Genomic DNA, 56,641 nt, shown 5'->3' on the forward strand with positions numbered 1-56,641 from the left:
CGGACGTGACCTGACCGGGAAACCCGACCCTTGCGTAAAAGACGAACCCTTCCCCAAAAACGATGAACTACTTACTGCTGCTGATTCCATGGGTGCTGCAACTCCCGATTAGTCGGGGGTGTTGCAACGTTCGCTAGAACTCGCCCAGGACATCGTTCTGCGCATCGATCACCCGCTTCAGTGAACACATTGGATGAGGCATCTGTGGACGGGCACACGGGACAGCAACGGCCCTGCGCAGCTTTGTCGGTACCCCATGGGATGGTTTTGATATGAACGGAATTACAATCTTGCTGGCTTTGTTGATGCTTCTCATCGGTCTCGTGGCCGGGGCGGCCGCCGCGGCGCATTTTTTCCGGCGTCGGGTGTCGGCTGCGGAGGGCGACTTCGACAACGTCAGCTCCCGCTTGGCCGAGGTCTCCGCGCAGCTGGCCGGTGCGGACGCCGAACGCCGGCTGCTGAGCGCGCAGAATCGGCAGCTGGATGAACGGCAGTCCACTGACGCGTCCGTCCTGCAGGCGCTGGGACCGGTTGCTCAGAAGCTCTCCGACGTCCAACGGCAGGTGGCACTGCTGGAGCGGGACCGGGTCGAGCAATACGGGCAGTTGGCTCAGCAGCTCCGCGACGCGAAGGATGCCGATGCCGCGCTGTTGCTGACCACCCGGTCCCTGGACTCTGCCCTGCGGTCCAACAGCGCACGGGGCAAATGGGGCGAGGTTCAATTGCGGCGGGTGGTGGAAGCCGCAGGAATGCTGGCCCACGTGGACTTCAGCGAACAGGTCCACAGCGTGACCGCGGACGGCGCCAATCGTCCGGACATGGTGGTTCGACTTCCCGGAAACAAGGAGCTGGTGCTGGATGCAAAGGTGCCGTTGACGGCGTACCTGCAGGCGCATTCCGCGGCGCCAGGCAATGACGAGGCCGCCGGCACCGCCGCCGGTGCACCGGACAACGGCGAACTGCTGGCCCGGCACGCCAAGGCGCTGAAGTCACATGTGGACGCGCTGGCCGCAAAGAAATACTGGGAATCCGCGGCCAACAGCCCGGAACTGGTAATCTGCTTCGTTCCCGTGGAGTCGATTCTCTCGGCCGCTTTGCAGACGGACCCAGCCCTGCTGGACTACGCCATGGCCCACAATGTGGTGCTGGCGTCGCCCATCAGTCTGCTGGCGATCCTTAAGGCGGTAGCCTTCAGCTGGCGTCAGGACGTCCTGACCGAAAGCGCCAAAGAGCTATTTGAGCTGTCCACCCAGCTGTACGCGCGGCTGGGCACGCTGGGAGACAACGTGGGCAAGCTTGGATCGTCGCTCAAATCATCAGTGGACCGTTACAACGCGCTGGTCGGAACGCTGGAAGCACGGGTCCTGCCCACCGCCCGCAAGCTCAACGGCTTGGATCCGGAAGCCCTCTCCACACCCTCCCAGGTCGATGTGGCTCCCCGGTCCCTGGCCGCTCCAGAGTTAATCTCGGGGCGCCGTGACGGTTCAGGCTTGGAGGCGGTCTGAGCCGATTCGGCGGTCAGGAAGTGGGGCGGCTTCCCCGACCGCCCAGGGAGCGGCTGGAGTCACCAGCTTTCTTGAGCGTTGCCCGCAGTTCCTTGGGCAGCGAAAAGAGCAAATCCTCTTCGGCCGTGACAACCTCCTCGACGTCCGCATAGCCATAATCGGACAGAAGCCGGAGGACATCCTTGACCAGCACCTCCGGCACGGAGGCACCGCTGGTCACGCCGACCGTTGCCGCTCCTTCAAACCAGGCCTCGTCAATCTCGTTGGCGTAGTCAACCCGGTAGGAGGCTTTGGCCCCGTATTCCAGCGCAACCTCCACCAGCCGAACCGAATTTGAGGAATTGGCAGATCCAACTACGATCACCAGGTCCGCGTCGGGCGCTATCTTTTTGATGGCCACCTGCCGATTCGTGGTGGCGTAGCAGATATCATCGCTCGGCGGATCCTGGAGCGTTGGAAATCGCTCTTTGAGCAGCCGGACCGTTTCCATCGTCTCGTCCACGCTTAGTGTGGTCTGCGAAAGCCAGATCAACTTGTCCGGGTCGCGGACCTGCACCTTACCAACCTCATGCGGACCATTGACGATCTGGATGTGCTCCGGAGCCTCCCCCGCCGTTCCTTCAACTTCTTCATGCCCATCGTGTCCGATCAGCAGGATGTCAAAGTCGTCCTTGGCGAAGCGAACGGCCTCCCGGTGCACCTTAGTCACCAGCGGACAGGTGGCGTCGATGGTGCGCAGCCCGCGGTCCACAGCCGACGCGATGACGGCAGGCGAGACGCCATGGGCGGAGAAGACGACCAGCGCCCCTTCCGGAACCTCGTCATTCTCCTCGACAAAGATGGCACCCTTGGCCTCCAGCGAGCTGACCACGTGAACGTTGTGCACAATCTGCTTGCGAACATAAACCGGTGGCCCGTAGTGCTCCAGCGCTTTCTCCACGGCAATGACGGCACGGTCCACTCCCGCACAGTAACCGCGGGGGGCGGCGAGCAGGACCTTCCGGGAACCCGGGACCGGTGCCGCGGCTGCTACCTCCTGGGGCGTCCGGCGTTTGCGCGGGACGGTAGGCATAGGTATGGAAACGGCAGTGCTGGTCATGAGTCCATCCTACGGGCTGGCCTGCTGGGTCGGCCGGGATTGACGGGCTGCAGAGCCATCTTCAGCTGCGGGCGAAGGCCCGGCCCAAGGCACCGACAACAATCAGCAGGCCGGCGGCCAGCAGTGAATATATTATCCAGGCACCGAAGCCATCGGTCAGGATGGCGGCGAATCGTTCCAGGAAAAGCATGGCCAGTGGATTGCCACCCAGCCGGAGCGCAATCGTTGACCCACCCCATCGACCGCCAGTTTCCATAATCCGCAGGTAACAGCCAATCCAAGGCCGAAGAGCAGCACGGTCGTGGAACGCCGCCGTGCAATAACGAGGGCGAACAGCAGTGCAAGTGCCGCCGCAACGGCCAGCCCGTACCCGAGCGGGGCAACCATCGCAAGTCGGGACACTGCTGCCGGCGGCACCGAGCGCCCAAGGCTGATAGGTACCTGTGGCGGCACCAACACCGCGGAGGCCAGTCCGGCCGGTACTTTCGCGGCCAGGAGCTGGAGCATGGGGGCGATGTCCAAAGTCAGACCGGCGGCCCCGCCGGCCGGACCGTCGTCGCCGAAGCTCAAGGCGTGACTGCGGCGCAGCGTCTCGGTCCATGCCTGTGGATAGCCGGGATCTGCTGTGATGGACCCAGCCGCAGATTCGATGGCAGGTTGAATCAAGGTGCGCAATCGGTCATCGATCTTCAGCTGCGAGGTCACCAGCTCGGACACACCGTTGGCGAGCGCGCTCTGGAAGGCACGATCGGAGCCAAGCGGCGACATCGTGGACACAAAGCCCTGCTCGCGGACAATGTGGGTCTCCGCCCAGATGCAGGGAACGGCAACGGCGGTCAGCAGCAGCGACAAAAGCACCAAAGCCGCCGCGAAAAAGCTGCGCACTCATCTCCTTCAGCCAGCCAGCACGATGGCACAACTGTATCTGGGATGGGTGCTGCGTCTGTAATGGCATGCCTGTCCTATCGAAGCTGTGCACAGGACCGGAATCTGTCGGTGACCCGTGGGATCATGTGATTAAGTTGGAATCGTCTGCCGAGCCTTTCGTCGCGGGATTCTTTCGAGTGGCGGGGCCTTTCGTTGAGAGGCTGTGCGTCGGCGAGTTGTTCATTGGCAGCGGATTAAGCGAATTGGATCGGGAGGTCGAAAGTGGAGGTGTCGAAAGTGGATGTACTGACTGCGACCAACGATGGCACCGATTACTCCAGCCGCTCTTTGCTGGCCGAAGCACACGCCCGGCCGACCCTTCCGGCCACAGCAGCCGAGACCAGCGCCGAAAATCCCTGGCCTCTCCATGTGCTCTCGGAGAAACTCAAGGCGCACATTGAACGGGCCCCGGCCGCATGGGTTGAAGGCCAAATCATCGAATTGAACCGACGGGCCAGCGTCTGTTACGTCACCCTGCGGGACGTCGACGCCGAAGTATCGCTCAGTGTCAGCGTCTGGGGGTCAGTGCTCGATGCCATGTCCGTCCCACTTGAGCGCGGAACGCGCGTCGTGGCCCAGTTGCGGCCCGATTTCTGGCTCAAAACCGGTCGGCTTTCGATGCAAAGCCGGGATATCCGCCCGGTGGGGTTGGGCGACCTGCTCGCCCGGATCGAACTGCTCCGACAGTCCTTGGCTGCGGAGGGTCTCTTTGCCGCGGACCGCAAGAAAAGCCTGCCGCTGCTGCCGCATCGCATCGGGCTAATCACGGGGCGCAACTCGGATGCGATGAAAGACGTCATCCGCAACGCCTCACTGCGCTGGCCAGCCGTTCAGTTCGAAGTCCGCGAGGTCGCCGTCCAAGGTGTGAGCGCGGTGGCCCAGCTGACGGCCGCCCTGGCCGACTTGGACGCGGTACCGGAAGTGGACGTCATAGTCATTGCCCGCGGCGGCGGATCCATGGAGGATCTGCTGCCGTTCAGCTCCGAGAAACTGATCCGGGCGGTGTCGGCGGCTAAGACGGCGGTGGTCAGCGCCATCGGTCACGAAGCCGACCGCCCGCTTCTGGATGAGGTGGCGGATCTGCGGGCTTCGACGCCGACGGACGCAGCCAAGCGGATCGTACCCGACGTCGTCGAGGAGTTGGCAAGAGTGCACCACGCCAGGGGCCAGCTCAATAGGCGGGTCGGTTCGCTGGTGGAGCGGGAGGTGGAACGTCTGCAGCAATTGCGGACCCGGCCGGTGCTCGCAAATCCGGAGGGTATGGTGATCGTCCGAAGCGAAGATATCGGCAGACTGCTGCGCCGTGGGCATTCGACCATGGATACGGCCTTGGCCCGACACGCGGACCGGATCTCGCACCTGCGTGCGCAGGTTCGCGCCCTGTCGCCGCAGAAAACCCTGGACCGGGGATACGCGGTGGTGCAGCGGCAGAACGGAGCGGTGGTTCGGGCCCCGGAGGAGGCTCCAGCCGGGACGGCGCTTAGGATCCGTGTTGCTGCTGGAGAGTTCGCGGCCACATCATCTAAAGCTCCACACCCTGAGATCAATTCCGCCGGCGGATAACCGGACACCCCCGAACGGAGAAACATGGACAACGAATCGGCCCAAGCTCAGAACCTGGACACGACGGCGCTGAACTACGAACAGGCCCGCGAGGAGCTTGTTTCTGTGGTCAGCAAGTTGGAGGCCGGAGGTGCATCGCTGGAAGAATCATTGGCCCTCTGGGAACGCGGCGAGGCCTTGGCCAAACGCTGCGAGGAATGGTTGGAAGGCGCCAAGGCACGGCTGGCAAAAGCCCGCGCCGATGTCGATGCATCCGGTGACCCTTCCGGGACATAACGGTCCCGGCGGGCGCGAGCCCGCCTGTCCGGGCCTGACGCCCAGCGGCGCCCGAACCCGGCCCTCCGGGTCCAACGCACAGTAGCAGGGCTGGCTCAGGTAGCGGCCAGCTTGCGGCATTCCTCAGCCGGGTCGAAATCGCCCGCGGGCCAGTGCAGTCCCATTCCTTCAAGGGCCTGGATCAGGATTTCCTGCACGGCCAGCCGGGCGTACCACTTCTTGTCGGCTGGGACCACGTACCACGGAGCGGCCTCCGTGCTGGTGCGTTCCAGGGCAACCTGGTAGGCCTCCATATACTCCGGCCAGCAGGCGCGCTCCACCAGATCGGAGCTGGCATACTTCCAATGCTTTGCCGGATTGTCCAGCCTTGCCAGCAGGCGTTGCTTCTGCGTATCCGGACTGATGTTGAGCATTACCTTAACTACTTTGGTGCCTTGCGCAGCCAGTTCGGCCTCAAAAGCGTTGATTGCATCGTAGCGGCCGTCCAATTCCTCCGTCGGCGCCGTCGCATGGACCCGCTGGATCAAAACATCCTCGTAGTGGGACCTGTCAAAGACGCCAAGCATTCCCGGCCGCGGGGCTTCCCTGCGGACCCGCCAGAGAAAATCATGGCTGCGCTCGGCTTTCGTTGGGGCTTTGAAGGCCTTCAACTGGACACCCTGAGGATCCACTGAGCCGACCACATGGCTGATCACGCCGCCCTTGCCTGCCGTATCCATGGCCTGCAGCACCAGCAGGACGGAGGCGGTGCCACCGAATTTGGCTTGTGCAAAGAGTTTCTCCTGAAGCTCCGCAAGCGTTTGCGCCCGCAGCGCAAGGACCGTGGCAGAATCCCGCTTCCGGCCGTCGAATCCCGGAGCAGCATCGGTATCCTGCGCGCTTAACTGAAAGCCCTCGCCAACCCGGAGCAGCTTTGAGGGGTTCTTTCGAAATCCCGTTTTCCCAGCCATATTCCACGCCTTCCTGCTGTCTCAGTGTGCGAAAAGCCCGTCTCAGCGAAGCATCACGTCTTTTTACCGTACCGCCGGAGACTGCTCAGGGTCGGTAATGGCCCAGGAACTCCGCTATTCGGCCAATCGCCTCTTCCAGGTCCTTGACGTTAGGCAGGGTCACCAGGCGGAAGTGGTCGGGCCGGATCCAGTTAAAAGCGCTGCCATGCGAAATCAGGATTTTTTGCTCCTTCAGCAGGTCCAGCGCAAACTTCTCATCATCTTGGATCGGATAGACCTCCGGATCCAGCTTGGGAAAGAGATACAGAGCCCCGCGTGCCTGCTGGACGCTCACGCCCGGAATAGCAGTGAGCAGGTTGAAGGCAACATCGCGCTGCTCGCGAAGGCGGCCGCCCGGCAGGATCAGGTCTTTGATGCTTTGGTGACCGCCCAAAGCGGTCTGGATCGCATGCTGGCCCGGAACGTTTGCGCACAACCGCATATTGGCCAGCAGGTTGATTCCTTCAAGGTAATCGGCAGCCTGTCCCTTGGGACCGGAGATGGCCAACCAGCCGGAACGGTAGCCGCAGATCCGGTACGCCTTGGACAGGCCGCTGAATGTCATGCACAGAACATCGTCGCCGGTGATGCTGGCCGTGTTGACGTGCACCGCATCCTCATACAGAATCTTCTCGTAAATTTCATCGGAGAAGACCACCAGACCGTGCTTCCGGGCCAAGTCCACCATCCCCGTGACGATGTGGCGCGGATACACGGCACCGGTGGGATTGTTCGGGTTGATGATGACCAGTCCCTTGGTGTTCGGCGTGATCTTCGCCGCCAGGTCCTCCAGATCCGGCCACCAGCCATTATCCTCATCGCAGAGGTAATGCACCGGTCGGCCGCCGGCCAGGCTCACCGAGGCGGTCCACAGCGGATAGTCCGGTGTGGGGACCAGAATTTCGTCACCGTTGTTCAGCAGGGCCATCAGTGAGAGCGTGATCAGTTCGCTGACCCCGTTACCAAGGTAGACGTCGTCGACATGGATGTTGTTGATGCCCTGCGTCTGGTAGTACTGCACGACGGCGGTGCGCGCGGAGAAGATCCCGCGCGAGTCACTGTACCCCTGAGCATGCGGCAGGTGCCGGATCATGTCCACCAGAATGGCGTCCGGCGCTTCGAAGCCGAACGGGGCAGGATTGCCGATGTTGAGCTTGAGGATCCGGTGCCCCTCGGCCTCCATCCGCTGCGCATGCTGGAGCAGCGGCCCGCGGATGTCGTAGAGGACGTTGTGCAGCTTGGTGGATTGCTTGTACTCGGCCATTCACCCATATTTGCACAAGGCCGCGCTAATTCCGCGCGAACCCGGTGTATGACGGAGGGTCCAATACCGGAAAAGTGGACTTGAACGCCAAAGCCCCCGCGCCCCGAACGGGTGCAGGGGCTTCGCCGAGCGGGTTCCTACTTCGTGATGCCCTTGTCCTTGAGCCACTGAGCGGCCGCATCTTTGGGGTTCATCTTCTGATTACCGCTGACCATGCGGTTGAGGCTGATCAGGTCATCGGTGGTGAGCTGCTTGGAAACATTGTTCAGCGCGGTCTTGATAGTGTCATTGACCCTGTCCGTCTTGACCAGCGGCAGGACCTGCTGAGCCAGCCAGTTGTTCTTCGGGTCCTCCAGCACCACCAGGTCATTGTCGGCGATGGCAGGGGTTGTCGTGAAGATGTCCGCCACCTGGACCTGATCATCGAGCAGGGCCTTGAGCGTCAGCGGTCCGCCGCCGTCCCCGATCGGGCTGAAGGTGGCCGGGACAAAGCCGTACTTGGCTTTCAGCCCGGGTAGGCCGTAGGGCCGCTCGCGGAACTCCGGCGGCGCGCCGAGGGTGATCTTATCCTCGACCTTCGCCAGGTCAGCGATGCTCTTCAGGCTGTACTTCTGTGCGGTGGCCTTGGTCACAACCATGGCGTCTTTATCCTGGGCGGAGGCGGCATCGAGGACGCTGAGCCCACTGGGAAGTTTCGACGGCAGCGCCTTCAGGATGCCCGCGGGGACCGTCACGGTGTTGGACTTATCCACGTAACCCAGCAGGTTGCCGCTGTAATCGGGAACAATATCGACCGAGCCGTCCTGCACTGCCTTCAGGTAAATCTCGCGCGATCCAATGTTCAACTTGGTGGTCGCGGTGACACCTGCGGCGTTGATCGCGCCGGCATAGATTTCCGCGATCGTCGCGCTCTCCGGGAAGTCAGCACTTCCGACGACGACGGAGCCGCCAGCGCCGCCGGAGGCGCCTGACGTTGAGGTGCTCAACGGGTTTCCGCCGCCACAGGCGCTGAGGGTCAGAGCCACGGAGATGCCGGCCGCCGCGCCGAGTACGGCCCGGCGTCCAATTAGCGGGCGCTTGTTCTGCGTCATGAGTTTTCTCCTTGTACGCCGGCTGTGATGGTGTCACGGCCGGTCAGCGAATTGCCCGGCAGGCGCCGGGGCTCTTTCAAGCCTGGTGATAATGCTAGTCTCTGCAGTCCTGCGAGCACGGAGTCGATGACAATGGCCAGGGCGGCAATGACAATGGCGCCGCCAAAGACCCTGCCGTAGTCACTAACCGACAGTCCGTCGATCAGGTAGCGCCCCAATCCTCCGAGGTTGATGTAGGCCACCACCGCAACTGTGGCAACCACCTGAAGGACCGCGGCCCGGCAGCCACCGAAAATCACGGACAGACCATTGGGCACTTCTACCCGGAACAATATCTGCGGCTCGGTCATTCCCATACTCCGGGCCGCGTCCACGGTATCCCGGCTGACAGAGGAAATCCCCGCAAAAGTGCCCGCCAGGATGGGCGGGATGGCCAGCAGGACGAGCGCCCAGATCGGTGGCATCAGGCCGAGCCCGGCGAGAAGCACGAACAGAGTCAGCACACCGAGTGTCGGCAGCGCCCGCAGTACACCGGCCAACGCGATGACGACGACGCGTCCCCGGCCGGTGTGCCCAACGTACAGGCCGATCGGGACGGCAATGACGACCGCGATCAACAGCGTCAATCCGCTGTAACCCAGATGCTCGACAACGCGCGCCGGGATCCCGTTGGCACCCTCCCAGTTTTCGGGATCGATCAGCCATTCAGAGCCCTGGATCAGCGGATTGTCCGACGTGTATCCCTGCGCGGTGGTGGCGGCCCTCATGGCGTTCCCGCCCTTGCCTCGGCAGGTACCGCCGCAGCGCCGTCGGGGTCGGCGGTCACCGCGAGGATCCGTGCGCCGGGGCCGGTGCTGGGCGGCACGGCGCGAACCCAGGGAGTAAGGATGCGTTGGAGCAGCACCAACAAGGCATCCATAAGCAGGGCCAGCAGCAGTGTGCCGATGATGCCGACGACGATCTCGGTCAGGAAATCACGGCGCAGACCATCGGTGAACAGCGTGCCGAAGCTGTCGATGCCGATAAGGGCTCCAACGCTGACCAGCGAAATATTGCTGACCGAGATCACCCGCAGGCCGGCAAAAAGCACCGGCAGGGACAGCGGAAGGTCCACGGTGAGAAAACGGAACAGCGGGCGGTACCCGACGGCGACGGCGGCCTGCCGTATGCCGTCGTCGATCGAGTTCAACGCATCCACTGTGGACCTGACCAGCAGCGCGACAGCGTAGATTGTCAGGGCAACAATGACATTGGTGAGGTCCAGGATCCGGGTTCCCAGCACCACCGGCAGAATGACAAAAAGGGCCAGCGAGGGAATCGTGTACAGGACGGAGCCGGCGGAAAGCAGAAAGCCTTTGACCGTCTTGTTCAACCGGGCCAACTGTGCCAGCGGAACCGAAATAAGCACCCCGAGGGCCAGCGGCAGGACGGATTGATAAAGGTGCAGCCCGGCCAGCGAGAGCACATGGCCGAAATTGGCCAGCAGCCATTCCATCAGGCGCCGCCCTCGCGTGCCAGCCGGGCCTCTTCAACCGCCGCCAGAACCTGCGCGGCCTTGACCACGCCGATGACTTCGCCGTCGTCGTTCACGCTTACGCCCAGCCCTGCCGGTGAGGACAGGGCCGCATCCAGTGCCCGCCGCAGCGTATCCCCCTGGTGGAACAGGGAACCACCGGGCACCAGGTCCGCAGCCCGGGCCGGGGACAACCAGCCCAGCGGCCGCCGTGCCTCGTCCACTGCCAGCGTCCAGTCCTGCACCCGTTCGGTCTCCCGGCGCTCCCGTGGTTCCACCATGGCCACGGGGTGAATCTGCACGGAGCCGGCGCCGCTGAAGGCCAGATGCCGGAAGCCCCGGTCACGGCCCACGAAGTTCGCCACGAAGTCATCCACTGGGGCCCGCAAGATCTCTTCGGGGGCCGCATACTGCGCCAGCCGCCCACCGGTGGCAAAAACGGCCACTTTGTCCCCGAGAACGGTGGCTTCGTCGATGTCGTGGGTCACAAATACGATGGTCTTGGCCAAGTCCCGCTGAAGCCGCAGCAGTTCGGTCTGCAGCTCCGCCCGGACCACCGGGTCGACGGCACTGAACGGCTCGTCCATCAGCAGCACCGGCGGGTCCGCTGCCAGCGCGCGGGCCACGCCCACCCGTTGCTGCTGGCCACCGGAGAGCTGGTTCGGATAGCGCCTGCCCAGTTCGGGAGCCAAACCGACAACGTCCAGCAGCTCCGCGGCCCGCTGGCGGGCCTTGGTCCGCGGCACCTTATTGAGCCGCAGCACGGTGCCAACATTGTCCAGCACCGTGCGGTGCGGCAGCAGCCCGGCGGACTGCATCACATAGCCCATCGACCGGCGAAGGGCCGCGGCTGGAATCTGTGAAACGTCGCGTCCGTCCACCCTAATGCTGCCGCTGGTGGGCTCGACCATCCGGTTAATCATCCGCAGGGATGTGGTTTTGCCGCAGCCCGATGGGCCAACGAAGACGGTTATGGCGCCCTTGTCGATGCTCATAGTCAGGGAGTCGACGGCGGGAACGCCGTCCTGGAACCGCTTGGTGACTTGGCTGAACTCAATCATCGTTTCGCGTCCGCGCTCCCGGGCCTCCGGTTGCGGAGCCGGCTCAGAGATTGGCTGCGAAAGGGGCGTTGGAGCATCTGATCTTGCCATCGGTGTGTCCCTCACTGTTGGCGGCAATCGAGGTGAAGATCCAGTCCCCACGCCTGTAGATCATATGCAGGCTTATTTTCCCCTGTAAAGCCGAACACGGCAAGACCACGGCCCCGGAGAGAAGAACCACGGCTTCCCGGGGCCGGTCCAGCAGCAGTCAGCGCCGGCTCTTGTGCAGCTTTCCCCGGAATTCCGCGTCCGCCTTGACCGACTTGGCGAAACTGCGGGCGTCCTTGCGCCTTTCGGCCACATTCTGACGTATATGCAGGTGCGCGAGTTCGCGCTGCATTTTCAGGTAGCTGTGCCAGCGCCGAGGTTCCAGTAGGCCCTCCTCCATCGCCGCCTGCACGGCGCATCCGGGCTCACTTCCATGTCCGCAGTCATTGAACCGGCATTCGGCGAACAGCTCTTCGACGTCGCCAAAGACGGCATCCATGCCAGCCTCGGCATCCCACAGTGCCAGCCCGCGGATGCCGGGCGTGTCCATCAAAACAGACCCGCCCGGCAGCGGCACCAGCTCGCGCGCCGTCGTCGTATGCTTGCCCCTGCCGTCGGCAGCGCGAACACTGCCGGTGTCCTGGAGCTGGGCGCACGCAAGGGCATTGATCAACGTCGACTTCCCGGCGCCCGAAGGTCCGAGCAGCACCAGCGTTGTGCCGGCGCCCAGGCGCAGCATCAGCTCGTCGAGGCCATCGCCCTGTTCGGCCGACGTGGTGATCACCTCCACTCCGGCGGCCTGCTCGATGACCTGACCAACGACGTCGTCGTGCCCATTCGCCAGGTCCGCTTTGGTGAGGATGACCAGCGGCGTGGCACCGGAATTCCAGGCAGCCACCAGCGTGCGCTCCAGCCGGTTATGTGAGAATGGACGGTCAATAGGAACCACCACCCCCACGAGATCCATGTTTGCCGCCAGCACCTGGGCCTGGGTCGATTTGTCGAAGGCCCGTTTCCGGGCGAGCTGGGAATACCGCGGCAGCACGGCCAGCACCGCCGGTTCCATGTGCCCGTTCAGTCCCAGGCACACCCAGTCACCGGTGGCGCACTGGAGTTGTTCCTCGGGGTAGCCAACGCGGAGGTGCCGATTTGCCGTGGCCAACAGGACTTGGTTGCGGTCGGCACGCACAACGCGTGCGGGTTGGACGCCGACGCCGGAAGGGCGGCAGCGCGTGAAAAGTTCGGCGATCCGCGGCGAAAACCCGTAGGCTACAGGGCCGTTGATGGGTTGCAGGCCGGAAGCGGAATCGCCGGCGGACGGAATCGGGTTGGGAAAAATGCTTTCAGACAAGCGTTCAGACAATTGGGTTACCTCACGGAAGGCCCCGTGCTGCTGGAACGACCGGAGGTGCCGGTGTCAGCTAAAAGCGGCAGCAGAGGCGGGGAATGGAGCTGTGGCTGACGTAATTGACGTGAATCCATAGACAGTCATCTGTTCCCACCTCCTTCTGCGGTTCGGTCCACCTGCGTGGTTCCCTTAGCCTAGTCTGCGGGCGTTGTGCTGACCAGCGTTCGGTCAGGCCGGGTTGAAGAATCGAAGGTCTCTCCTCCGGGATCCGGCGGTGCTCGCCGCCTTACGTGCCGGCCGCAGGAGCATCCTTCGACACATGATGGCAGGTCCCCTCCCGGCGGAGGGGACCTGCCAATAGCCGGAATTCCGGCAAGCCCAATGCGCTCCGAGTCAGCTGGTCGGTTTCGACGGCTTCACGGCTGGTTGACGGATGAGCTTCTTGTTCACGAACTCGTTCATGCCGAATTTGGCCAGTTCCCGGCCAACGCCGGAGCGCTTGACTCCACCGAAGGGCAGGTCCGCCTGCGTTCCGGTGACGGAGTTAACCCAAACCATTCCGGTTTCCAGCCGTGCCGCCACTTCCTTGGCCTTGTCGGCGTCGGAGCTGAAGACCGACCCGCCCAAGCCGAAAGTTGAACCGTTAGCCAGCTCAATGGCTTCGTCCGCATTGCCCACCTTGTAGATCACGGCGGCCGGACCGAAGAGCTCTTCGGAAAAGGCCCGCATGTCCGGCGTGACGCCGGTCAGCACGGTCGGCTCAAAATATGACCCGGGGCCGTCCACCCTGCTGCCTCCGGTATGCACGGTGGCACCCTTGGCAACGGCGTCGTCGATCTGTTCGGCCAGGGAATCCGCGGCCTGCTGCGAGGACAGCGGACCCAGCCGCGTGGCGGAGTCCGAGGGGTCGCCCGGGACGAGGGCGGCGGAGCGGGCCGTAAACTTTTCCACGAAGTCCTGATAATAATCCTCAAGGACAATGAAGCGCTTGGAGGCCGTGCAGGCCTGGCCGGCATTACCCATCCGGCCGGCGACGGCTGCCTTAACGGTGGCGTCCATGTCGTCGCTGTCCAGCACAATGAACGGGTCGGAGCCGCCCAACTCGAGCACATAGCGCTTCAGATTCCGGCCAGCGACCTCACCGACGGCGGAGCCTGCACGTTCGCTGCCGGTCAGGGAGACGCCCTGGATCCGCGGATCGGCAATCATGTCCGCAATCTGTTCCTTGCTGGCGAAAATGTTGATGTACGCATCGCTGGGCAGACCGGCATCAATGAAGATTTGTTCGATGGCCAGAGCGGACTGCGGACAGTTCTCGGCGTGCTTGAGCAGCACGGTGTTGCCGAGCATCAGGTTCGGCGCGGCGAACCGAGCCACCTGGTAGTACGGATAGTTCCACGGCATAATTCCCACCAGTGAGCCCACGGGTTCGGTGCGGACGATGGCTTCGCCCCCGCCCATGGCGTCGAGGTGCTCGTCCTGCAGGAACCGCGGGCCTTCCTTGGCGTAATAGTCGTAGATGCTGGCCACCAGCCCGACCTCACCCTGGGCTTCCCGGACCGGCTTGCCCATCTCCAAGGTAATGATGGCTGCCAGCTCAGCTTTGCGCTCGTTGTACAACTCGCCCACCCGGGACAAAATCCGGCTCCGCTCCTGCACCGGTGTGCCGCGCCACGAGGCAAAAACTTCGTGCGAGCGCTTCAGGGCGTCCTGGATCTGCGCGTCCGTTGCCGAGGGAAATTCCTGCACGGTTTCGCCACTGGCAGGATTGACTGTTTTGTATGAACTCATGAACCCACCGTAACCACATTCCGCCGCCGGCGGGTAGGCCACGGTCAGCCCCACCCGTCCCAAGTAGGTGTCAGCAGATGCACTCAAACGGGGTTTTGAGTGCATCTGCTGCCACTCAGTTGAGCGAGGGAGGTTGGGCGGGAGGCGAGGGGTGGGGCGGGGCGGAGCGGTTCGGGAGGAAGTTGGGCGGGACGGTTCGGGAGGAAGTTGGCGTGGGCGTCAGGAAGCGGCGAGGGTCAGCACACCGAAGATCGGGTCCTGCTCCAGCACCCGGACATCGGTCAGCCCCCTCGCGGACAGGTGCCCGCGGAAGGCATTCTGCAGCAGCGGCTGGTTCATGCCCAACCCGCCGCCCAAAACCAGAGGTCCGGGGATACCCAGCATCCCGGCGCATTGAGCGGCGAGCACCGCCAGGTCCGCTCCGGCCTGGTCGATCATCGCCAGGCTTCCGGCATGACCTGTCGCGGCGGCGTCGAACACCAGCGGGGACATGCCGGCCCAGTAGCGCCGACCGGTCCCGCCGTGGAAATGAGCGATCAGTTCGCCCGCTGCGGCCAGCCCGCAGTGCGCCAACAGTGCCTGCGTGAGTTCATCGGCCTCCAGCCCCAAATTCATCCGGTGCAGGCTGTGCCGAACGGCTTCGCGGCCGAACCAGTAGCCGCTGCCTTCGTCCCCCAGCAGGTAGCCCCAACCGCCGGCGCGGGCCTGGCCGCCGTCATCGTTCGTTCCCCACGCAGCCGAACCGGTGCCGGCGATCACCGCCACGCCTGTGCTGGCGCCGCCAGCCGCCAGCAGCAGTCTGGTGTCGTGCACGACCCGCACCACGGCGCCCGGCACATTCGGGAGGATCATGGCCGTCAGCGCCGCCGCATCGTCGGCGGTGTCAATCCCACCGGAGCCGGCATAGACCTCGTCCACGCCGGTGCCTCCTCCAGGGCAGGGGCCTGCGAGCCTGTCGAAAAGGCTCGCCAAGTTCGCCGCGGCTTCGGCCCTGCTGACGTTCTGCACATTGGCGCTGCCTACCTCGGCGTCCGCCTCGATTACTCCTTGGCGCCATCTGATGCCGCGGGTTTTGGAGCCGCCGATGTCCAGGCCGATGACCACAGCGGGATTGCGGCGGGCAGTGGAGGCGTCGTTAGTCACTCCCAGAGACTAGCCATCCCGGGCAACCGGCCGGCGAATTCCGCTGGCGGATCCCGTGAATTGGAGGTTTTCGTGTTCACCTCTCCGATACTTGTGGCCCCAATGGCCGGCGGAACAAGCACGCCGGCGTTGGTGGTGGCTGCTGCCCATGCCGGCGCGATGGGATTCCTGGCGGCCGGGTACAAGAGCGTGGAGACGCTTGCGGCGCAGCTGGCGGAGGTCCGGGCCGCCGAGGTCCCTTTCGGCGTCAATGTTTTTGTCCCGTCCGCTCTGGTTCCGGGCGGGCGGACCGATCCGGGCGCTTTGGCCGCCTACCGGAACGAGCTGGCAGCGGAGGCGGACCGTTACGCTATCGTGCTGCCTCCCCTCACGGTTGAGGACGACGACGACGGCTGGGCGGCGAAGGTCGACCTGTTGACTTCGGACCCGGTTCCCTTTGTCAGCTTCACCTTCGGCTTGGCGCCGGCCGCCGTCGTCCGACGGATCCAGCGGGCCGGCAGCCGTGTCCTGGCGAGCGTCACGAGTGTCGACGAAGCTCTGCTGGCGGCCGAAACCGGGGTGGATGCCCTGGTAGTGCAGCATTCCAACGCGGGTTCACATACCGCAGCCTTCCTGCCGGCACCGGCGACCGGGCCGGGGAAGGCTGCGCCCGACGCCGCAGCCTTGGTGGCCGAGCTGAGGCAATGTGTGGATCTGCCGCTGATCGGCGCCGGAGGTCTGGGCAGTGGCGCTGACATCCGTGCCGTTCTGGCCGCGGGAGCCGACGCCGTGCAGCTGGGGACGGTCTTCCTCCGGTCGGTGGAAAGCGGTGCCCGGCAGCTGCATAAAGATGCCCTCGCGGATCCGCAATACACCCGGACCATTGTCACACGCGCCTTCACCGGCAAGCCCGCGCGTGCACTGCCAAACCGGTTTGCTCGCGAGCACACGCAAACCGCGCCATCCGGATATCCGTCGATCCATCGGCTGACTTCGCCAATCCGCGCCGCTGCCGCGGCCCAGGCAGACGCAGAAGGAATCAACCTCTGGGCAGGAACGGGCTGGCAGCAGGCACGTTCGCTGCCGGCGCGCCAGCTGGTGACGGACTTTCTGCAGGGGTTGTAGCTGCCGCTGGCGTGCGCAGGTGCTGGGGTTCTGGCGCATTGGACGCCGTGGTGCTCCCGGCGCGAATGCGGATGTCCTGCTCCGGGCGCATTGGACGCCGGCAGATCCGCTTTCTAGGCTGGAGACGTGGAGAACTCGGCCGGCCCCGCATGGATGGGGCATAACAAGGGGAGCCGCGCCTACCGCCGGATCCTGCTGGCCCTCGGTTGCGCGGGGATCGCAACATTTGCTCAGCTCTACTCGGTCCAGGGTCTGCTGCCGCTGCTCGCGCGCAATTTGGATATCAGCGCTGCCCAGGCCGGACTGACGATTTCCGCGGCAACGATCGGACTGGCGCTGACCGTGCTGCCTTGGTCCTTTGCCGCGGACCGTTTTGGCCGGGTACGGACCATGGCCACCGCCATCATTGCGGCCACTGTGCTGGGCCTGTTGGTTCCGTTGTCTCCCAACTTCCCGGTCCTGCTGGGGATGCGGACCCTGGAGGGAATGGCCCTGGGAGGAATCCCCGCCCTGGCCATCGCGTACCTCAATGAGGAAATAAATAAGGTCCATGCAGCCATGGCCGCCGGAGCCTACGTGGCCGGCACCACGTTGGGCGGCCTGTTTGGCCGCCTCCTCGCCGGACCGGTTGCGGATCTGGCCGGGTGGAGGGTGGCCACGGCGAGCGTATCGGCGTGCGCAGCCGTGGCCGCCATCGGCTTTCTCCTCCTCGCGCCGCCCCCGCGGGGCCTCGTGGCGGCTCATGGCACCGGCGTTCGCAGCCGGCTGGCCGGACTCGTACCGCTGCTGCGTAATCGTCGGCTGCTGGCACTGTACGCGCAAGGATTCCTGCTGATGGGTTCCTTCGTCAGCGTGTACAACTATTTGGGTTTCCGCCTGGAGGCGCCGCCGTATCTGCTGCCGGTGAGCGCCGTCGCGCTGATCTTCCTGGCCTATCTGGCGGGCACCGTTTCCTCCCGCTGGGCGGCCTCGCTTTCCGCACGCGCGGGACGCCGCAACGTCCTGCTCGGCAGCATCGTGCTGATGACCGGTGGACTGGCCGTGACTCTTTGCGCCCCACTGGTGCTGATCCTGGCCGGCTTGGTCCTGTTCACCGCCGGCTTCTTTGGCGCCCACAGCATTGCCTCCGGCTGGACGGGCAGCGTCGTTTCCACCGGTCGGGCACAGGCCGCCTCGCTGTACAACCTCGGGTATTATGCTGGTTCGTCAGTGCTGGGCTGGGCCTCGGGATTCGTCTTCCAGGCTGGAGGCTGGTTGGCCCTGGTGATTGCCCTGGCGGTGCTGGCGGTGCTGGCCTCGGCCACGGCCCTGATCCTGCTGCCGGCCGGCCGCCCGCTCCCAGTCCGCCGTCCGGATCCGCTCCCGGCGACGTGACAGAAGGGGACGCTTCCTGTCGTCGGGTGGGCGCTGGCACGAAAGGTGCGCGGCACCGTCGTCGGCCCGACCGCCGCAGGGCTGGACGAAACGATCCGCCGCCGCCGCCGTCGTCGGCCCGCCCGCCCGCCGCAAGGCTGAACGAAACGACCCGCCGCCGTCGTCGTCGTCGGCCCGCGCCGGCTGCTGATGCCCGCGGAACTAGTGCAGCAATTGGTAGGATGGCCAACGACGGGTCCGGATCGGGTACCTGGTCCATCCTTGAAAACGACATTGTGTGCGCGAACCAGGAGTGGCATGGCCTCAGCAGCGAAGACCCCATCCACCGGCCGGAGCGTGCCCGCGGTCAACACCACCGGGCCCGATACCTTGGACGAGATCGACCGCCGAATTATTGACGCGCTGGTGGCGGACGCCCGGATGACCAACAGGGACTTGGCCGAGGCCGTTGGCATCGCACCCTCGACGGCCCTCATGCGCACCCGCTCCCTGATGGAGCGCCGGGCGATTGAAGGATTCACCGCCCGGCTGAACTTGAACGTTATTGGCCGTTCCGTGCAGGCTCTGATCGCCGTGCGGCTGCGTGCGCACGACCGCGATGAGATTGACAGGTTCACCAGTACGGTGCCGCGGTTGCCCGAGGTGCTCTCCACGTTCCACGTCTCCGGTGCGGTGGATTACCTGCTCCATATCGCGGTGCCCAACACCGACGTGCTGCGGGACTGGGTGCTCGATAACCTAACGACTGACCCGGTGGTTGGCCAGACCGAAACAACCTTGGTGTTCAGCCATATGCCCGGCCATGCCGGTCCCCTCACATAGCGGATGAGGACGCTGTGGTACGCCGACCGGCAGTAATGGCCAGAGCCATGCTGGCCAGGAAGACCAACACGGCAAACCCGGAGACCGCAGCGGGAAGGCCCCATACGCCGGCGGCTGCTCCGAGGCCAACTACGGGGATCGCACTGCCCAGATAGGTGATCACGTAGACGGCGCTGATGATCTGCGCATGACGCGATGGTTCCACCTGGCCAGCCACTTCGTTGAAGACCACCCGGAACGCTACGCCCTGGCCGGCACCGGCGGCGATGCTGGCCAGCACCAGCAGCCAGGGCAGGCCCGCAGCACCGGCGAGGGCGATCATCAGGACGCCGACTCCCAGCATCCCCAACCCAATCGGAACCAGGAAACGCCCGCGAACCGCAAGCAGTTGGCTGAAGGCAGAGGCGCCCAAGGTGAGGGCCGCCAGAACGCCGATAAGTGGGCGGGCATCGGCGTGCATTATCTGGGCAAAGTATCCCGGTGCCAGGGACAGACAGAACCCGAAAACAGCAAAACTCAGAAATCCCACCAGAGACGCCATCCAGAACGCTGCACGGGCCCGATGCGAAACGGAAGGCCGGCGCGGCCTAAGTGCTGCCAGGGGGCCATCGGGACCGGCGGGCTTGATGGCCGGGCGGGCGCGAAGCACGAACAGCGGAATCAGCAGCAGGAGCAGCGCGGCGGCATGAACCAGGAATGGTGTCTGGGTGGGGTTCGGCAGCAGCGTCAACAGCCCGCCGATGACGGGACCGGCAGCTACCCCACCGGCAGAGGACAGCAGGGTAAAGCGTGAAGCCCACTCCGGCCGGCTGGGCAGCAGATCGCGCAATGCGGCAGCGCTGGCTCCGGTGGCGAGCGCAACCGCGATTCCCTGCAGCGCTCTTCCGGCGGCTAGCGTGGCAAGGTTCCCGGCGGTGCCGAATACCAGTCCGCCAACTACGCCGATAAGCACGGCCAGGACCAGGGCGGCACGGCGTCCAATGTGGTCCGACCAATGGCCGGCAAGGATCAGCCCGGCTACGAGCGCCAGCACATAGCTGGCAAAGGCGATGGTCACGCCAAAAGCATTCAGCCCCAACCGCACCTGCAGCAGCGAGTAGATGGGCGTGGCCAAGTTCGCTCCGGACAGCAGAGTGAAAATGACGACGCCGGCGAGCACCAACCGTGCCGTGACGGACGCGTCCCACCCGCGGTCCTGCACGGCTTCGGGATGGAGCGGACGCATCCTCAGTTCACTTAAGACCGTCATGGCAGCCCATCCCTTTTATCGCGTGGATCACAGTCAGGCCGCGGCGCAGACTGCACTAATTCCTCTATAGGATGAAGTATCCGCGATCAAATGATCGAAGATACCAGGACGGATTCATCAAAAGCTTCAATTTCGTCCCCACGAGCGCAACGGGAGTGATCGTGATGAGCAAACTTGACGCCCTTGACCTGAAATTACTGCTGTCACTTGTGGCGGATCCGCGGTCGCAGATTGGGGAACTGAGCGAGCAGTTGGGGGTGGCGCGCAATACGGTTCAGACCCGGATCAAACGCCTGCTGCGCTCAGAAACGTTGCGCAACGGCGGACGTGAAGTGGACCTCGCCGCGATCGGCTACGACCTCGTCGCCTTCGTCACGATCGAAGTGACACACCGCGAGCTCGACGGCGTCATTGCCGCCCTGCGCCGGCAGCCGCAGGTGCTGGAAGTGTACGAGATTTCCGGCCGGGGCGATGTCTGGTGCCGACTGGCGGCCACAGACGTGCACTCCCTGCAGAATGCGCTCCGGGCGCTGCTGCGGATCCGCGGCGTGATCCGCACCGAGACATCCTTGGCGCTGCATGAACATATCCCCTACCGGGTTCAGCCCCTGCTGGGCGGAATGAGCCAGGAGCTTTAGCCTCGCCGCGGCGGTGGCGGCCGTTCCCGGCGGGGACCCGGATAATGAACCAGTGAGCATCATTGACAACGCCGTGTACGTGGACGGGATCCGCACTGTGGACCCGGTGAGCTTGGAACAGACCTACGAGACCCTGGCCGAACGCGGCGGGATGGCATGGATTGGCATGTATCGGCCGACGGCGGCGGAGATGGCTTCCGTTGCGGCCGAGTTTGGCCTGCACGAACTCGCCGTCGAGGATGCCATCAGCGCCCACCAGCGGCCTAAGCTGGAGCGCTACGACGAGAACCTCTTCACCGTGCTCCGGCCCGCACGCTACCTGGACGCGAGCGAGACGGTGGAGTTCGGCGAGCTGCACATCTTCACCGGCAAGGATTTCGTCATCACTATCCGGCATGCGGAGACGTCCGGCCTGGCGCAGGTGCGCACCCGTCTGGAACGGCAGCCCGAACTATTGGCCCGTGGCCCGGAAACCGTGCTCTACGCCATTCTTGACCAGGTCGTGGACGACTACGCTCCCGTCGTCGCCGGCCTCGAAATCGATATCGACGAGATCGAAGATCAGCTCTTCGCCGGCGATCCGAATGTTTCGCGCCGGATCTACCAGCTTTCGCGCGAAGTAATCCAGTTTCAGCGGGCTATCCACCCGCTCGGCGAAATGATGGATTCGCTGGAGCGGGGATTCCAAAAGTACGGGGTTGACATAGAGCTGCAACGGTATCTGCGCGACGTCGAGGACCACCTGCAGCGCGTCACTGCCCGGGCTGATTCCTTTCGACAGCTGCTGCAGAATGCCCTCACCGTGGATGGGACGCTGACCACGAATCGGCAAAACGAGGCCAGCGCGGCGCAAAACGAGGAAATTAAGAAAATTTCCTCCTGGGCGGCCATCTTTTTTGCACCCTCCTTCGTGGCGTCCGTGTACGGGATGAACTTCCATGCCATGCCGGAGCTGAGCTGGCAGTTCGGCTATCCCTTCGCCCTGACTCTGATGCTGATCCTGTGCGCGGTGATGTTTGTGATCTTCAAGCGCAAGAAGTGGCTCTGACCATCGACTGAGCGGTTGGTGTGCGATAAAGCGACGTATCGAGCACGAACTGCTCACTGGATCAGGATCGGGGGACGCGGAGCCCGGTGATAGGGTCCCAAGCATGAGTACCGACCTTGGAACGGATCTGCGCAGCATCCTTCCCGCGGACCGCGTCCTGACCGATTCCGCTTCGCTGGCGGCCTACAGCCACGACGACGCCGAATGGGCCGAGTTTTCGGCGCCGCTGGCCGTGGTCCAGGCCAAGACTACTGCGGAGGTGGCCGACGTCGTCCGGCTAGCCGGGGCTGCAGGCGTGCGGATTGTTCCGCGCGGGGCCGGAACGGGCCTCTCCGGCGGAGCGAATGCCGTGGCGAACTGCCTTGTCCTCTCGCTCGAGCTGATGACCGACATCATTGAGATCAATCCGGACGAGCGTTTTGTCCGCACCCAGGCCGGGGTGATCAACGACCAGCTGCGCCAGGCCGTGGCCCAGCAGGGGCTGTGGTATCCGCCGGATCCGGCCAGCTACAAAATCTCCACCATCGGCGGCAACATCAGCACCAACGCCGGTGGTCTTTGCTGCGTGAAGTACGGCGTGACCAGGGACTTCGTGCTGGGATTGACGGCGGTCCTGGCGGATGGTTCGGTGGTGGAAGTTGGCCGGCGGACGGCCAAGGGCGTCGCCGGCTATGACTTGACGGCCCTGCTGGTGGGATCCGAAGGGACGCTGGCCATCATCACCGAGGCAACCCTGAAGCTGTTGCCGCTCGCGGGACGGGAGAATCGCGCCGTAGTCGGCTATTTCAATGATCTGGCAGCCGCGGGAGAGGCCGTGGCGGCGGTCAGCAAGGCTGGCATCATCCCCTCCGCGCTCGAACTGGTGGACCGCCAATGCCTGCAGGCGGTGGACGACTGGCAGCAGCTCGGCCTGGCTACGGACGGAAATGTGCTGTTGTTGGCGTCCGTGGATGAGCCCGGATCCCGGGGCGCGCAGCTGGCGGAATTGCTGCACTCGATCTTTATCGGCGCAGGAGCCACCAAGGCCGAGCGCTCGGTCAGCGCTGCCCACGCCGAGGAACTTTTCCTCGCCCGACGGCTGGCCTATCCGGCGCTGGAGCGGCTCGGCCCGGTGCTTACCGAGGACGTCTGCGTGCCACGCACGGCTGTGCCGGAAATGCTGCGCCGGATTGAGGCCACGGCGCGGGAGCACCGGACCGTGATCGCCAACATTGCGCACGCCGGGGACGGCAATTTGCACCCGCTGATCATTGTTCCGGAGGGCGATGACGCCGCCAAGGGTCGGGCAAAAGAGGCGTTCGACCAAATTGTCGCGGACGCGCTGGCGCTGGGTGGCACGACGACGGGCGAACACGGAGTGGGGCTGCTGAAGATTCCCGGACTGCGTCAGGAATTCACGGCGCGGGTGATCGAAATGCACCGCAGCATCAAGGATGCGCTGGACCCGCGGGGAATCCTGAATCCGGGCAAGGCGTTTCCGAGCTGAGCTGCCCGCGTTTGCGGTTCAGCGGGCTATCCCCCGCCCGCGCAACCGCGCACCGTCGGCGTTTCCCGGATCCGCGCCCCGGCCAACGTCCCCCGCCGGCGCAACCGCGCATCGGCGCTTTGAAGTGGGCTACTCCCCCACACTGCCGTCGATCGCCTCGCGCAGCAGATCCGCGTGGCCGTTATGGCGCGACGTTTCCTCGATCAGGTGCGTCAGGATCCAACGGAGATTCCAGCGGTGTCCCTCCCGCGATAATCCAGCGGAAAGGTCCTCCAGATCCGCGTTGATGATGGACCGGCGGCTCCGCTCGCAGGCAGCCTGATACAGGTCGCGGAGCGCCCGCGGATCGTCGGCGCCGGCGCTGTTGAATTCCCAGTCCGGGTCCTCGTCCGGCGCACTGGCCCATGGCTCCGGTTCGGGCTGCCCCGCGAACTTAACCTGAATCCAGCTGTCCTCCACCAAGGCCAGGTGCTTAAGCAGACCCGCCAGCGTCAGCGACGAAGAGGGCAACGGCTGCCTCAGCTGTCGTTCGTCCAAGCCCTCGGCCTTGAGCAGCAGCGTGGCCCGCTGGAAGTCCAGGAACTGGAGCAAGGTCGTTTTTTCATCAGTGGCCGGCTGCGGATCAATACGTTCCATCAGGTCAGTCTGGCATACCGGCCCTCCCCCGCCGCCGATCCGTTCAAGAGCCGGTAACGTATTCCGGGTGACTCTTCCCAAGGCAGATACCATTGTCAGTTATCCCGCCGGCCAGCTCCACGGCGCCGCTTCCGTCCTGCATAGTCAACGGCTTGATGACGGACGGCTCGCGGTGCTGCTCGATGCTACGCCATGTCATCCGGTGGACGCGGGTTGGTCCGATCAGGGCCCGGACCGTGCCGTCATCCGAATGACGACCGGCGGCAGCGGGTCCGAATGGCCTGTACTGGATTGCGTGGTGGCCGCCACAGATGGATCCGAACTGTACATTGGCAATGACGTGCCGGTGCGCAAAGGTACCGAAGGGTGGGCGTTCGTCGTCGCGCACCTGCTGCCTGCCGACGCCCAGACGGTCGAGGGAACGAAAGTGGAGGTCTCGGTTGACGGGGATTACCGCGCCGCGTTGAATGCCGGACACACCGGCTGTCACCTCGCCTCGCTGGCGCTGAACCGCGCGCTGGCAAGGCGTTGGAGCAAAGACACCAAGGCGGACGCGCTGGGTGCCCCGGACTTCGACGCCGCCGCCATCGCGTCTTCGCAAATCACCGAATTCGGTTCCGTGGATGTCTTCCGACTGAACAAGTCGCTGCGCCGCAAGGGCTTTGCCACCGAGGGATTGCTGGAGGAACTTCCGGCCATCACTGATGCCATCAACGCCACCCTCGCAGGTTGGCTTGGCGGCAATGCGCCGGTGCGGATCGACCGCGACGGCGAGCGGCTCACCGACCGCCGTAACTGGATTTGCTCACTGCCCGACGGTGAAGCGTCCATTCCGTGCGGCGGGACCCACATTTCCGCATTGACCGAGCTGGGCCGCCTGACGGTTGACTTCACCAGTACCGACGACGGCGGCACCATGACGCTGCGGATGGTGACCCGGGCCCGGAACTTCGGCGGCGGTGAAAGCTGAGCGCCTCCCGAAAGTCGACCTGTACAACGGCTGTTCGTCCATCCCGAACCGGGCATATGATCAGAGCCTAAGAGCGCCGTCGGTTCAGCAGGCGCCCACGGGCCGCGTCCCAGGCCGCGACGCCTCACCGGCGCAGGCAGGCCGGCACCGTCGGGCAGGAGGACAGCCATGAGCGAAGCACCCGATTTGCGGCAGGACTTGGCGGAGCACATCCAAACCCGCCGCGGCGCCATCACGCTCTTTCTACAGCACGCACGGCCGCGGCGGAACCGGCTGGCCAACCTCAGCGTGGTGGGCAGCGCCGTGGCAGCCGTCCTCACCGCCGGTCCGGCCATCGGAGGCCAGTCGTTCACCAGTTCCGTCCAGGAGCGGCTGGGGCTTGCGGACGACTCCGTTGTCTGGCGGGTACTGTGCCTGCTGGCCTTGATTTTCTCCCTTGGCGCGGCGATTTCCACCAATCTGAGCAATTCACGGGATCTGGCCAACCGCGTGAGTGCCGCCGAAACCTGCAACGCCGAATTGGAAGCCCTGCAGACATCCTTGGCGTTCGGCCAACTCCCGCTTCCGGACGCCGTCAGGCTGTATCAGCAGTACATCGCCAAGGTTCCCTTTGTGGAAGACCCGGCTCCCGCGCCCCGCTGACTTCCGCACCGTCGTCGCGCGAATAGGAGAACCAGGCCCCCGGTTCCCGCCCGCACCCTCCCCAAAGTAGGTAGCAGCAGATGCACTTAACCCAAGTAGGTAGCAGCAGATGCACTCAAAACGCCGAATGAGTGCGTTATCTGTAACTCAGTTGGGGAAGGGGGGCAGTCGCGTCGGGGAGCAGGCGGGACGGGGCAGGGGGGCAGGCGCGTTGCGGGTCGTTTTGAGCTGCGTGGGGCGTGAGGGGTTACGGGGTTACGGGAGGGGTTACTTGTTCAGCGGGGACATGTCCGCGTAACGGTCTCCGGAGGGTGCGGGCAGCGAGGCCAGGGCAGAAAGCTGCTCCGGGGTCAGCGTCAGGGCGTCCGCGCCAACGTTCTCCTCCAAATACCCGATCCGTTTGGTTCCGGGAATCGGGGCGATGTCGTCGCCTTGGGCGAGCAGCCAGGCCAGGGCGACCTGTCCGGGGGTGGCGCCAACCTGTGCCGCCACGGCGTCCACCTGCTCCACGATCCGAATGTTCGCGGCCAGGTTCTCCCCCTCGAAGCGCGGATTGTTTCGACGGAAATCGGATTCATCCAGCTCCTCGACGGAGCGGATCTTACCTGTCAGGAAGCCGCGGCCAAGTGGGGAGTATGGCACAAAGCCAATCCCCAGTTCCCGGACGGTAGGCAGAATTTCGGCTTCCGGATCGCGTGACCAAAGTGAATACTCGGTCTGCAGTGCCGTCATAGGATGCACGGCATGGGCGCGGCGGATGGTTTCCGGCGCCGCCTCGGAGAGGCCATAGTGGCGGATCTTGCCCTCCTGGATCAGCTCGGCCAGCGTACCCACGGTTTCTTCGATAGGCGTCGCGGGATCCATCCGGTGCTGGTAGTACAGGTCGATGTAGTCGGTGTTGAGCCGCTTGAGCGACCCTTCCACGGAAAGCCGGACATTCTCCGCGCTTCCGTCCAACCCGCGGCTGCCGTCGCCCCGGTTCAGGAGCGTGCCGAACTTGGTGGCGATCTTCACCTCATCCCGGTGGCCCGCAACGGCTTTGCCGAGGAGTTCTTCGTTGGCGTAGGGACCGTACATTTCCGCCGTGTCGAAGAACGTCACGCCCAGTTCCATCGCCCGGTGAATGGTGCCAATGGAGTCCGCCTCATTTTGTCCGCTGCCGGTGTAGAACGCGGACATCCCCATGCAGCCCAGTCCCAGCCGCGATACTTCCAGTCCCTGGCTGCCAAGTCCGATCTGCTTTACATTGCCCTGCTGCATTGCGTGCGTCCTTTGCTCGTCGACGGTCCCCCTCTGTTGGCATAACGCCAGATTCCGGAGGGTATTCCGAGACAGCCCAAATCCGGCGGGTCCCCGGACCTAGCTGTCGCTCGCCTCCGGCGCCACGGGCGCAGGTACGGGTCCAGATGCGGGTGCCTGGCGCGCAGGTGCAGGTGCCGGTGCGGGCGTGGGTGCAGTTGCCTGGGCGGGCGCAGGTGCGGATGCGGGCGCAGCCACAGGGAGGACGTTTCCCAGAATTCCGCGGATCCGCTCTTCCGCCCCGGAATCGGCCTGAACCGCGGAGAGATTCGCCGCCGTGACGGCCTCCAGCACCTCGGCGCGGGCGATGGTGACTCCGCGTGGAGCGTCGATGCCGATCCGAACGCTGTCACCGCGCGCGTCGAGGACGGTCAGGACAATGTCCTCACCGATGAGGAGCTTCTCACCGATTTTCCGTGTAAGTACCAGCACTCTTTGAGCCTACCTTGTGTTGAAGCGCGACGGCGTTGGCCGGCGGAGCGGACGGGCTGCCGCCGGCCGTGCAAAGGTCAGAGGATGGTCCGGGTGGCCGGTTCGCCGTCCACCCAGCCCACGGCCAGCCCCAGTTCGTTGACCGTTCCCGGCGTGAGCGTCTCCTGGCTGCCGAGGACCGCGAGCGCATCCACGCTCGTGGCCCAGCCCACCTTCCGGACCCAGGCTGCCGTGTCTGCCGGCTTGCGGGCGGCGTCCACGGCCACCCAGACCTGGTCCGCATCCAGGTCGCTCAATGCAGGCGCGGGAACCAAGCCGTCCGTGCGCAGGCCAAAGGCGACGACGACGGTGCGGCCCGCCGCGGTGGCAGCAGACCGCGCGGCGGAAAGTCCGTTGCGCCCCACCACGTGCTCGAGACCGACGGTCCGCATCGCTCCGGCGGTCCTGATCTCCACGGCACCGCCCAAAGCGGCGCCCATCGAGCGGGCGGTTTCCAGCGGATCCATGCCCAGGCCCACGACCATCAAAATCCGGCCGGGACCGGCGTCCAGGACCGGTACCGCAGGAGCATCCCGGCGCTGGTTCCTGGACTTCTCCGGGCTGACCGAGGAGGTCAATTCGTCCAGCAGGGCCGCGAAATCGCCGGAGCCGGTTGAAATTTGCGGCAGCACTTCGGAACGGCCGGCGCCGCCGGGCTTACTTCCGGGCGCATTTCCCAGCACACTTCCGGCACTTCCGGACGCGCCGCCGGCGTTCCTGTCCGTGCCGGCGTGCCGGCCACGCTCCCCGCTGCCGGGTACGTGCCTGCCGGCGCGGCTGGGGTTCCCATCCGTGCCGGGGACGGATTCGTCGGCGTTCCGGGCGCCGGGTGACCTGCTTCGGCTGTTCCCGCCGGTCGGTGAACGGCGGCCGGCGGTATCGCCGTCGTCGGCGTCGTGCAGCAGAGCCGCGATCCCGGTCCGGGGAACCTCCGGCTCCACCGGGCCGGCCAGCCAGGGTGCCACGGAGGCAACCCTATCCGCCGGTCCATCGGGGACTTCAACTGTTACCTCGTAAAAATGCCGGGCAAAGAATCCGGCAATTCCGCCTTCGGTGACCTTCTCCGCGGAAATGATCCGGGCGCCGTGGCCGTGGCTGTTGAACAGCCGCCATTCGATTCCCTCCAGGGACTCGCCCCTAAGCTGAAATCTGCTCGGCACCACGCACCACCCCCACGGTTTCGATGGCCACATTGGCTGCAGTGGCCTCCTGGTAGGAAAGCACCGGCAGCCCGCCGGCCTGGCCGGCGATGAGCCGGCGGATGGCAGGGCGTAAGGCCGGAGCACACACCAGGACCGCGCTTCGTCCGGTTCGCTGCAGCGCCGCCAGGGATTCGTTCAGTGATCCCAGCACTGCGTCCAGCCGGGATGCCTCCATCACTATCTGCGTGCCCTGCTCCGAGGGGCGCACGCCTTCGAGCATGGACTGCTCCAGCAGGGGATCGATCATGATCACCGGCAGAGTCGACCCTTCCAAATGCCGGGCGGCCAGCGCCGGCCCCAGCGCATGGCGGGAGGCTTCGATCAGTCCTTCCGGATCGGTGGAGACCTGGGCGCGCAGGGTCAGTGCCTCGTAGATCCGGGGCAAATCATTGATCGGAACCTGCTCGGACAGCAGCCCCTGCAGCACCCGCTGCACCTCGGCCAGCGTCAGCGCCCCCGGAATCAGCTCCTCCACCGCGGAGGGGTTGACCTCGCGGACCCCGTCAGTCAATACCCGCACGTCCTCGCGGGAGAGCAGCCGCGCCGCATTGTCAGTGACGATAGCGGAAAGGTGCGTGACCAGCACCGACACCCGATCTATCACCGTCGCGCCGGCCATTTCGGCACTGTGCCGCAGTTCGGCCGGAATCCACTTCCCCGCCAACCCGAAGACCGGCTCCGTCGTCGTCGTGCCCGGAAGTGAATCCAAATTCTCACCCAGCGCCAGCACCTTGCCCGAAGGTGCCGTTCCCCTCCCGGCTTCCACCCCCGCAATTCGAATGACGTAGGTGGCACCGGGCAGTTCCACGCTGTCGCGGGTGCGCACCGGCGGCACCACCAGCCCCAGTTCCATTGCGATCTTGTGGCGCAGCGAGCGCACCCTGGCCAGCAGGTCATCGGAGGCACCGGAAACCAGGTCCACCAGATCCGGGGCCAGCAGGATCTCCACCGCATGCACGCGCATCTGCTCGATCAGATCTTCCGTGCTCTCGGTGCGCGGCACGGAAGCCTGCGCCGCGGCCGTGGCCACCTCGGCCGCCTTCACCGCGGCATCCCGGGTTTTGATCCGCTGCGAGGCAACCAGCAGTCCGATGCCCACCAGCATGAACGGAACTATCGGCATCCCCGGAATCAAGCCCATCGCGATGGCGGCCAGGCCGGCGATCTGCAGCGCGGTCCTGGACTGACCCAGCTGCGCCGAGGCCGTGGTGCCCATGTCCGATTCGGCATTGGAGCGGGTCACGATCATGCCGGTGGAGACCGCCATCAGCAGGGCGGGAATCTGCGTGACCAAGCCGTCGCCGATGGTCAGCAACGCATAGGTGTTCAACGCATCGGTGATGGAGAGCCCGCGCTGCGCCATGCCAATGGCGATGCCGCCCACAATGTTGATGACGATGATGATGATGCCGGCTATGGCATCGCCCTTGACGAACTTGGAGGCACCGTCCATCGCGCCGTAAAAGTCCGCCTCGGCGGAGACCTCTGCCCGGCGTTCCCGTGCCTGCACATCGGTGATCAGGCCGGCGTTCAGGTCCGCGTCAATGGCCATCTGCTTGCCCGGCATGGCGTCCAGCGTAAAGCGCGCGCCCACCTCGGCCACTCGCTCGGCGCCCTTCGTCACCACCACGAACTGGATAACCACCAGCAGCAGGAAAATCACCGAACCGATGATGAGCGAGCCACCCACCGTGACCTTGCCGAACGCTTGGATCACCGCGCCGGCGTGCGCCTGCCCCAGCACCAGCCGGGTGGAGGAGACGTTCAGTCCCAGCCGGAACAGCGTGGCCACCAGCAGCAGCGACGGGAAGACCGAGAAGTCCAGCGGCTTCTTCACAAACATCGTGGTCAGCAGAGTCACCAGTGCCAGCGAGATGTTGACGATGATCAGCACGTCCAGCAGCGCTGCCGGAATGGGGATAATCAGCAGCAAAATGACGCCGACCACGCCCACCGGGACAACCAGCTTGGCAAAGTTGCGGTTCACTGAGAGGTCCTTTCCTGATGGTTCCTTCACCTTAGGCTCCTCCAACTGGCTGCGCGTTCAACGACAACCCGTTCAACTGACTGCTTCAACTGGCTGCGCGTTCAGCGGACAACGCGGAGGTGGTCATTGATTCCACCCGGTGGAAGCGTCCGCGGGCCTTCATCGCCATCACGAAGGCCAGCACACGCGCCACCGCGTTATAGAGCTCCACCGGAATTTCGTGGCCGATTTCGCACGCGGAATGCAGGGCGCGGGCCAGGGCGATATCGCGCACCATCGGCACACCCTTGTCCTCTGCCTCCTGCCGAATCCTCGCCGCAATCGTGCCGGCACCCTTCGCCACGACCTTGGGCGCGGATTTTCCGGGCTCGTATTTGAGTGCGACGGCGATGTGGGTTGGGTTCAGGAGCACAACGTCGGCGCCGGCGACGGCGGCGATCATCCGGTTGCGGCTCATGGCCAGCTGGCGCGAACGGCGCTGGGATTTGACCAGCGGGTCGCCTTCGGTGCTCTTGTTCTCATCCTTCACTTCCCGTTTGGTCATCCTGGTCTTCTTGCGGTTGCGCCGGAAAACCACGAAAACGTCGGCGGCGGCCAGCACCAGCCCCGCGGCGACGGCAAATTCCAGCAGCGAGGCAACGCCATGTCCCGCCTCGGCCAGCAGCGAGGCGATGGGCAGCCCGCCGGCATTAGTCAGCACGGGCATGAGTCCCTGCACCACGGTGTAGAGCACCAGGGCGACGACGGCGGTCTTGAGCAGCGCTTTGGCGCCACCCCAGAGCGCCTGAGTCCCGAACACCCGCTTCAGGCCGGTCAGCAGGTTGAAGTGGTCAAACTTGGCCTCGAATTTTTTGACGTGAATGCCGCCCTGCAGCGCAGAACCGGCGAGCACGGCCACGGCAATGGCCAGCAGCAGCGGAATCAGGCTGCCAGCCAGCGACGCCCCACCGGCCCCCAGCGCGGCCAGCGCCTTTGCCGGATCCGGATTGGCGACAACTGCGCGCACGGCCAGCAGTTGTGCCGCGGCCGCGTCGGCGGTCCGGGCAATCGTGCCCGGCAGCATCACGGCCGCCGCGCCAACGCCCAGCCAGGCGGTGATGTCCTGCGAGCGGGAAAGCTGACCCTTGGAGCGGACTTCCTTCATCCGCTTCTGGGTGGCGTCCTCGGTGCGTTCCTGTGAATCAGCCATCTCAGGGCGCTCCCGTCAACTGGGTAAAAGCCTGGCCGGCCAGGGCCGCAACGACCCGCGGCAGGACCGCGAACACCACCCCGGCCAGCGTCAGGGTCAGGAAAATCTTCAGCGGAAAACCCAGCGAAAACGCGTTCAGTCCCGGCGCCACGCGGGTGAGCAGGCCCAGTCCCACATCGGCCAGGAACAGCACCACCAGCAGCGGCCCGGCAATCTGCACGGCCGCCACAAACATCTGCGTGATCGCCTCCGTCATCGCCTGCACCGGTGAGCTCAGGTCGATGCCGCCGCCGATTGGCAGCGCAGTGAAGCTGCGCATCAGCCCGCCGATCACCAGCTGATAGCCATCGGAGGCAAAGAGCAGGGCCAGCGAGGTCATCTGGAAGAGACGGGTGAACTGGGCACCATTGAGCATGGCCTGCGGATCGTACGCCTGCGCCACCTGGAATCCGCCGAACAAATCGATCAGGCTGCCAGCGGATTGAATCGCGCCGAAAACGAGCATCACCAAAAAGCCCAGGGCCGCCCCCACCACAATTTCCAGCACCAGCGCGACGATGAAACCGCCGGTATCCTCAGATTTATAGCCCGGCGCCACCCGTCCGGAGACGGCCAGCGCCAAGCCGAGACCCAGCATCGCCTTGATCCGCAGCGGAAAGGCGTTGTGCGAAAACGGTGGTGCCACGACCAGGAAGGCAACCATCCGTACGCTGGCCAGCATAAATGCCTCCAGCCAAGCGGGATCCACTGACACGCCCACGCTAGCCGCCGCCCCCCAGCAGAGACGGAATCTTGGCGAACAAATCATTGGTGAACGTGACCATCTCGGAAATCATCCAGTGTCCGGTGATCAGCAGCGCCAGCGCCACGCCAATGGCCTTGGGCACAAAGGCGAGGGTCACTTCCTGGATCTGCGTAATGGACTGCAGCAAGGAGATGGCCAGGCCCACGGCCAGCGCGGTCAGCAGTACCGGCGCGGAGAGCTTGGCGGCTGTCAGCAGGGCCTGCAGGCCCAGATCCATGACGGCATTGGTGTTCATCAGCCCCCCCGATAACTCTGGATCAGGGCGGTGATGACCAATCCCCAACCGTCCACCAAAATGAACAGCAGAATCTTGAACGGCAGCGAGACCATCACCGGCGGCAGCATCATCATGCCCATCGACATCAGCGCGGAGGAGACCACAATGTCAATGATCAGGAACGGAATGAAAATGACGAAGCCGATGATGAACGCGGCGCGCAGTTCGGAGATCATGAACGCCGGAATCAGCGTGGTCATGGGCACCGCGGCCGCGTTGGCCGGATTAGCCATCCCGGCCGCGCGGGTCATGAGGGCAATGTCCTCCTGGCGGGTATGAGCCAGCATGAAGGTCTGCAGCGGTTTGGAGGCCGCATCCAGCGCCGCGGTGAAATCGAGGTGGCCATTCAGGTAGGGCTGTACCGCGTGATTGTTGATGTCCATCAGCACCGGCCCCATGATGAAAAGGGACAGGAACAGGGCCAGCCCGGCCAGCACCTGGTTGGGCGGAATGTTGGGCAGCGCGAGGGCATTGCGGGTCATCGCCAGCACCACGAATATTTTGGTGAAGGACGTCATCATCAGCAGCAGTGCCGGCGCCACGGAGAGCAAGGTGATGCCGATCAGGGTGACGACGGCGGTGGACGGAGTGCCGTCCGGGCCGTTGATCTGCACGCTGACCCCGCCGGTTCCCCCGGCGGGCGCAGCGGGCGCGCTGGGGCTGGCCGGCACGGTGGGGGCAACGGGAACCACCGGATCGAGCGGGGCGGTATGCGCGGAGAGCAGTGGCGCGGCAGAAACGGCCAGCGTCCGCAGTCCGGTCTCGGCCGGCGTCGCCGTGGCGGCGGCCGAACCGAGCAGCATCAAGGCCAGCGCAGCCAGTAAAGCGAGCATCATCCACAACATCGCTTTGCCGGCCCGGCGTGCCGGGGCAGCGGTGGTCAACCGTTCAATCCTTTGCGGATCGCCGCCGACGCCTGCTTCCAGGTGGACGCGGAAAGGATGGAACCACTGAGCGCGGATGGTTTGGCCGCCGAGTGTTTGAGCGCCTGCCGGGAAGCGAAAGCCGGGGACGCCTTCGTCGTCGTGCCTTCCTGCGCCTTCGCCAGGGACAACGCAAAAGCCTGCTCCCCGACCTTGTCAACCGGCGCTTCGGAGCTGTGCAGCACGTTTACCGCGTGCTCTGTCACGCCAAGCACGAAGCGCTGACCACCGGTATCAATGAGCACCACCGAGGCCTTCTGCCCCAGGCCGCGGCGTGCCACCACCTTGAGCGGATCGGCCGCGCCGTGGGTGCGCGTGCCACGCACCATCCGGCGCTGCACCAGCCACAGCACAGTCACCACCGCTCCGAGGGACAGCACGACCCTCAGGGCGAGGATTACGGTGTCCATTCAGCTGACCGTTTCGGTGACGTCGAGGATTTTCGTAATGCGGATCGCGTAGTCCTGATCGACGACGACGATCTCGCCACGGGCGATCAGGCGTCCGTTCAGCAGCACGTCGGCGGGGGCGCCGACGGAGCGGTCGAGTTCGATCACGCGGCCCGGCTCCAAACCCAGGACGTCGCGAACGGACATGCGGGTACGCCCAATTTCCACCGTCAGGGTCATCTCCACATCGTTGATGCGGCCGAGCTTTCCGACCACGGAATCGCTGCTCGGACGCAGGAGTGCCCCGCCGGACTCCTGGCCGCGGATGCGGATGGCGAACCAGCCCGCCGTATTGCCGGCGCCGCTCAGTTCGAAGACAGCCGTTTCGCGGTCCGCGAAGAGCGACGCGGCATCCTCGGTCCGGGACTCGGCCAGCACCCCGGCGCCGAGGACGGCGGTGGCTCGCTCGAAGGCGGGTCGAAGCACATCCTGCAGGGACAACAGCGGTGATCCACTCCCACCGGCACCGGCAATCGAGGCGGCATCCGTCAGCACCAAGGCAATATCGGCGGACAGCGCCCCGACGAAGGACGCCGTCACCCCGCCGGTCAACCGGCTGGTCAGCGCCGTCCGATCCGTGCAGATCACAGCATTGAGCGGCACCGGGGTGGGCAGCAGTTCGGTCAAGGCGTGGACGGCAGATGTGTGCAGTGTGTGGTTCGCGTTCATCGCGGGTTCTCCTCGGTAGATACGATGACGCCGGCCAGTCGGGAGCCCTTAGCCCCAAGGGCAGCGCTGGCCAGTTCCTGGCCGTCGACGCTGACCCCTACGGGCCTGTCCTTCGGATGCGGCAGTGGCAGGACATCGCCCACCGCCAGATTGAGAATGGTGCTGGGCCGAACTTTGGCCGAGGCCAGCCGCAGCGAAACCTCCACCGGCAGGTGGGACAGGTGCTCCCGGATCAGCTCCCGCGCATTGTCCACCCGCTGGAGCGGGTTCGCCGCACCCATATGCGGGAGCAGGATTTCCGCCGGAATGGCCACCGTGGCCTGTTCCGCCTGGCCGCCGACATCAATGGTAAAAGCTGACACGATCATCAGGTCCGAGGGAGCGGCGGCCTGGGCAAACTGAGAGTTGTACTGGATGGTGTCGAACGAAATGGGCGTGCTCAGCAGCGACTCCAGCGAGTACCGGAGATTTTCCAGCGCGTCCTCCATCAGAAGCCGGACCAGGGACTGCTCAATCTGAGTGAAGTTCCCGTCCCGCAGTCGCTGCTGCCCGCCGCCCAGCATCAGGACCACCAGGCCCAGACCGGCGGCGATGGGAAACTGGATGACGGCCTTGGAGCTGTGCCCGTCCAAGGTGCACAGCACCATGGCGGTGTTGACCGGAAGCGATGCGGCGTATTCGTCGTAGGTCTGCATGATGACGTGCTCCGACGTCACCCGGGATTTGACCCGGACGCGGGCCGTCAGATGCGTCCCCCACTGCCGGGAGAAGGTCTCCATCGCCAGTTCCAGGAGCCGGCTGTGTTCGCGGGCGAGGGTCGTGGGGCGCGCAAAATCAACCACCTCAACGACCGGAGCCGGCCGTTCGGTGATCCTGCTGGATTCCTCCTGGACAACGCTCACGTCAACCACTATCGGCTCGTCCAGCCGCCCGGTTAGCGCAAATCCAGCAAGTTCCTCCGGTTCTTCCGGTACGAACGCCGGTAACCGTTCCTGCAGCGCAACACTCACTGCCCCCGTGCCTTCATGACCTGGGGGATGAGGGACCGGATCGTCTCCGCCTGATCCGACAGCACCACGATGTCCACCCGACGGTTCTTGGCCAGGTCTGCCGGACTGTTCGTCTTTCCCACCGGCCGCGCAGCACCAAAACCGACGGCAGCCATCCGCCGGGCGGCAATGCCATCCACCTCGATCAGGTGCCGGACAACGTTGGTGGCGCGGGAGGCGGAGATCTCCCAATACAGCGGATCTCCGCCCGAGTCGGGTATCAGGGCGGCATTTCCCTCCACCGAAACATCCAATTTGATCGTGGACAGGACCGGGGCGATGGCATTGAGCACCTGAATGCTTTCCCCCGTCAGCTGCGCATCATCGGGGCTGAAAAACGTTTCGGAGCTGACCAGCCGGACGGTCAATCCGCGCTCGTCGATGGTGAAGGACACCGCGCTTACCAGCCCCTTGGCCTTCAGGTTGGCCTTCATCTTCTCCCGCAGCGCGGTCAGCTTGTCCACCTCCTTTTCCGCCAACTGCAGATCGGTGAACGCCTTTTCCTTGCCACTGACCTTGTCCGGAGGCACCACCACCCCCATCGCGGTATCGACGGTGGTGGTTGCCGTCACGCCAAATCCGGTCGCCAGCGAATTCTTCAGGATTTCGAACTTCGTCTTGTCCACCGTTGACATGGCATACAGCACAATGAACATGCACATCAGCACGGTGACCATGTCCATGTAGGAGGCCATCCAGCGCTCATCCGGGTGATGCTCAGTTGGCTTGGCGAAGCTCCGTTTGCGTGGCCGGGCGCTCACGCCGCTTTCCTGTCTTTGGACTTCTTCGGACCAGCGTCCTCTTTGGCTTTGGCTCCAGCCGACTTCAGGTCATGGGCGGGCACCATGGCCCGCAGCCGCTCTCGCAGCAGCAGCGGCTGGCTGCCAGCCTGCACGGCCAGGACACCTTCCATCAGCAGCGTCATCCGCTCCACTTCCAGCTCCGAGATCCGGGCCAGCCTGCTGCCCAACGGCAGCCAGATGAAGTTGGCGGACAGCAAACCCCACAGCGTGGCCACGAACGCTGTGGCGATCATTGGCCCGAGCTTGTCCGGGCTGCTGAGGTTTTCCAGCACGTGGGTCAGGGACACCACGGTTCCAATGATGCCGATGGTCGGCGCATAGCCGCCCAAGCTGTTGAAGAACTTGGCCGCGCTGTGATCGGACTTGATCTTGGTGCCGATTTCGTCCTCGAGCATGTACCGCAGCTCATCGCCGTCGGTGCCGTCGGCGATGCTCTGCAGGGCGCGGCGCAGGAATGGATCATCGACGGTTGAGGCTTCCTGTTCCAGTGCCAGCAGGCCCTCACTGCGGGCCTTTTCCGCCAGCGAGACAACCTGCTCAATGCTGTCGTGCGGCGGCGTGGATTTACCTCGGATGGCACGCGGCAGCGCCTTCACGGCGCGGAGCACGTCCTTGATGGTGGAGCCGGCCACGCCGACGGCGATGGTCGCTCCGAACACGAGGATCATGGGCGGCGGCAGCAGAATGGACTGCACATGACCACCCTCGATGGTGATCATGGTCACCAGGGAACCAAACGCCAGGGCGAGTCCGATAAGTGTTGACGGGTCCATGGCTATTTTGCCGGCGGCAGCGGAACGGTATTACCGGTGCGCCGCTCTCCCGGGTCGGCAGGGGGAACAATACTGAGCGTGGGTCCGCCACGTTGCGGCACCACGGCCGCGGTGTCCCGGGCCAGACCGATGACGTAGGCCCGGTACTGGGCGATCAGCTCGATCACCTCGGGCATGGATTCAGTGACAATGTACTTGGCGCCATCCGCCATCACCAGCGTCGTGTCGGGGTTGGCGTGGATTCGTTCGATGAGGTCGGGATTGATCGCGAACTCGCGGTTGTCCAGCCGGGTTACTACGATCATTGGTTCATCCTTGGTTCGCAGGCCACAGCGGTCTGAAGAAACATCCATCAGCACACACTGTCGGCCGCCCACGGCACATTGTTAGCTGCCGAAGAGTGCTGATGAACACGTTCCGCACCAGGATGTGCTGCATTAACCTTCCGGGCGGGACGGCCACACTCTGGGCTGCCGCTGATGGCGCCCACTTCCGTCGCGATCGACAGGGAAGTGGGCGCCAGCAGCAGGAGACAACCCGGGTTTTGCGAAACGTTAGCGCTTCAGGTCGATCAGTTCCTGCAGGATCTGATCCGAGGTGGTGATGGTGCGCGCGTTGGCCTGGAAGCCACGCTGCGCCACGATCAGGTTGGTGAACTCCTGGGACAGATCCACGTTGGACATTTCCAGCTGGCCACCCAGAAGAGTGCCGAGACCGCCAGCACCCGCGGTACCCACGTTGGCCGTGCCGGAGTTGGCGCTGGTCCGGTAGGACGATGACCCGGCCTTCTCCAGGCCTTCCGGATTTGTGAAGTTGGCCAGCGCGATGCGCCCCACGGCCTGCTTGGATCCATTGCTGAAGGCGCCCATGATGGTGCCATCCTTGGCCAGCGAGAAGGACTGCAGCGTCCCGGCCGTGCCGCCGTCCACGCTGTTGGCCGTCACCGTGGACATGCCGGTGAAGCCGGTAACCGTCGAGAGGTCAACAGCCACGCCACCAATGGTCATCGATTTGGAACTGCCGGCAGTTGGCTGGCCATTGGCGAAGTTCAGCGTTGCCGTGCCGCCGGCGCCATCGGAGACATTCCAGCTGCCGGCGGCCGTGTGCGTGAAAGTCAGGTTGACCGTGCTGGCGTTTCCAGTCGCGTCATAGACCTGGAACGGCTTCACCAGAGTTGTGGGAACGGCCGCGTCGCCGGGCAGGTTGCCACCGACTGTGGCTTTCGTGGTCGCGGCGGCCGGCGCCAAAGTCGCCGTGGACAGGACCATATCGCGAACCGGGCCGCCGGTAATCGTACCGTTCGGGCCAGCCATCCAACCCTGGACAATGGCGCCATCCGGAGTGACCAGCCGGCCCTGCGGGTCCTGCGACAGCGACCCTGACCGGGTGTACAGGGTTTCCGTTCCCTGCTTGGAAATGAAGAACCCGTCGCCGGAGATCATCATGTCCGTATTTTTGCCGGTGGTCTGAGAGGATCCCTGCGTGAAGTTCGTCGCGATACCGGCCACCTGAACGCCGAGTCCCACCTGGGCAGGATTGGTGCCGCCATTGCCGCCCTGCGGGCCGGACGCGCCCTTAGTCATTTGGGAGAGCGTGTCCTCGAACTGCACGGACGATGCTTTGAAGCCTTGGGTATTGACGTTGGCGATGTTATTGCCAGTGACGTCCAGCATGGTCTGGTGGGCGCGGAGTCCTGAGATACCTGAGTACAGGGAGCGAAGCACGGGATTTCCTTTCGGGAGGTACTGCGGTTGGTACGACGTTATTGGAAGGAGATGTTGCTGAGGTTGGTGGGACGGCGGCAATGGGTGCGGAGGTGAGAACTGCTAAACGCTGCCGGAAGCGGGTGTTCCTGCGGCAGTGTCCGGACCGGTGGTGACGCCGGAGACGGCGTCCAGAGCCACGGTCTTGCCGTCGATGGTTATCTGCGGTACCGAGCCGGCATAGGAGACCGAACCGGCCACGCCGGTGACACTGACTCCGTCCTTATCGTCGTAGGTCACCTGCTTCCCCACCAGCGCGGCAGCCGCGATCCGCATCTGCAGGGAGAAGTTTTCCTGGTTGGTCGAGGCAAGGGTGGTGAGTTTTTCCATCATGGCCAGCTGAGTGGTTTGGCCGATCATGGCGTTGGTGTCCATCGGCGAACTGGGGTCCTGGTTCTGCAATTGGGTGACCAGCAGGGACATGAACATCGAACCATCCATGGTTTGTTTCGGAGCCCTGGTGGGAGCCGTGGAGTAGAGGCTGCTGCCTCCCGTGGCTGCTACTGATTCAACGGACAAAACGGGTGCTCCTTTTCTCAGGCGATGACATCGAGGGTGGACTGCGCGGTGGCTGGCGCGATTCGCTGTTCCGGGGCGGGCCCGGCAATCGGTACGTCGTGGCGTCCCGGATACAGCGGCGCCAGCGCTTCTGCCCGGTTGTGGAAGCCCTGGCCGGCCTGGTTTCCCGGCTGGCCGTTGGGCTGGTTTCCGGAGGACAAATCGAGGCTCGCGCTCAATCCGGTACTGGCCAAGTCCCGCCGGAGGTCTGCCATCACGGCCCGCAGTGCGTCCCGGCCGGCATCATTGGGGGCGAACAGTGCGATGCTGACGCTGTTGTCCGCCGAAATATGGGCCTGGACCGTCACTGGTCCGAGCGAATCGGGGGCTACCTTGATGATCATCACGTGATCGCCAGGGTTAGCCGCCGCCAGTGCCACCAACGGTCCGGACAGCTGGCCTGCCAGCGGCGTTGGTGCGACCGGGGTTGGCAGAGGTGCCGGAGGGGCGACGACGGCGGTTGGTCCCACCGCGGTCGGCGGCGCCGGCATCGCCGCGGCAGGGACGGCCGGGTTGAGCGCGCCAGGAGCGGCAGCCTCGACGGGGCCGGGCTTGTCTGTGTCCCCCGTCTTCGCGGGCACCGCAGCAAGCTGCAGTGCAGCGGCAGCGCTGCCCGCGCCCGCAGGAAAAGCCGCCGGCGGAACGGCTGCCACAGGAGGGGGTTCGTTTGGGGACGGGACATCCGTGATGCCGGTCGCGGCCGGGTTCAGGGCAGAAGTTACAGCCGCCGGGTTCAGGGCAGAAGTTACAGCCGCCGGCACCACGCCCGGGACCACGCCGGCCGGGACCATCAGCTGTGTCAATGCGGAAGCACCCTGACCCGCTGAGCCTGCGGACGTCTGCTCATCCACCTTGCCCGGGACGCTGCTATCCGGGGCCGTTGGACTGCCCTTGGCCCCTTCGAATCCGCCAGCACCTTTCGCCTGCGACGGCATGGACGCCATCATCCGAACCGCGGCAAGGTGAACTTCCGGACTGGAGCCCTTGATCCCCACCGCCAGTTCCAGCGTCCCCGGCGCACTGCCCCCGGGTTCTTCGGAACCGCCAGCACCTTTCGCCTGCGACGGCATGGACGCCGTCATCCGAAGCGCGGCAAGGTGAACGTCCGGACTGGAGCCCTTGATCCCCACCGCCAGTTCCAGCGTCCCCGGCGCACTGCCCCCGGGTGCTGGCTCCCCGCCTGTTGCCGGGGCAGGATTCGGTCCTGATTTCCGGCTGGAAACCGCGGGGTTCGCGTCCGTCGGCGGACCGGAAACAGCATCAGGGCCGACCCGCGCTTCAACGGTCGTTGGTTGCACGGCGGTGGCAGTCGGCGCCGTCCCCACTGTGGGGTTTCCCGACATACCCGAAGCCCCCATTCCAGCCGCGGCGCCCGAACCCACCGAAGCCGTGCCGCCGTCGTCGTCGGAGGCATCCTGCTTTGACGTCCTGGCTGCTGCCCCGCTGGCACGCTGCGATCCGAGCAGGGACTGCAGAACCGAGCCGAAGTCCATATCTCCGGGGTGGCCATCACTTTTCGCTGCACGCTGTGGTGTTGCGGTCCTCGACGAAGGCTGAGCCGCGGACAGCGGAATTACCGCGTTCATTTGCCGCTCCCCGCCAACAACGTGGCCCGCGCCGCCGACGCTTGGGCGAGCAGGCCATTCGGATCGCTGCCGGCAGCGGTTCCAGCAGCGGCGGCGGCCGTGGTGCCGGCCGATGCGTCCGGAGCCGCGGAAGGCACCACGCGGACGATCCTGTCGAACTGGAAGCCTGTCGGGATCGCAGCGATGCTGACTTTTTGGCCGGGAATCGGAGCATGGATGTATTGATTGTTGCCCAGATAGATGCCGATGTGCTCCACACCGTTCATCACCAGCAGGTCGCCTGGTTTAGCCTGCGCCAAGTTTGGAACTGTGGAACCGGCGTTCATCTGGTCGCGCACCAGCCGGGGTACGCTCACCCCGAGGTCTTTGAAGACGTGCTGGACGAATCCCGAGCAATCGAAACCGACGGCGGGGTCGGTGCCACCCCAGACATACGGCACACCCAGGTACTTCTTGGCCGCCACGGTAACGTCGGCGCCGGTGGCCCCCTTCGGATTGTCCGCCGTCACGGCCGCCGGCGAACCAATGCCGGCGGAGCTGGCAGATCTGCTCACACCGGAAGTGAGTGCCGCGGAGCCGGACTTGAGGGCACTGGAAATGGCACCGGATATTGCACTGGATCCTGCACCGGTTCCCGAACTGTCTGCCGTTCCCTGCGCTGCGGCCAGTGCATCGGCGAAAGCCGTGGATGATGTGCCGCCTGCCGCCGCCGTTGTCGTCGCCGCTGCCGCCGCCGTTGTCGTCGCCGCTGCTGCCGCCGTCGTCGTGGCCCCCGCCGTGGGGCGCGCGGACAGGGCAGCGGCACCGCCGGCACGGACGCTGGCCAGCTGCGACAGGGTGGCCTGGATTTGTCCTATCCGGCTCATCAGATCAACGGCGGTCATGGCTTGGCTACCTGCCGGCCCCGATGCCAGCTGGTAACGGCCAACTCGTCCAGAATCGTCTGCTCGGCGTGGAGTTCCTCAACCGCCGCCCGCTCGCGGTGCTTGGTTGCCAGCTTCTCCAGCCGCACCGACTCGGCCCGCGCCAGGTTGTACGCCGCCTGAGCCGCCTCGGCAGCGGCCTGATTCTGCACGGTCACGGCCGCCAGCTCGCTAAGCATGCTCCTCGAGGACGCCCGCGCGGCAGCCACAGCGCTTAAAGCGGCGGCGTTGGAGACGTCGCTGGGAGTTTCCTGCAGGTCCAGGTGCGCGGCATTTTGCCGGGCAGTATGCGCGGAGGATCTGCTGTTGGCCTGCGCGAGGTCGACGGCGGCGGCATCCTGGTGCAGCTGCTTCAGGCGCAGCAGCCCGGCCAGCGGGAATGAACGGGGCATCACAGACCTCCAAAGCTTTGGACAAGGTGATTGAGCTGGTTCCAGGCATCCGCTCCGGAGGACTGATCATCCATCCGCTGCTGCAGGAAGGCATTGATGTCGCCCTCGTGCTCCAGGGCAGCATCGACCAGCGGGTTGGTACCGCGCTGGTAAGCGCCGACGTCGATCAGGTCCTGGACGTTCCGGCGGGCGGCGAGGACCTTGCGCAGCCCGATGGCCGTGCGGCCCTCGTCCGCGGAAATAACTTTCGAGGCCACCCGGGAGATGGATCCCAGCACGTCAATGGAGGGAAAATGCCCGGAAACCGCGAGTTTGCGGTCCAGCACCACGTGCCCATCCAAAATGGATCGGGCCGCATCCGCGATTGGCTCGTTGTGATCGTCGCCGTCCACCAGCACCGTGTAGATGCCTGTCACAGACCCCCGCTCGCCCGTTCCGGCACGTTCGAGCAGTTGGGCCAGGACGGAAAAGGTCGACGGCGGATATCCACGGGTGGCAGGCGGCTCGCCGACGGACAGACCGATTTCCCGCTGGGCCATGGCCACTCGGGTCAGGGAGTCCATCATCAGCACGACGTCGGCACCCCGGTCGCGGAACGACTCGGCAATCCGCGTGGCAGTGAACGCCGCCCGCATCCGCATAAGCGCCGGTTCGTCGGAAGTGGAGACCACCACGACGGAGCGGGCCAGGCCCTCCGGACCCAGATCGTCCTCCAGGAACTCCCGGACCTCGCGGCCACGCTCCCCCACCAAGGCAATCACAGACACCTCGGCGTCGGTGCCGCGGGCCACCATCGAAAGCAGCGAGGATTTACCCACGCCGGAGCCGGCAAAGAGGCCGATGCGCTGCCCTTTTCCGACCGTGATGAGGGTATCCATGGCCCGCACGCCCAGCTGCAGCCGATCCGTGATGCGTGCCCGCGCCATGGCGGAGGGCGTAGCGTGATCCACCGGCACGTGGCCGTCCACCAGCAGCGGACCCTTGCCGTCGATGGGCCGGCCCAATCCATCAATGACCCGACCAAACAGTCCTGCACCGGTGGGCACCAGCAGCGGCCGGCCCTTGGAGCGCGCCGGCGAGCCGGCACCGATTCCGGTCAACCGGCTCAGCGGCATGCAGCGGATACCGGTGCGGGTGACAGCCACCACCTCGGCGTCAATTCCCTGGCCTTCGCCGATGGTGACCAGATCGCCTACGGCGCAGTCCAACCCGGCCAGTTCCACACCAAGTCCCACCACGGAGGAGACCGAGCCCACGCGTTCCGGCCGTGCCGCAGCCAGGGCACTGTCGAACCGCCCGGCGTGCGGACGCCAGCTGCTGCCGGCTGGAGCGCCAGCTGTGGTGCTCACGCTGGTGCCTGCTGTGGTGCTCACTGAGGTGCCCGCTGCGGTTCCTCGGCCAGCGCGTCCTTGGCCCGGGCCAGCGCGGTGCCAATCCGGGCATCGAGGTATCCATGTTCGAATTCCGCCATCGCATCCCCACGCTGCAGCCCGGCGTCGGGGATGAACTTCACGTCAGCCTCGGCGCGGGTGTCCTCGTCCAGCTGGGCCAGGTCCGCCGGGTGCATCCGGACGGTGTACGCTCCGGCGGCACCCCGGTGAACCAACGCCCGGGTGAGAGCGGCGCGGGCGCCATTGTCGCCTTCGGACAATTCCCGGCCCAGCACCGCCTCCGCCAGCTCCACCGAAGCGGCCAGCAGCACTTCCTGGGCCTCGGTGACCACCGGCAGCAGCACCGCATTCACGGCAGTTACAGCTGCGTGCATGCCGGCGACTGCCTGTTCCATCGTGGCCTGCAGCTGGCTCAGCATGGCCGCATGCTCAGCTTCCATCACGGCCAACCTGGATTTGGACTCCGCGTCCGCCGCGCGCATGCCGAAGGTGTAGCCAATGGAGTGCCCGCGAATATAGCCCGGCGTGCCGGGTCCGTCCGGCGGTGTTCCCTCCACCGGAGAAAAGCTGATCGGTGTAAACGCGGTGCTGGACCCTGTGCTGAACGCCGTGCTGCTGAACCCCGTGCTGGACGCCGTGCTGCTGAACGCCGTGCTGGACGCCGTGCTAGTAGACAAGGTCATCCTCCTCGTTCCGGCGCACGGTGATGGTTCCGGCCGCTTCCAGTTCGCGGATGGAACGGACGATATCCGCCCGCGCCTGCTCCACCTGCGAAGCCCGTACCGGGCCCACAGCCGAGCTTTCAGATTCCAGTATTTCCAGATTCCGCTCCGAGATGTTCGCGTGAACCACTTCAATCAGCTCCGGGGCAGCACCCTTGAGCGCCAGTGCCAGCACGGAGGCGCCGATGCCGCGCAGCACTTGCTGGACGTCCTTGCGCTCCAGCTTCACAATGTCCGGGAACGTCAGCATTCGGGAGCGGATTTCCTCGGCCAATACCGGATCGCGGGATTCCAGCCCCTCCATCAACGCCTTTTCGGTGGCCACATCCGCGCGGTTGAGGATGTCCACCAACGATTCGATGCCGCCCACAGTCTCGGTTTCCCGCAGCGAGACAACGGCCTTCGCGCGGATCTTGAGGGTCTCGGCGACAATACTGACTGCTTCGGGGGTGGCGGTGCCCATCGAGGCAAACGCCTGCGCCACCTCCGCACCCATGGATTCGCCCAGACCGGCAATGACCGAAGACGCTTTCTGCGCGTCAAGGTGCGCCAGGATCAGTGCGATGGTCTGCGGCAGCTCACCGTCCACCAGGATGACGATCTGGGCGGGATCAGCGCCGGCCAGGAACTCGAAAGAGGTTCCGGCCATGGATGAATCGAGCCGGCTCATCACCCCTGCCGCCTTTTCCTCACCAAAGGAGGCGTTCAGCAGTTCGACGGCGAAATCCCGGCCGCCGCGCGTGTGCGGGTTGGGGCGGAAACTCATCTCGTGGAACTCATCGATCACGGCACCAGCCAGGGCCGAATCCACCCGGCGCAGCCGGACAATCTCCGAGGTTATATCGTCCGCCTCGGCCTCGGTGAACTGTTTCATAACCTGCGCGGCCCGGCTGGGCTCGAGCTGCATGAGAATTACCGCAACTTTTTGCGTCCCGGTCAGCGCGGTCTCGGCAGTGCTCATACCGAGGACCTCTCATCCATCATGCTGCGCAGGTAATCCGCAGTCTTCTCCGGATCATGTGTGGCCAGCGATTCCAACCTGGCACGCTTGCCGTCAAGGTCCATCGGCGCATCCGGCAGTCGCGGAATCTCCAGGGCCGACGGCGGTCCCGGCAACTGCAGGGCGGTGGTGGCCGGATCGATAAGCAGCATCGGGTCCAGCCGCTCTCCCAGATCCACCGGCTCCCGACTCTGGCGCCGGTTCCGGCGCGCGTACAGGAAGAGCAGCAGGGCCGCCAGCACCAGCACGACGGCGGCAATAATGAGGGTTCGAATGGTATCGGCGGTGCGCTGGGCATCCGCATCGGCCTTCGCCGCGTCCAAAGCGGCCTTGGCCGCGGTGGCGCCGGCAGCGTTGAACGGCAGGGCCGCCACCGTAACGACGTCGCCGCGGGCGGCATTTACTCCGGCCGCGGAGGAAACCAGCGACTTCAACGTCGCCATGTCCACGCCGTTGGCCGCGCTGGAGTTCACCGCCACGGAGATGGTCTGGCGCGTCACGGTCCCACCCGGAATGGTGGTGGTTTGGGTGACCTTATTGACCGCGTTGTTCTTGGTGGTCTGGTCCGAAGTGAAGGTGCCGTTCCCGGCATCGGAGGGCACAGCCGTGCTCTGCGAACCGAGCACACCGGCGGCCTGGCCCCCAGTGCCGGAATAGGATTCGGTGTTCTTGGATTCGCTGAGCGCGGGAGCGCCGGAGGGGCTGGTAAAGGATTCCTCCACCTTTTGGCCGGTGTTTTGGTCAACCGTCGCAGAGACGGCGACCGTGGCGTTGCCCGGCCCGGCCACCCGGTCCAACATGGCCTGAACGGCACTGCCGACCCGCTTTTCATAATCGGTGGCCAGCTTGCTGTCGCTACCGGTCACCCCGGTGCCCACGGCGGAGAGGACATTACCGGAGGCGTCGACGACGGAGACGTTCGTTGGCTTCAGCCCGTCGACCGCAGCGGAGGTCAGATGAACGATGGCCTGGACCTGATCGGAGTTGAGCGTGGCACCCTTGGCAGTTTCGATGAAGACCGACGCCGTTGGGTCCTGTTTCTCGGAGACGAAAACGGTGTCCTTCGGGATGGCAAGCTTCACGGAAGCCGTCTGCACGCCATCCATCGCCTCAATCGTGGAAGCCAGCTCCCCTTCCATGGCCCGCTTGTAGGTCACGGACTGCTGGAACTCCGATGAGGTGACGCCCATATTGTCCAGCAGAGAATATCCAGCTGTCTTACTGGCCGGCAGCCCCGCGGCCGCGGCTTTGAGCCGCTCGTCGTATACCTTGGCATCCGGCACCAGGATGGTTCCGCCGCCATTGGTCAGCTCGTACGGGACGCCATCGGTGCGCAACTGGTCGACGATGCTGCTCGCATCTGCCGCCTGCAGGCCGGAGAAGAGCGGCGTGTAGGCCGGCTTACCGAGCCAGGACGTCAACGCAATGCCGCCCAGGACCAGACCTGCCACTCCGATGATGGCCAAAGTCCGCTGGGCGATGCTGAAGCCTCGAACTGTTGAGCCCAGTCGGGCAAACATTGCCGTAATCTGCGGCGGCATCAGGCTTGCATCCGCATGATCTCGTTGAACGCGTCGATGCCCTTGTTCCGCACGGCCGCCACTACTTCCAGGGTGACCTGGGCGCGGGTGGCCGCCAGGGTGGCGGTGTGGATGTCATCCAGGCTGCCCGTGACCGCTTTCACGGCCAGCGTGTTGGAGTTGGACTGCAGCTGCTGCAGCCCGTCCACCGCACCGGTCAGGCTGCTCGCGAAGCCCGAGCCATCGCTGCTGGCCGCGGGTTGGACGCTGGGCAGATATCCCGTGGCGCTGACGCCCTGAACCCCGCCGATGGGGGGAATAGTCATCAGGCTTTTCCGATCTGCAAGGCGGACTCGTACATGGTTTTGGCGCGGTCGACGACGGCGGCGTTGGCCTGGTAGCCGCGCTGGGCCATGATCAGCGAACTCATTTCGGTGGACAGGTCGATGTCCGGGTAACGGACGTTTCCGGCATTGTCCGCCAGCGGGTTGTCCGGCTCGTGAACCACCCGGCCCGCGGCGCTGCCAAAGGTGGCCCCGGCAATGTGGACCCCGGCGGTGCCCGGATTCTCCTGGGCATCGATGTAGCGGGCCTGGAAGGCGTTGCCGCTGGTACTTCGGGCCGTGTTCACGTTGGCGATGTTGTCCGCGATGGCGTCCAGCCAGGCACGGTGCACGGACAAGGCTGAGCCGGCGATGGAAATGGCATCGGTCATCAGTTCGTCCTCAGGGCTGTGCGGACGCCGGTGAATGGAGCATTCGACGCCTGCGTGGCGAACTGGTAGCGCAGCACCGTGTCGATATTTTCCAGCGTCTCGGTGTCCAGATTGACGTTATTGCCGTTCAGCTGGGTCGGATCGAGGGAGCGTTCGGTGCTCGACATAACGTGCCCGTCACCGGCCTGCACGGACTGGGCCAGCGCATCCTCGAACGTCACTCGCTTGGCGTGGTAATCGGGAGTGTTGACATTGGCAATATTGCTGGCGATGGTGCGTTGACGCAGGGCCAAGCCGTCGAGGGCGCTCGTCAGAGCAACAGTGGTCACGGAATCGAACACGGCTACCAGCTTCGTCTGGGAAGGGAGTGAGGTGCGGCCGATCCGTGGCCTTGTGAACGAGCGATCCGTGCTCGTTTACACCTATCGGCATCCCTGAGGCGCCGGTAAGGACTTTTATGCAGTGATTTGGGCAGGGTCTTCAGCCGGGCCTGGCACCTTATTTAGGACTGGCTTGGAATGGATTTTCAGCCGGTGACGTCCAGGAAGACGGACTGCCCTGCGCGGCGTACTTCGGGGACGGCGGCGATGGCCGCCAAATGCCGCAGCGTGCGGCCTTGGGCATCCTCGAGATGGGCCACGACCTGCTGCTGGGCTGCCAGCAGGCCACGGGCGCGCTCCACCAGTGCTGAGGGAATGGGACCAAGGTTATGCGGTGCAGTCCATTGTCCCGAGTCCCAAAAAGACTCCTGCGCCGAAAAATTAGGCTCGGACGCCGTGCCCGACTCCAGCGAACTGGCCGCAAGCCGGCCCGAAGCCTTCAGCTCCGCTTCCATCCTGGCCAGCACATCGGCCCACGCCGCATGATTGCCAGACTCTTCGGAGGGCAAGGCGGGGATGGCGTGGCTGGACAGCATGCTAGCCAACTCCAAGCATTCCACCCACGCGTTCCGCGGCGGGTGCCACGGCCGGTAGGGCAGCCGGAATCAGGGCCGCCGCCTCGTGCCAGGACGCGCGCAGCGGTTCCAGTAATGCGATGCAATCCCTGGTCTTGACCGCATCCCGATGAATGTTCGCATCGATCAAGGCAGATGACGCGTAGTTGTACAGACCCAGCAGCCCTTCGGCACCGTCCCAGGCGTCCACGTTCAGGGACGATGCGAGTTCCGCGACGATGGCTTGGGCATGGATCAGATTTTCCGAGGCAACATCCCATTGTCGGCCCTGCTGCGCCAGCTCCGCGCGGTTCAAATCCAGCAGCAGCCGGTCGTAGAGCATGGTCAGCAGGCGGGCCGGGGGTGCGGAGAGCGCGGCCTCGCGGTTGTACTGGGACAGTTGCGCCTTGGCGCCGTACATCATAGTCATGAGGAGCTCGAGTTGTTGTTGGACTGGTTCATGGTGGGCAGCGCGGCCAGCTGGGAGGTCAGCCAGGTCCCCTGGGATTTGATGGAACTGAGGGCAAGTTCCATGTCAGAGTAGGTTTTCTTCAAAATCGACTGGCGCGTCGCCAGCCGGTCGTCCCAATCCGCAATCTGCTTGTTCAGGTCATCGACCGAGGACTTCTGCCCGGTGATCTTGGTGGTGATAGTCCCGGTGTAAGGATCCGAGGCAGCGGCTGCGGCGTCGGATATCCGTTGCGCAAGGGTCTGCAGCGTAGCCTGAGTCCCGGTTGGGTCGCTGGCCATGGCGGCGGCGAACTTCGCGGCGTCAAAGGCCATGTTCCCGGTCTTGGTGATGCTGATGCCGTATTCGGAGGGCGAATGCCCGTTGACCGGCATCGATGCCGCGGAAAGCAGGCTCTGATTGACACCGGAGATGCTGCTGTCCCCGGTAAACACGCCGCCGGAGACCGTCGCCACGCCGGTGCTGCTGGTGGAGGTGGTAACAGCGCTTCGGTTGGAGATGACCGCGAAAATATTGTTCAGCGCGGAAACCAGGCCGGAGGCAACGGCACTGATCTGATTGTCATCCCGGGCCACCGAGACGGTGGTGGCCGGTTTCAAAGGGTCTGAAACCGCGTTGACGGTCATGGAGACACCGGGCAGCAGGTCGGAGAACGTGTTCGACGACGACGTCACCACTTGTTCGGCGGCCGAGCCGGCCCAGAGGGTAACCTGCGCGTCCTGGGCTGGTCGGATGGCCGTCGTCGGCAACGCCGTTGCGGTCTTCGCCGCAACTTCGGCGGCGGTTCCCTGGAAAATCTGGAATCCGCCGGCCACACCGGATGCCGTTGCCGCGAACTGCAGGCGGTAGGAACCGGATCCAACGGAGACTTTGGTCGCGCTTACTACCGTTCCAGCGGCATTAAAAGCACTGATTACATCATCGAGGGAGGAGGATTTGGGCGTGATCTCCGTCGAAACGCCACCGACCACGACGGTCAATGCCGTGAGACCAGACGGGTCCGCCATGGCGTCGGAGACCGAGACCTGCGCCTGCGCCAACTGTTTGACAACCACATCAATCGAACCGGCATTGGCCGTGCTCGTCGCGGTCGCGGTGACGTTATTCGAACTGGCCGAGGTCTTGTAAAGGTTCAGCGCACCCGGGGCTGCGTTCCCCTTGGCCAGCGTTGCCAGGTCCGAAATTTGTGAATTGAGGCCCTGCAGTGCCGAGACCGTGGTCTGCACGCTGGTCGCCTGGTTTTTCAGCAGTGTCTGCGGAATCGCTTCAACCTGCATGAGCTGCGAGATCAAAGCCGTGGTGTCCAGACCGCTGGAGAGTCCGTCCAGGGAGATGCCGGCCATGTCTGGTCCTCCATTGCAGGTTGGGTAAGCACAGGTGGATTTTGCGCAGTTTAAGTGGGTACAGCTGTCGTATCTGATCGTTGCGCCGGTGCGGCGCGGACTGCGGCCTCACGGTAGTCACTGTCTCGGTGGCCCCGCGAAGCCGCAGCCTTACGCAATTGCCCGGGTCAGAAGAACGATGCTCAGCCGGCGCCGAAGAAGAGGGGTCCAGTTCTCCTTCGGCCACCGGCCAATTCCCGCATCCTTACCCGTGGCCGACTGTGCAGCCATCGAGCTTACTGCAGGAGCTTCAGCACACCCTGGTTGGACTGGTTGGCCTGCGCGAGCATGGCGGTTCCGGCCTGCGAGAGGATACTGGAGCGGGTGTACTTGACCATTTCCGACGCCATGTCCGTGTCCGTAATGCGGGACGCGGACGCGGAGAGGTTCTCCTTGGAGATGTTGATGGTCTGGATAGCGGACTCCAGCCGGTTCTGCGTGGCACCCAAGGTTGCACGAGCCGTGGAAACACTCGTGATCTGCGCGTCAAGCGTGTTGATGGCATCCTGCGACGACGCCGCGGAGGTGAAGTCCAATCCTCCGGTTCCGGCGACCCCCACGGTCCCCTGCGTAAGGCCGGCGGGGGCTGTGGCACTGGTGACCGCACCGCCGTCATTGGCCTTGACGACTATGCCGTTGCCCTCGCCGTTGGCTCCCGTCGTCACGGTCGCCGTGAAGCTGGCCGAGAAATTCTTGTCGGAGTTCAACGCTGCGGCGTAGTCCTTGACGCTGTTAAAGGAGCCAACGGCACCGAAACTGGAATCCGTCGTAACCGAAGTCGCAACACCGCCCGTGGTTGTGGTGAACGTGGCCGGTCCGCCGATGGTCGCGAGAGCAGCGGGGTCAATGGCATAGGCAGTTCCCGTCGCCGATCCCGCACCGGATGCCAGAGTCGTGGCAATGGTGGAGACATTGGAACCGGCCAGATCGATTTGGATCTGGCTGGCGCCGTCACCATTCGCGCCAACCTGGAAATTGAGTTTTCCATCACCTGCAGATCCCGCTGAGCCGTCGAGCAGCTTGGTGCCGCCGAAGTTGGTGGAACCTGCAATGCGGCCAAGTTCCAGAACGAGGCTGTCCGCTTCCGTCTTGATGGCACCGCGGGAATCGGCGTTGTTGGAGTCGTTGGCGCCCTGGACCGCAAGATCGCGCAGACGCTGCAGGATCGACTGAGCCTGGCTCAGTCCACCTTCAGCGGTCTGAATGACGTTGACGCCGTCCTGGGCATTCGTCGCAGCAACCGTGAGGCCACCGATCTGCGACTTCATGCCCTCGGAGATGGCCAGGCCGGCAGCGTCATCTGCTGCACGGTTGATGCGCAGGCCGCTGGAAAGCTTCTCCAGCGACTTGTTCAAGGCCGACTGCGTGTTGTTCAGGTTCCGGTATGCATTGTTTGCGGAAAGGTTGGTATTAACTGTGAAACCCATGATGTGTTCCTCCGTGAGTGGGCTAACTGCGCCTGCCCATCCATGGGCTGGCACCGTTAGCTATCGGCGAAACGAACTCAGCGGTTAGCAGTTACCGGAAGAACTTGGAAATACGGTCAGGAAACGGAGGCGCCCATTGGCGCAGCATGGTGGTGCCCGCGGGTGGTGATACCGCCGAAGGTGTGATCCCCCACTGCTGTCAGGTAAGCATTGCGCCGCTGCGGCGCAATGCGCGACAGCGGCACATACTCGATGGCGCCGTCGTCGTCCGCGTAATGCGTGGCCATACCATCGGTGAGCAGCCGGATCGCCTCGGCACGCTGCTGCGAGACCGCGGAATGCGTGGAGCCGAGCTCGGCGGCGATTTCCTTGACGCTGCGGTCCTGAAAGTAAATCTGTTCAACGACGTAGCGCATCTTCTCCGGCAGCGCTGCAACGGCGGCGCGCAAATACTTCAGGCGTTCGGAGGCCAGCAGTTCCTTCTCCGGTGAGGCGCTGTCTGCGACGAGGAACTCGGCAGTGACGTCGTCGAGGGTGGATACCGTTCGAGCGGCATCGGCCAGAGCCGCGGCCGCCTCCTCACCGCTCACACCCAACGCACCGGCAATTTCATCCACTGAGGGAGTGCGGCCAAGGGCTGCTGTCAGGGTCTCGCGGACCACGAGGGTTTCCTTTATCCGCTTTCGGGCCGAACGCGGTGCCCAGTCATTGGCCCGCATCTCATCAGCGAAGGCTCCGACAATGCGCCGGCGGGCAAAGGCGCCGAACGGCACACCCAAGTCCGGGTTGAAGGACTCAGCCGAGGTGATCAGCGCCAGCGCGCCAACTGATGCCAGATCATCACGGGACAGATGTGTGGCCTTGGCACACAATTCGGAGACGAGATAGCCCACCAATGGAAGGTTTTCGACCACCATCTCGTTACGCAGCGCACGATTCACTTGTAGGACCCCCAGGAAGCTCAAGACTGCTAGAAATTGGGCTCCCCCCTGGCCTGGAGACACAGGCCATTCGTACTATCTGGGACGCACACGTGAAACATACCATCAAAAAGGCCTAACATGGGAGTGTTTCCTGTCGATAGTTAATAACAACTGGGCGGCGGTCGGAAGTCCATCTGAATAATCAAGAGGAGCTGATGAAACGTGGGTGCCCAGGAACTCTCAGCGTTGCTCTGGAAAGAACGTGAGCTGCTGGAGCTGCTGACGTTCAAACTGGAAGAGGAACAGCTGATCCTGACCTCGGGGAAGTCCCGCTGGCTTCAGCATGCCACCCGCGAGGTCGAGCAGGTGGTGGAGCACCTGCGAAGCGCTGGATTGGGCAGCAGTGTGGAGGTTTCCGCACTGGCAAGGGCATGGGGATCGGACGAAAGCGCCACCCTGCGTGAGCTGGTGGCGCAGGCACCAGCCGGGCCATGGGGGGAAATCTTCGACTCCCATCTGAAGGCGATGGTCGCCCTGACCAGCCAGGTCCGTGAGCTGCGTGACGCCAATGACCAATTCCTCCGTGCCGCGGCCCGATCTGCGCAGGAGACGCTGGTGAGCGCGGGCACGGACTCCGGCACCTACGACTTCCGCGGCGCCACCGGTACCGATGCCGGCGCCCGACTTTTCGACAGATCCTTGTGAGGACCCAACCATGAGCACCTTCGGCGCCCTGAATACCGCGTTTTCAGGCCTCAATGCCGCCCGACAGGGTTTGAATGTCGTGGGGCAGAACATAGCCAACGCCAACACTGCCGGCTACACCCGGCAGCGGGTCAGCACCTCCTCTGTCCCAGCAACGGCCGACGTGGGGCTTTTCAGTGGTGGAACACGTGCCGGCCAGGGCGTATCGGTCGACGGCGTTGCCCGCCTGGGCGATTCGTTCCTCGATGCCCGGGTGCGCTCCACCACGGCCGACGCAGGCTACACCGCAGTGCGAAGCAACGCCCTGACCGCTATTGAGGACAGCACCCGTGAACCCGGCGAGGACGGCATCTCGGCGAAACTCACGGCCTTCTGGGCCGGATGGGGCGCCGTCTCCAATCAGGCCGGCGAGCCGGCGCCGGCGGTGCTGCTTCTTTCCGCCGCGAACGCTCTGACCGGGCAGTTGGCCAGCGGTTACAGTGCGTTGGAGGACCAGTGGTCGCAGACCCGGTCACAAACGGACGCGATGACCACTGACCTAAACAACGCGGCGTCGCAGGTGGCCGACCTGAACGCCGCGATCCGCTCCACGCTGGCAGCCGGCGGTTCAGCCAATGAGCTGATGGACCAGCGCAGCACGCTGACAACCAGTATCGCTTCACTCGCCGGCGGTACGGTCAGGGAGGCAAAGGACGGAACGGTCGATGTCTACATCGGCGGAAACCCCCTCGTTACCGGCGCAACATCCCGGACGGTGAAACTCACCGGCGCGTCCAGTATGGACGCCAACGGTGCGGCTGCTCCGGTGCAGCTGGAGTGGGCGGACAATCCCGGCCAAATGGTACCGCTGGACGGCGGTGAAATAGCAGGCGCTATCTCCGTACTGGCTCCGGCGGACGGCACGGACTCAGGCGGTGCGATAGCTGAGGCGGCGAAGTCCTACAACGACTTTGCCAGCAACCTCAGCGCCGCAGTCAATGCCGTGCACGCCGGGGGCGTCACTTCCGCCGGAAAGCCGGGGACGAACTTCTTCGCCAGCTCCGGAGGTCCTGCAGCAAAAAACCTCACCGTTGTGCCGCAAAGCGTCGCCGACCTGGCCACCGGAGCCCCCGGCGCTGGCGGCCTGGACGGCAGCAATGCGGACAAAATTTCGCAGCTAGGCACCGGTCCGGCATCCCCGGACAGCGCCTGGAGCACTTTCATCACCAAACTCGGCGTTTCCTCCCGCACGGAACAGCAGCACGGCACACTCGCCGCTGCCTCCGCCTCGGCGGCAGTACAGACGCAGGCCTCCTCCGCCTCGGTGGACCTCGACGAGGAAAACATGAACATGCTCTCGTATCAGCACGCCTACCAAGCCGCCGCCCGGGTCATGACGGCCGTTGATGACATGCTGGATACGCTGATCAACAAAACCGGACTTGTGGGGAGATAGCGCATGCTCAGTCGTGTGACCAACCAGACCATAATGGCCTCCGCGCAGCGGAACCTGCAGTCGAGTGCGGCCCAACTGGCCAAGGCGCAGTCTCAGGCCATGTCGCTGAAGGTGATGGACCGGCCCTCGGATAATCCGATGGCTGCTGCCGCGTCGCTGCAGGTGCGGGCACAGGCAGCGGCCGCGGATCAGTACGGCCGCAATATCGACAACGGCACATCTTGGCTTGCCACCATTGACACCGCAATGTCCAACACCAACAGTCTTCTGAACCAGGTCCGGGACCTGACGGTTCAGGGTGGGAACGGCTCGCTCAATCAGGCCGCAAAGGACGTGCTGGCCGGACAGTTGGATAGTCTCAAGACAGACCTGCTGAACCAGGCAAACACGAAGTTTATGGGCCGGAACGTCTTTGCCGGTAACTCCGATGCCACCGCTGCTTTCGTCCAGACAAGTGCTCCTGGTACCGGCACATCCACGGTTACGTATACCGGGACGCCGGGAGCGATCGTGGAACGGCGCATCGGTCCCGACACCACCGTGCGGGTTGACGCCGACGGAGACGCGATCTTCGGCAGCAAGGGCGCGGCCGGATCGGTCTTCAGCCTGCTGGACAGCATTGCTTCCGACCTGCGCAAGGGGTTGGATCCCACCGCTCATTTGACGGAAGTTGACGCACGGATGACCACCGTCAGAGGGCAGCAGGCGGATATGGGCGCCCGGCAGGCACAGATCCTGAAGGCAAAGGACACAAACGTGGAACTGCAAGGGTCGTTGGAAGCGAACCGGGCCGGCATCGAGGACCTCGATCTGGGCAAGGCCATCCTTGATCTGCAGTTGCAGCAGGTCAACTATCAGGCGGCCTTGGCCGTTACGGCGAAAGTTCTCCCGCAGACCTTGATGGACTTCCTGCGGTGAGCGTACTGACCTTTTTGGCACCACCGCCGGGACTGGCACCGCTGGTGGATTTTGACCTGAAGCCCGTCTCGGGCGCCGCAGGGCTGTACACACTGCAGTCCGTTGCGAATGCGGAGAAAAGGATGTTCGTCCTGGACGCTTCCGTTTACCTGCCTGAGTATTCGCCGATTCTCTCGGATGCGCAGTGCGCGTCGTTGACCCTCGGCAGCCCGGAAGACGCACAGGTCCTGGTGGTCGCAAACCCTGGCACGGGTTCCACAACGCTGAATCTGCTGGCCCCCATAGTGGTTAATCGGACGACGGATATCTGTTCGCAGCTGATCCTGGAAGGACAGGGCTGGCCGTTGCGCGCCGTGCTGGGCTAATTTCCGCCAGCTAGCTGGCGGAGGCAATCATCCTCCGCATGGTGGTACCCC

60 protein-coding genes are annotated in these 56,641 nt (G+C 64.6%); 15 read left to right on the top strand and 45 right to left on the bottom strand.

The window, feature by feature from the left end; translation table 11 throughout:
• Positions 1–272 precede the first annotated feature (272 nt).
• Positions 273–1,505, top strand: coding sequence for a DNA recombination protein RmuC (locus tag IV498_RS08900; protein ID WP_269046207.1), 1,233 nt, complete (start codon positions 273–275; stop codon positions 1,503–1,505).
• A 13-nt stretch (positions 1,506–1,518) separates the two neighbouring features.
• On the opposite strand, the gene IV498_RS08905 is transcribed toward IV498_RS08900, so the two are convergent.
• The 3 genes from IV498_RS08905 to IV498_RS08915 form a co-directional block, all read right to left on the bottom strand.
• Positions 1,519–2,604 carry a 4-hydroxy-3-methylbut-2-enyl diphosphate reductase gene (locus tag IV498_RS08905; RefSeq protein ID WP_269046208.1) on the bottom strand — a complete coding sequence of 362 codons (1,086 nt, stop codon included), beginning with the start codon at positions 2,602–2,604 and terminating at the stop codon, positions 1,519–1,521.
• A gap of 61 nt (positions 2,605–2,665) precedes the next feature.
• Positions 2,666–2,794 carry a hypothetical protein gene (locus IV498_RS08910; RefSeq protein WP_269046209.1) on the bottom strand — a complete coding sequence of 43 codons (129 nt, stop codon included), beginning with the start codon at positions 2,792–2,794 and terminating at the stop codon, positions 2,666–2,668.
• The gene (locus tag IV498_RS08915) at positions 2,761–3,489 is read right to left on the bottom strand and encodes a hypothetical protein (RefSeq protein WP_269046210.1); all 729 of its coding nucleotides are present in this window, start codon (positions 3,487–3,489) and stop codon (positions 2,761–2,763) included. Before IV498_RS08915 ends, IV498_RS08910 begins: the two co-directional genes overlap by 34 nt.
• 330 nt (positions 3,490–3,819) lie before the next feature.
• Between IV498_RS08915 and xseA the strand changes: the two genes are divergently transcribed.
• Positions 3,820–5,094: an exodeoxyribonuclease VII large subunit gene (xseA, locus tag IV498_RS08920; RefSeq protein ID WP_269046263.1), complete on the top strand. Its 1,275-nt coding sequence runs from the start codon at positions 3,820–3,822 to the stop codon at positions 5,092–5,094.
• Between the two features lie 24 nt (positions 5,095–5,118).
• On the top strand, positions 5,119–5,370 hold the full coding sequence (locus IV498_RS08925; protein ID WP_269046211.1) for an exodeoxyribonuclease VII small subunit: 252 nt from the start codon (positions 5,119–5,121) through the stop codon (positions 5,368–5,370).
• 95 nt (positions 5,371–5,465) lie between these two features.
• Here IV498_RS08925 and IV498_RS08930 read toward each other — a convergent pair whose 3' ends face one another.
• The 9 genes from IV498_RS08930 to IV498_RS08970 all read right to left on the bottom strand — a co-directional run bounded on the left by IV498_RS08930 (position 5,466) and on the right by IV498_RS08970 (position 15,597).
• A complete protein-coding gene (locus IV498_RS08930) occupies positions 5,466–6,320 on the bottom strand; it encodes a polyphosphate kinase 2 family protein (protein WP_269046212.1) in 855 nt (284 codons plus the stop codon).
• 85 nt (positions 6,321–6,405) lie between these two features.
• A complete protein-coding gene (locus IV498_RS08935; protein ID WP_269046213.1) occupies positions 6,406–7,623 on the bottom strand; it encodes a pyridoxal phosphate-dependent aminotransferase in 1,218 nt (405 codons plus the stop codon).
• 137 nt (positions 7,624–7,760) lie between these two features.
• Positions 7,761–8,714, bottom strand: coding sequence for an ABC transporter substrate-binding protein (locus IV498_RS08940; protein ID WP_269046214.1), 954 nt, complete (start codon positions 8,712–8,714; stop codon positions 7,761–7,763).
• Positions 8,711–9,481 (bottom strand): ABC transporter permease, encoded by a 771-nt coding sequence (locus tag IV498_RS08945; RefSeq protein ID WP_269046215.1) that lies wholly within the window; start codon positions 9,479–9,481, stop codon positions 8,711–8,713. Before IV498_RS08945 ends, IV498_RS08940 begins: the two co-directional genes overlap by 4 nt.
• A complete protein-coding gene (locus IV498_RS08950; protein WP_269046216.1) occupies positions 9,478–10,209 on the bottom strand; it encodes an ABC transporter permease in 732 nt (243 codons plus the stop codon). The genes IV498_RS08945 and IV498_RS08950 overlap by 4 nt, the downstream gene beginning before the upstream one ends.
• Positions 10,209–11,288: an ABC transporter ATP-binding protein gene (locus tag IV498_RS08955; RefSeq protein ID WP_269046217.1), complete on the bottom strand. Its 1,080-nt coding sequence runs from the start codon at positions 11,286–11,288 to the stop codon at positions 10,209–10,211. The genes IV498_RS08950 and IV498_RS08955 overlap by 1 nt, the downstream gene beginning before the upstream one ends.
• A 247-nt stretch (positions 11,289–11,535) precedes the next feature.
• Positions 11,536–12,666 carry a ribosome small subunit-dependent GTPase A gene (gene rsgA / locus IV498_RS08960; protein ID WP_442951328.1) on the bottom strand — a complete coding sequence of 377 codons (1,131 nt, stop codon included), beginning with the start codon at positions 12,664–12,666 and terminating at the stop codon, positions 11,536–11,538.
• A 390-nt stretch (positions 12,667–13,056) separates the two neighbouring features.
• Positions 13,057–14,454, bottom strand: a complete 1,398-nt coding sequence (locus tag IV498_RS08965) for an NAD-dependent succinate-semialdehyde dehydrogenase (protein WP_269046218.1) — start codon at positions 14,452–14,454, stop codon at positions 13,057–13,059.
• Between the two features lie 219 nt (positions 14,455–14,673).
• Positions 14,674–15,597, bottom strand: a complete 924-nt coding sequence (locus IV498_RS08970) for an N-acetylglucosamine kinase (RefSeq protein WP_269046219.1) — start codon at positions 15,595–15,597, stop codon at positions 14,674–14,676.
• Between the two features lie 72 nt (positions 15,598–15,669).
• Between IV498_RS08970 and IV498_RS08975 the strand changes: the two genes are divergently transcribed.
• The 3 genes from IV498_RS08975 (at position 15,670) to IV498_RS08985 (ending at position 18,897) form a co-directional block, all read left to right on the top strand.
• Positions 15,670–16,701, top strand: a complete 1,032-nt coding sequence (locus tag IV498_RS08975) for a nitronate monooxygenase (RefSeq protein ID WP_269046220.1) — start codon at positions 15,670–15,672, stop codon at positions 16,699–16,701.
• 153 nt (positions 16,702–16,854) lie between these two features.
• Positions 16,855–18,075 (top strand): MFS transporter, encoded by a 1,221-nt coding sequence (locus IV498_RS08980; protein WP_269046265.1) that lies wholly within the window; start codon positions 16,855–16,857, stop codon positions 18,073–18,075.
• Between the two features lie 297 nt (positions 18,076–18,372).
• Entirely contained in the window at positions 18,373–18,897 is a 525-nt protein-coding gene (locus IV498_RS08985; protein ID WP_269046221.1) for an Lrp/AsnC family transcriptional regulator, read from the top strand.
• Here the strand turns inward: IV498_RS08985 and IV498_RS08990 are convergent.
• Positions 18,890–20,146: an MFS transporter gene (locus IV498_RS08990; protein ID WP_269046222.1), complete on the bottom strand. Its 1,257-nt coding sequence runs from the start codon at positions 20,144–20,146 to the stop codon at positions 18,890–18,892. The two genes, IV498_RS08985 and IV498_RS08990, sit on opposite strands and share 8 nt — an antisense overlap.
• Before the next feature lie 164 nt (positions 20,147–20,310).
• Between IV498_RS08990 and IV498_RS08995 the strand changes: the two genes are divergently transcribed.
• The 3 genes from IV498_RS08995 to IV498_RS09005 all read left to right on the top strand — a co-directional run bounded on the left by IV498_RS08995 (position 20,311) and on the right by IV498_RS09005 (position 23,318).
• The gene (locus IV498_RS08995) at positions 20,311–20,784 is read left to right on the top strand and encodes an Lrp/AsnC family transcriptional regulator (protein ID WP_269046223.1); all 474 of its coding nucleotides are present in this window, start codon (positions 20,311–20,313) and stop codon (positions 20,782–20,784) included.
• Positions 20,785–20,836: 52 nt separating this feature from the next.
• Positions 20,837–21,832: a magnesium/cobalt transporter CorA gene (gene corA, locus IV498_RS09000; RefSeq protein WP_269046224.1), complete on the top strand. Its 996-nt coding sequence runs from the start codon at positions 20,837–20,839 to the stop codon at positions 21,830–21,832.
• A gap of 103 nt (positions 21,833–21,935) precedes the next feature.
• Positions 21,936–23,318: an FAD-binding oxidoreductase gene (locus IV498_RS09005; RefSeq protein WP_269046225.1), complete on the top strand. Its 1,383-nt coding sequence runs from the start codon at positions 21,936–21,938 to the stop codon at positions 23,316–23,318.
• A gap of 129 nt (positions 23,319–23,447) precedes the next feature.
• Here IV498_RS09005 and IV498_RS09010 read toward each other — a convergent pair whose 3' ends face one another.
• The gene (locus IV498_RS09010; protein ID WP_269046226.1) at positions 23,448–23,954 is read right to left on the bottom strand and encodes a DinB family protein; all 507 of its coding nucleotides are present in this window, start codon (positions 23,952–23,954) and stop codon (positions 23,448–23,450) included.
• A gap of 67 nt (positions 23,955–24,021) precedes the next feature.
• Here IV498_RS09010 and IV498_RS09015 point away from each other — a divergent pair, with 67 nt between their 5' ends.
• Together IV498_RS09015 and IV498_RS09020 are read left to right on the top strand one after the other, a co-directional pair.
• A complete protein-coding gene (locus IV498_RS09015) occupies positions 24,022–24,924 on the top strand; it encodes a metal-dependent hydrolase (RefSeq protein ID WP_269046227.1) in 903 nt (300 codons plus the stop codon).
• Positions 24,925–25,092: 168 nt separating this feature from the next.
• Positions 25,093–25,566: a hypothetical protein gene (locus tag IV498_RS09020; protein WP_269046228.1), complete on the top strand. Its 474-nt coding sequence runs from the start codon at positions 25,093–25,095 to the stop codon at positions 25,564–25,566.
• Between the two features lie 267 nt (positions 25,567–25,833).
• Here the strand turns inward: IV498_RS09020 and IV498_RS09025 are convergent, their stop codons facing one another.
• The 31 genes from IV498_RS09025 to IV498_RS09175 all read right to left on the bottom strand — a co-directional run bounded on the left by IV498_RS09025 (position 25,834) and on the right by IV498_RS09175 (position 53,185).
• Complete coding sequence (locus IV498_RS09025; RefSeq protein WP_269046229.1) at positions 25,834–26,826, bottom strand: aldo/keto reductase; 993 nt, start codon at positions 26,824–26,826, stop codon at positions 25,834–25,836.
• Positions 26,827–26,925: 99 nt separating this feature from the next.
• Positions 26,926–27,297: a carbon storage regulator gene (locus IV498_RS19060; RefSeq protein ID WP_269046230.1), complete on the bottom strand. Its 372-nt coding sequence runs from the start codon at positions 27,295–27,297 to the stop codon at positions 26,926–26,928.
• Between the two features lie 77 nt (positions 27,298–27,374).
• Positions 27,375–28,496, bottom strand: a complete 1,122-nt coding sequence (locus IV498_RS09035; protein ID WP_269046231.1) for a hypothetical protein — start codon at positions 28,494–28,496, stop codon at positions 27,375–27,377.
• Entirely contained in the window at positions 28,474–30,525 is a 2,052-nt protein-coding gene (locus IV498_RS09040) for a flagellar biosynthesis protein FlhA (RefSeq protein WP_269046232.1), read from the bottom strand. Before IV498_RS09040 ends, IV498_RS09035 begins: the two co-directional genes overlap by 23 nt.
• An 85-nt stretch (positions 30,526–30,610) precedes the next feature.
• Positions 30,611–31,714: an EscU/YscU/HrcU family type III secretion system export apparatus switch protein gene (locus IV498_RS09045; protein WP_269046233.1), complete on the bottom strand. Its 1,104-nt coding sequence runs from the start codon at positions 31,712–31,714 to the stop codon at positions 30,611–30,613.
• A 1-nt stretch (position 31,715) separates the two neighbouring features.
• Positions 31,716–32,435, bottom strand: coding sequence for a flagellar biosynthetic protein FliR (locus IV498_RS09050; protein ID WP_442951329.1), 720 nt, complete (start codon positions 32,433–32,435; stop codon positions 31,716–31,718).
• A 40-nt stretch (positions 32,436–32,475) separates the two neighbouring features.
• Positions 32,476–32,754 (bottom strand): flagellar biosynthesis protein FliQ, encoded by a 279-nt coding sequence (fliQ, locus tag IV498_RS09055; RefSeq protein WP_269046235.1) that lies wholly within the window; start codon positions 32,752–32,754, stop codon positions 32,476–32,478.
• Entirely contained in the window at positions 32,754–33,680 is a 927-nt protein-coding gene (fliP, locus tag IV498_RS09060) for a flagellar type III secretion system pore protein FliP (protein WP_269046236.1), read from the bottom strand. Before fliP ends, fliQ begins: the two co-directional genes overlap by 1 nt.
• Complete coding sequence (locus tag IV498_RS09065; protein ID WP_269046237.1) at positions 33,677–34,129, bottom strand: FliO/MopB family protein; 453 nt, start codon at positions 34,127–34,129, stop codon at positions 33,677–33,679. Before IV498_RS09065 ends, fliP begins: the two co-directional genes overlap by 4 nt.
• Positions 34,130–34,837, bottom strand: a complete 708-nt coding sequence (gene fliN, locus IV498_RS09070) for a flagellar motor switch protein FliN (RefSeq protein ID WP_269046238.1) — start codon at positions 34,835–34,837, stop codon at positions 34,130–34,132.
• Positions 34,834–35,847, bottom strand: coding sequence for a flagellar motor switch protein FliM (locus IV498_RS09075; RefSeq protein WP_269046239.1), 1,014 nt, complete (start codon positions 35,845–35,847; stop codon positions 34,834–34,836). Before IV498_RS09075 ends, fliN begins: the two co-directional genes overlap by 4 nt.
• Positions 35,844–36,647 (bottom strand): OmpA/MotB family protein, encoded by an 804-nt coding sequence (locus IV498_RS09080; protein WP_269046240.1) that lies wholly within the window; start codon positions 36,645–36,647, stop codon positions 35,844–35,846. Before IV498_RS09080 ends, IV498_RS09075 begins: the two co-directional genes overlap by 4 nt.
• Entirely contained in the window at positions 36,644–37,462 is an 819-nt protein-coding gene (locus IV498_RS09085; RefSeq protein WP_269046241.1) for a motility protein A, read from the bottom strand. Before IV498_RS09085 ends, IV498_RS09080 begins: the two co-directional genes overlap by 4 nt.
• Positions 37,463–37,464: 2 nt before the next feature.
• On the bottom strand, positions 37,465–37,767 hold the full coding sequence (locus IV498_RS09090) for a flagellar FlbD family protein (protein ID WP_269046242.1): 303 nt from the start codon (positions 37,765–37,767) through the stop codon (positions 37,465–37,467).
• A 249-nt stretch (positions 37,768–38,016) separates the two neighbouring features.
• Positions 38,017–39,186 carry a flagellar hook protein FlgE gene (locus IV498_RS09095; protein ID WP_269046243.1) on the bottom strand — a complete coding sequence of 390 codons (1,170 nt, stop codon included), beginning with the start codon at positions 39,184–39,186 and terminating at the stop codon, positions 38,017–38,019.
• Positions 39,187–39,288: 102 nt separating this feature from the next.
• Entirely contained in the window at positions 39,289–39,744 is a 456-nt protein-coding gene (locus tag IV498_RS09100) for a flagellar hook assembly protein FlgD (RefSeq protein ID WP_269046244.1), read from the bottom strand.
• A gap of 17 nt (positions 39,745–39,761) precedes the next feature.
• Positions 39,762–41,369, bottom strand: coding sequence for a flagellar hook-length control protein FliK (locus IV498_RS09105; RefSeq protein WP_269046245.1), 1,608 nt, complete (start codon positions 41,367–41,369; stop codon positions 39,762–39,764).
• Positions 41,366–42,253, bottom strand: a complete 888-nt coding sequence (locus IV498_RS09110; RefSeq protein ID WP_269046246.1) for a C40 family peptidase — start codon at positions 42,251–42,253, stop codon at positions 41,366–41,368. Before IV498_RS09110 ends, IV498_RS09105 begins: the two co-directional genes overlap by 4 nt.
• Entirely contained in the window at positions 42,250–42,684 is a 435-nt protein-coding gene (locus IV498_RS09115; RefSeq protein WP_269046247.1) for a flagellar export protein FliJ, read from the bottom strand. Before IV498_RS09115 ends, IV498_RS09110 begins: the two co-directional genes overlap by 4 nt.
• Positions 42,684–44,033, bottom strand: a complete 1,350-nt coding sequence (locus IV498_RS09120; RefSeq protein ID WP_269046248.1) for a FliI/YscN family ATPase — start codon at positions 44,031–44,033, stop codon at positions 42,684–42,686. Before IV498_RS09120 ends, IV498_RS09115 begins: the two co-directional genes overlap by 1 nt.
• A 20-nt stretch (positions 44,034–44,053) precedes the next feature.
• The gene (locus tag IV498_RS09125; RefSeq protein ID WP_269046249.1) at positions 44,054–44,752 is read right to left on the bottom strand and encodes a FliH/SctL family protein; all 699 of its coding nucleotides are present in this window, start codon (positions 44,750–44,752) and stop codon (positions 44,054–44,056) included.
• Positions 44,742–45,758, bottom strand: coding sequence for a flagellar motor switch protein FliG (gene fliG, locus IV498_RS09130; RefSeq protein ID WP_269046250.1), 1,017 nt, complete (start codon positions 45,756–45,758; stop codon positions 44,742–44,744). The genes IV498_RS09125 and fliG overlap by 11 nt, the downstream gene beginning before the upstream one ends.
• Positions 45,755–47,338, bottom strand: coding sequence for a flagellar basal-body MS-ring/collar protein FliF (fliF, locus tag IV498_RS09135; RefSeq protein ID WP_269046251.1), 1,584 nt, complete (start codon positions 47,336–47,338; stop codon positions 45,755–45,757). Before fliF ends, fliG begins: the two co-directional genes overlap by 4 nt.
• Positions 47,338–47,643, bottom strand: a complete 306-nt coding sequence (gene fliE / locus IV498_RS09140; RefSeq protein WP_269046252.1) for a flagellar hook-basal body complex protein FliE — start codon at positions 47,641–47,643, stop codon at positions 47,338–47,340. Before fliE ends, fliF begins: the two co-directional genes overlap by 1 nt.
• Positions 47,643–48,032, bottom strand: coding sequence for a flagellar basal body rod protein FlgC (locus tag IV498_RS09145; RefSeq protein WP_442951330.1), 390 nt, complete (start codon positions 48,030–48,032; stop codon positions 47,643–47,645). Before IV498_RS09145 ends, fliE begins: the two co-directional genes overlap by 1 nt.
• Positions 48,032–48,373, bottom strand: coding sequence for a flagellar basal body rod protein FlgB (locus IV498_RS09150; RefSeq protein WP_269046253.1), 342 nt, complete (start codon positions 48,371–48,373; stop codon positions 48,032–48,034). Before IV498_RS09150 ends, IV498_RS09145 begins: the two co-directional genes overlap by 1 nt.
• A gap of 185 nt (positions 48,374–48,558) precedes the next feature.
• Positions 48,559–48,957 carry a hypothetical protein gene (locus IV498_RS09155; protein WP_269046254.1) on the bottom strand — a complete coding sequence of 133 codons (399 nt, stop codon included), beginning with the start codon at positions 48,955–48,957 and terminating at the stop codon, positions 48,559–48,561.
• Positions 48,950–49,396 (bottom strand): flagellar export chaperone FliS, encoded by a 447-nt coding sequence (gene fliS / locus IV498_RS09160; protein WP_269046255.1) that lies wholly within the window; start codon positions 49,394–49,396, stop codon positions 48,950–48,952. The genes IV498_RS09155 and fliS overlap by 8 nt, the downstream gene beginning before the upstream one ends.
• Positions 49,393–50,778, bottom strand: a complete 1,386-nt coding sequence (gene fliD / locus IV498_RS09165; RefSeq protein ID WP_269046256.1) for a flagellar filament capping protein FliD — start codon at positions 50,776–50,778, stop codon at positions 49,393–49,395. The genes fliS and fliD overlap by 4 nt, the downstream gene beginning before the upstream one ends.
• Before the next feature lie 275 nt (positions 50,779–51,053).
• Entirely contained in the window at positions 51,054–52,244 is a 1,191-nt protein-coding gene (locus IV498_RS09170; RefSeq protein ID WP_269046257.1) for a flagellin N-terminal helical domain-containing protein, read from the bottom strand.
• Positions 52,245–52,360: 116 nt separating this feature from the next.
• Entirely contained in the window at positions 52,361–53,185 is an 825-nt protein-coding gene (locus tag IV498_RS09175; RefSeq protein ID WP_269046258.1) for a sigma-70 family RNA polymerase sigma factor, read from the bottom strand.
• 204 nt (positions 53,186–53,389) lie between these two features.
• Here IV498_RS09175 and IV498_RS09180 point away from each other — a divergent pair, with 204 nt between their 5' ends.
• Genes IV498_RS09180 through fliW form a run of 4 tightly spaced genes read left to right on the top strand, consistent with a single transcriptional unit; the run spans position 53,390 to position 56,590 of the window.
• Entirely contained in the window at positions 53,390–53,872 is a 483-nt protein-coding gene (locus IV498_RS09180) for a flagellar protein FlgN (protein WP_269046259.1), read from the top strand.
• 10 nt (positions 53,873–53,882) lie between these two features.
• A complete protein-coding gene (gene flgK, locus IV498_RS09185) occupies positions 53,883–55,307 on the top strand; it encodes a flagellar hook-associated protein FlgK (RefSeq protein WP_269046260.1) in 1,425 nt (474 codons plus the stop codon).
• Between the two features lie 3 nt (positions 55,308–55,310).
• Positions 55,311–56,225 (top strand): flagellar hook-associated protein FlgL, encoded by a 915-nt coding sequence (gene flgL, locus IV498_RS09190; RefSeq protein ID WP_269046261.1) that lies wholly within the window; start codon positions 55,311–55,313, stop codon positions 56,223–56,225.
• Complete coding sequence (gene fliW, locus IV498_RS09195) at positions 56,222–56,590, top strand: flagellar assembly protein FliW (RefSeq protein WP_269046262.1); 369 nt, start codon at positions 56,222–56,224, stop codon at positions 56,588–56,590. The genes flgL and fliW overlap by 4 nt, the downstream gene beginning before the upstream one ends.
• Positions 56,591–56,641: the final 51 nt, after the last annotated feature.

It is taken from the genome of Paenarthrobacter sp. Z7-10 (genome assembly GCF_026932795.1).
Taxonomy (GTDB): domain Bacteria; phylum Actinomycetota; class Actinomycetes; order Actinomycetales; family Micrococcaceae; genus Arthrobacter_M.

What these genes read in the sequence shown, in the direction of transcription:
- IV498_RS08900 (WP_269046207.1), top strand. Translation starts at nt 273, where the DNA reads ATGAACGGAATTACAATCTTGCTGGCTTTGTTGATGCTTCTCATCGGT.
- IV498_RS08905 (WP_269046208.1), bottom strand. Translation starts at nt 2,604, where the DNA reads ATGACCAGCACTGCCGTTTCCATACCTATGCCTACCGTCCCGCGCAAA.
- IV498_RS08910 (WP_269046209.1), bottom strand. Translation starts at nt 2,794, where the DNA reads ATGCTTTTCCTGGAACGATTCGCCGCCATCCTGACCGATGGCTTCGGT.
- IV498_RS08925 (WP_269046211.1), top strand. Translation starts at nt 5,119, where the DNA reads ATGGACAACGAATCGGCCCAAGCTCAGAACCTGGACACGACGGCGCTG.
- IV498_RS08930 (WP_269046212.1), bottom strand. Translation starts at nt 6,320, where the DNA reads ATGGCTGGGAAAACGGGATTTCGAAAGAACCCCTCAAAGCTGCTCCGG.
- IV498_RS08935 (WP_269046213.1), bottom strand. Translation starts at nt 7,623, where the DNA reads ATGGCCGAGTACAAGCAATCCACCAAGCTGCACAACGTCCTCTACGAC.
- IV498_RS08940 (WP_269046214.1), bottom strand. Translation starts at nt 8,714, where the DNA reads ATGACGCAGAACAAGCGCCCGCTAATTGGACGCCGGGCCGTACTCGGC.
- IV498_RS08945 (WP_269046215.1), bottom strand. Translation starts at nt 9,481, where the DNA reads ATGAGGGCCGCCACCACCGCGCAGGGATACACGTCGGACAATCCGCTG.
- IV498_RS08950 (WP_269046216.1), bottom strand. Translation starts at nt 10,209, where the DNA reads ATGGAATGGCTGCTGGCCAATTTCGGCCATGTGCTCTCGCTGGCCGGG.
- IV498_RS08955 (WP_269046217.1), bottom strand. Translation starts at nt 11,288, where the DNA reads ATGATTGAGTTCAGCCAAGTCACCAAGCGGTTCCAGGACGGCGTTCCC.
- IV498_RS08965 (WP_269046218.1), bottom strand. Translation starts at nt 14,454, where the DNA reads ATGAGTTCATACAAAACAGTCAATCCTGCCAGTGGCGAAACCGTGCAG.
- IV498_RS08980 (WP_269046265.1), top strand. Translation starts at nt 16,855, where the DNA reads ATGGGGCATAACAAGGGGAGCCGCGCCTACCGCCGGATCCTGCTGGCC.
- IV498_RS08985 (WP_269046221.1), top strand. Translation starts at nt 18,373, where the DNA reads ATGGCCTCAGCAGCGAAGACCCCATCCACCGGCCGGAGCGTGCCCGCG.
- IV498_RS08990 (WP_269046222.1), bottom strand. Translation starts at nt 20,146, where the DNA reads ATGACGGTCTTAAGTGAACTGAGGATGCGTCCGCTCCATCCCGAAGCC.
- IV498_RS08995 (WP_269046223.1), top strand. Translation starts at nt 20,311, where the DNA reads ATGAGCAAACTTGACGCCCTTGACCTGAAATTACTGCTGTCACTTGTG.
- IV498_RS09005 (WP_269046225.1), top strand. Translation starts at nt 21,936, where the DNA reads ATGAGTACCGACCTTGGAACGGATCTGCGCAGCATCCTTCCCGCGGAC.
- IV498_RS09010 (WP_269046226.1), bottom strand. Translation starts at nt 23,954, where the DNA reads ATGGAACGTATTGATCCGCAGCCGGCCACTGATGAAAAAACGACCTTG.
- IV498_RS09020 (WP_269046228.1), top strand. Translation starts at nt 25,093, where the DNA reads ATGAGCGAAGCACCCGATTTGCGGCAGGACTTGGCGGAGCACATCCAA.
- IV498_RS09025 (WP_269046229.1), bottom strand. Translation starts at nt 26,826, where the DNA reads ATGCAGCAGGGCAATGTAAAGCAGATCGGACTTGGCAGCCAGGGACTG.
- IV498_RS09045 (WP_269046233.1), bottom strand. Translation starts at nt 31,714, where the DNA reads ATGGCTGATTCACAGGAACGCACCGAGGACGCCACCCAGAAGCGGATG.
- IV498_RS09050 (WP_442951329.1), bottom strand. Translation starts at nt 32,435, where the DNA reads ATGCTGGCCAGCGTACGGATGGTTGCCTTCCTGGTCGTGGCACCACCG.
- fliQ (WP_269046235.1), bottom strand. Translation starts at nt 32,754, where the DNA reads ATGAACACCAATGCCGTCATGGATCTGGGCCTGCAGGCCCTGCTGACA.
- IV498_RS09065 (WP_269046237.1), bottom strand. Translation starts at nt 34,129, where the DNA reads ATGGACACCGTAATCCTCGCCCTGAGGGTCGTGCTGTCCCTCGGAGCG.
- fliN (WP_269046238.1), bottom strand. Translation starts at nt 34,837, where the DNA reads ATGAACGCGAACCACACACTGCACACATCTGCCGTCCACGCCTTGACC.
- IV498_RS09085 (WP_269046241.1), bottom strand. Translation starts at nt 37,462, where the DNA reads ATGGACCCGTCAACACTTATCGGACTCGCCCTGGCGTTTGGTTCCCTG.
- IV498_RS09090 (WP_269046242.1), bottom strand. Translation starts at nt 37,767, where the DNA reads ATGATCGTAGTAACCCGGCTGGACAACCGCGAGTTCGCGATCAATCCC.
- IV498_RS09105 (WP_269046245.1), bottom strand. Translation starts at nt 41,369, where the DNA reads ATGAACGCGGTAATTCCGCTGTCCGCGGCTCAGCCTTCGTCGAGGACC.
- IV498_RS09110 (WP_269046246.1), bottom strand. Translation starts at nt 42,253, where the DNA reads ATGACCGCCGTTGATCTGATGAGCCGGATAGGACAAATCCAGGCCACC.
- IV498_RS09115 (WP_269046247.1), bottom strand. Translation starts at nt 42,684, where the DNA reads ATGCCCCGTTCATTCCCGCTGGCCGGGCTGCTGCGCCTGAAGCAGCTG.
- fliG (WP_269046250.1), bottom strand. Translation starts at nt 45,758, where the DNA reads ATGAGCACTGCCGAGACCGCGCTGACCGGGACGCAAAAAGTTGCGGTA.
- fliF (WP_269046251.1), bottom strand. Translation starts at nt 47,338, where the DNA reads ATGCCGCCGCAGATTACGGCAATGTTTGCCCGACTGGGCTCAACAGTT.
- fliE (WP_269046252.1), bottom strand. Translation starts at nt 47,643, where the DNA reads ATGACTATTCCCCCCATCGGCGGGGTTCAGGGCGTCAGCGCCACGGGA.
- IV498_RS09145 (WP_442951330.1), bottom strand. Translation starts at nt 48,032, where the DNA reads ATGACCGATGCCATTTCCATCGCCGGCTCAGCCTTGTCCGTGCACCGT.
- fliS (WP_269046255.1), bottom strand. Translation starts at nt 49,396, where the DNA reads ATGACTATGATGTACGGCGCCAAGGCGCAACTGTCCCAGTACAACCGC.
- fliD (WP_269046256.1), bottom strand. Translation starts at nt 50,778, where the DNA reads ATGGCCGGCATCTCCCTGGACGGACTCTCCAGCGGTCTGGACACCACG.
- IV498_RS09170 (WP_269046257.1), bottom strand. Translation starts at nt 52,244, where the DNA reads ATGGGTTTCACAGTTAATACCAACCTTTCCGCAAACAATGCATACCGG.
- flgK (WP_269046260.1), top strand. Translation starts at nt 53,883, where the DNA reads ATGAGCACCTTCGGCGCCCTGAATACCGCGTTTTCAGGCCTCAATGCC.
- flgL (WP_269046261.1), top strand. Translation starts at nt 55,311, where the DNA reads ATGCTCAGTCGTGTGACCAACCAGACCATAATGGCCTCCGCGCAGCGG.